Origin of the sequence: Nocardia colli, assembly GCF_008704205.1 — a bacterium.
Classification (GTDB): domain Bacteria; phylum Actinomycetota; class Actinomycetes; order Mycobacteriales; family Mycobacteriaceae; genus Nocardia; species Nocardia colli.
This window is the reverse complement of the sequence record NZ_VXLC01000028.1, coordinates 1-57,542: the sequence shown is the minus strand read 5'-3', so window position 1 is coordinate 57,542 and position 57,542 is coordinate 1. Positions and strand designations below refer to the sequence as shown.

Annotated in this window: 52 protein-coding genes and 1 pseudogene (1 of these 53 running past the window's edge); 33 read left to right on the top strand and 20 right to left on the bottom strand. The window is 68.1% G+C overall.

Annotated elements, in window-relative coordinates; genetic code table 11:
- Nucleotides 1–256, top strand: partial view of an ATP-binding cassette domain-containing protein gene (locus F3087_RS38770; protein WP_223885683.1) — the end only. 2,030 nt of this gene lie to the left of the window's left edge; the window shows 256 of its 2,286 coding nt (coding positions 2,031–2,286); the start codon falls outside the window, past its left edge; the stop codon is at nt 254–256.
- Between the two features lie 5 nt (nt 257–261).
- Here the strand turns inward: F3087_RS38770 and F3087_RS38765 are convergent, their stop codons facing one another.
- The gene (locus tag F3087_RS38765) at nt 262–1,023 is read right to left on the bottom strand and encodes a tyrosine-protein phosphatase (RefSeq protein WP_150407140.1); all 762 of its coding nucleotides are present in this window, start codon (nt 1,021–1,023) and stop codon (nt 262–264) included.
- 176 nt (nt 1,024–1,199) lie between these two features.
- Between F3087_RS38765 and F3087_RS38760 the strand changes: the two genes are divergently transcribed.
- Nucleotides 1,200–2,369 (top strand): MFS transporter, encoded by a 1,170-nt coding sequence (locus tag F3087_RS38760; protein WP_396897610.1) that lies wholly within the window; start codon nt 1,200–1,202, stop codon nt 2,367–2,369.
- A gap of 71 nt (nt 2,370–2,440) precedes the next feature.
- Nucleotides 2,441–3,328, top strand: coding sequence for a glycoside hydrolase family protein (locus F3087_RS38755; protein ID WP_223885682.1), 888 nt, complete (start codon nt 2,441–2,443; stop codon nt 3,326–3,328).
- A gap of 5 nt (nt 3,329–3,333) precedes the next feature.
- Here F3087_RS38755 and F3087_RS38750 read toward each other — a convergent pair whose 3' ends face one another.
- Both F3087_RS38750 and F3087_RS38745 read right to left on the bottom strand, forming a co-directional pair.
- On the bottom strand, nt 3,334–5,493 hold the full coding sequence (locus F3087_RS38750) for an HAD-IIB family hydrolase (RefSeq protein WP_150407137.1): 2,160 nt from the start codon (nt 5,491–5,493) through the stop codon (nt 3,334–3,336).
- A 45-nt stretch (nt 5,494–5,538) separates the two neighbouring features.
- Nucleotides 5,539–6,504 carry a carbohydrate kinase family protein gene (locus F3087_RS38745; protein ID WP_150407136.1) on the bottom strand — a complete coding sequence of 322 codons (966 nt, stop codon included), beginning with the start codon at nt 6,502–6,504 and terminating at the stop codon, nt 5,539–5,541.
- Nucleotides 6,505–6,638: 134 nt separating this feature from the next.
- Here F3087_RS38745 and F3087_RS38740 point away from each other — a divergent pair, with 134 nt between their 5' ends.
- The 4 genes from F3087_RS38740 to F3087_RS38725 are packed head-to-tail and all read left to right on the top strand — an operon-like array spanning nt 6,639 to nt 11,086.
- A complete protein-coding gene (locus tag F3087_RS38740) occupies nt 6,639–8,051 on the top strand; it encodes an L-fucose/L-arabinose isomerase family protein (protein ID WP_150407135.1) in 1,413 nt (470 codons plus the stop codon).
- A complete protein-coding gene (locus F3087_RS38735; RefSeq protein ID WP_150407134.1) occupies nt 8,048–9,535 on the top strand; it encodes an FGGY-family carbohydrate kinase in 1,488 nt (495 codons plus the stop codon). Before F3087_RS38740 ends, F3087_RS38735 begins: the two co-directional genes overlap by 4 nt.
- 58 nt (nt 9,536–9,593) lie before the next feature.
- The gene (locus tag F3087_RS38730) at nt 9,594–10,061 is read left to right on the top strand and encodes a thioredoxin family protein (RefSeq protein ID WP_150407133.1); all 468 of its coding nucleotides are present in this window, start codon (nt 9,594–9,596) and stop codon (nt 10,059–10,061) included.
- 20 nt (nt 10,062–10,081) lie between these two features.
- Nucleotides 10,082–11,086 carry a glycoside hydrolase family 172 protein gene (locus tag F3087_RS38725; RefSeq protein WP_150407132.1) on the top strand — a complete coding sequence of 335 codons (1,005 nt, stop codon included), beginning with the start codon at nt 10,082–10,084 and terminating at the stop codon, nt 11,084–11,086.
- Here the strand turns inward: F3087_RS38725 and F3087_RS38720 are convergent.
- Entirely contained in the window at nt 11,078–11,581 is a 504-nt protein-coding gene (locus tag F3087_RS38720) for a hypothetical protein (RefSeq protein WP_150407131.1), read from the bottom strand. The genes F3087_RS38725 and F3087_RS38720 overlap by 9 nt on opposite strands.
- A 78-nt stretch (nt 11,582–11,659) precedes the next feature.
- Between F3087_RS38720 and xylB the strand changes: the two genes are divergently transcribed.
- On the top strand, nt 11,660–13,141 hold the full coding sequence (gene xylB / locus F3087_RS38715; protein WP_150407130.1) for a xylulokinase: 1,482 nt from the start codon (nt 11,660–11,662) through the stop codon (nt 13,139–13,141).
- A 43-nt stretch (nt 13,142–13,184) separates the two neighbouring features.
- Here xylB and F3087_RS38710 read toward each other — a convergent pair whose 3' ends face one another.
- The gene (locus F3087_RS38710; RefSeq protein ID WP_191094350.1) at nt 13,185–13,901 is read right to left on the bottom strand and encodes a GH25 family lysozyme; all 717 of its coding nucleotides are present in this window, start codon (nt 13,899–13,901) and stop codon (nt 13,185–13,187) included.
- Nucleotides 13,902–14,098: 197 nt separating this feature from the next.
- Here F3087_RS38710 and F3087_RS38705 point away from each other — a divergent pair, with 197 nt between their 5' ends.
- Nucleotides 14,099–15,823, top strand: a complete 1,725-nt coding sequence (locus tag F3087_RS38705; protein ID WP_150407128.1) for an N-acyl-D-amino-acid deacylase family protein — start codon at nt 14,099–14,101, stop codon at nt 15,821–15,823.
- A 199-nt stretch (nt 15,824–16,022) separates the two neighbouring features.
- Nucleotides 16,023–16,691 (top strand): maleylpyruvate isomerase family mycothiol-dependent enzyme, encoded by a 669-nt coding sequence (locus F3087_RS38700; protein ID WP_150407127.1) that lies wholly within the window; start codon nt 16,023–16,025, stop codon nt 16,689–16,691.
- On the opposite strand, the gene F3087_RS38695 is transcribed toward F3087_RS38700, so the two are convergent.
- Nucleotides 16,688–17,881: a cytochrome P450 family protein gene (locus F3087_RS38695; RefSeq protein WP_223885681.1), complete on the bottom strand. Its 1,194-nt coding sequence runs from the start codon at nt 17,879–17,881 to the stop codon at nt 16,688–16,690. The genes F3087_RS38700 and F3087_RS38695 overlap by 4 nt on opposite strands.
- 189 nt (nt 17,882–18,070) lie before the next feature.
- Here F3087_RS38695 and F3087_RS38690 point away from each other — a divergent pair, with 189 nt between their 5' ends.
- Entirely contained in the window at nt 18,071–18,700 is a 630-nt protein-coding gene (locus tag F3087_RS38690; RefSeq protein WP_150407126.1) for a maleylpyruvate isomerase family mycothiol-dependent enzyme, read from the top strand.
- Nucleotides 18,701–18,754: 54 nt separating this feature from the next.
- Nucleotides 18,755–19,279: a DinB family protein gene (locus F3087_RS38685; protein ID WP_223885680.1), complete on the top strand. Its 525-nt coding sequence runs from the start codon at nt 18,755–18,757 to the stop codon at nt 19,277–19,279.
- A 5-nt stretch (nt 19,280–19,284) separates the two neighbouring features.
- Here F3087_RS38685 and F3087_RS38680 read toward each other — a convergent pair whose 3' ends face one another.
- Both F3087_RS38680 and F3087_RS38675 read right to left on the bottom strand, forming a co-directional pair.
- Nucleotides 19,285–21,582, bottom strand: a complete 2,298-nt coding sequence (locus F3087_RS38680; protein WP_223885679.1) for an ATP-binding protein — start codon at nt 21,580–21,582, stop codon at nt 19,285–19,287.
- An 83-nt stretch (nt 21,583–21,665) separates the two neighbouring features.
- A pseudogene (locus F3087_RS38675) lies at nt 21,666–22,991 on the bottom strand (2-isopropylmalate synthase); the annotation flags it as partial.
- Between the two features lie 241 nt (nt 22,992–23,232).
- Here F3087_RS38675 and F3087_RS38670 point away from each other — a divergent pair.
- Complete coding sequence (locus tag F3087_RS38670) at nt 23,233–23,904, top strand: FadR/GntR family transcriptional regulator (RefSeq protein WP_150407124.1); 672 nt, start codon at nt 23,233–23,235, stop codon at nt 23,902–23,904.
- Nucleotides 23,901–24,707, top strand: a complete 807-nt coding sequence (locus F3087_RS38665) for an ABC transporter ATP-binding protein (protein WP_150407123.1) — start codon at nt 23,901–23,903, stop codon at nt 24,705–24,707. The genes F3087_RS38670 and F3087_RS38665 overlap by 4 nt, the downstream gene beginning before the upstream one ends.
- A 36-nt stretch (nt 24,708–24,743) precedes the next feature.
- Here F3087_RS38665 and car read toward each other — a convergent pair whose 3' ends face one another.
- A complete protein-coding gene (gene car, locus F3087_RS38660; RefSeq protein ID WP_150407147.1) occupies nt 24,744–28,259 on the bottom strand; it encodes a carboxylic acid reductase in 3,516 nt (1,171 codons plus the stop codon).
- 277 nt (nt 28,260–28,536) lie between these two features.
- On the opposite strand from car, the gene F3087_RS38655 reads away from it, so the two are divergent.
- A complete protein-coding gene (locus F3087_RS38655) occupies nt 28,537–28,887 on the top strand; it encodes a YciI family protein (protein WP_150407122.1) in 351 nt (116 codons plus the stop codon).
- Nucleotides 28,888–28,899: 12 nt separating this feature from the next.
- Entirely contained in the window at nt 28,900–30,165 is a 1,266-nt protein-coding gene (locus F3087_RS38650) for an RNA polymerase sigma factor (protein ID WP_150407146.1), read from the top strand.
- A gap of 35 nt (nt 30,166–30,200) precedes the next feature.
- Here F3087_RS38650 and F3087_RS38645 read toward each other — a convergent pair whose 3' ends face one another.
- Nucleotides 30,201–30,566: a VOC family protein gene (locus tag F3087_RS38645; protein ID WP_150407121.1), complete on the bottom strand. Its 366-nt coding sequence runs from the start codon at nt 30,564–30,566 to the stop codon at nt 30,201–30,203.
- A 94-nt stretch (nt 30,567–30,660) separates the two neighbouring features.
- On the opposite strand from F3087_RS38645, the gene F3087_RS38640 reads away from it, so the two are divergent.
- Complete coding sequence (locus F3087_RS38640) at nt 30,661–31,644, top strand: helix-turn-helix transcriptional regulator (protein ID WP_150407120.1); 984 nt, start codon at nt 30,661–30,663, stop codon at nt 31,642–31,644.
- On the opposite strand, the gene cpt is transcribed toward F3087_RS38640, so the two are convergent.
- A complete protein-coding gene (gene cpt / locus F3087_RS38635) occupies nt 31,632–32,165 on the bottom strand; it encodes a chloramphenicol phosphotransferase CPT (protein WP_150407119.1) in 534 nt (177 codons plus the stop codon). The two genes, F3087_RS38640 and cpt, sit on opposite strands and share 13 nt — an antisense overlap.
- A 175-nt stretch (nt 32,166–32,340) precedes the next feature.
- Here cpt and F3087_RS38630 point away from each other — a divergent pair, with 175 nt between their 5' ends.
- Nucleotides 32,341–32,814, top strand: coding sequence for a hypothetical protein (locus F3087_RS38630; protein WP_150407118.1), 474 nt, complete (start codon nt 32,341–32,343; stop codon nt 32,812–32,814).
- On the opposite strand, the gene F3087_RS46240 is transcribed toward F3087_RS38630, so the two are convergent.
- From F3087_RS46240 to F3087_RS38615, 4 genes are all read right to left on the bottom strand, one after another.
- Complete coding sequence (locus F3087_RS46240; protein WP_191094349.1) at nt 32,808–32,969, bottom strand: hypothetical protein; 162 nt, start codon at nt 32,967–32,969, stop codon at nt 32,808–32,810. The two genes, F3087_RS38630 and F3087_RS46240, sit on opposite strands and share 7 nt — an antisense overlap.
- A 121-nt stretch (nt 32,970–33,090) precedes the next feature.
- On the bottom strand, nt 33,091–33,855 hold the full coding sequence (locus tag F3087_RS38625) for an alpha/beta fold hydrolase (protein ID WP_150407117.1): 765 nt from the start codon (nt 33,853–33,855) through the stop codon (nt 33,091–33,093).
- Nucleotides 33,856–33,888: 33 nt separating this feature from the next.
- Nucleotides 33,889–34,380 carry an SRPBCC family protein gene (locus tag F3087_RS38620; protein ID WP_150407116.1) on the bottom strand — a complete coding sequence of 164 codons (492 nt, stop codon included), beginning with the start codon at nt 34,378–34,380 and terminating at the stop codon, nt 33,889–33,891.
- A complete protein-coding gene (locus F3087_RS38615; protein ID WP_150407115.1) occupies nt 34,377–34,745 on the bottom strand; it encodes a hypothetical protein in 369 nt (122 codons plus the stop codon). The genes F3087_RS38620 and F3087_RS38615 overlap by 4 nt, the downstream gene beginning before the upstream one ends.
- Before the next feature lie 21 nt (nt 34,746–34,766).
- Here F3087_RS38615 and F3087_RS38610 point away from each other — a divergent pair, with 21 nt between their 5' ends.
- A complete protein-coding gene (locus F3087_RS38610) occupies nt 34,767–35,363 on the top strand; it encodes a TetR/AcrR family transcriptional regulator (RefSeq protein ID WP_150407114.1) in 597 nt (198 codons plus the stop codon).
- 647 nt (nt 35,364–36,010) lie between these two features.
- Here the strand turns inward: F3087_RS38610 and F3087_RS38605 are convergent.
- Nucleotides 36,011–36,667 (bottom strand): HAD family hydrolase, encoded by a 657-nt coding sequence (locus F3087_RS38605; protein WP_150407113.1) that lies wholly within the window; start codon nt 36,665–36,667, stop codon nt 36,011–36,013.
- 215 nt (nt 36,668–36,882) lie between these two features.
- Here F3087_RS38605 and F3087_RS38600 point away from each other — a divergent pair, with 215 nt between their 5' ends.
- Nucleotides 36,883–37,554, top strand: coding sequence for a PaaI family thioesterase (locus tag F3087_RS38600; RefSeq protein WP_150407112.1), 672 nt, complete (start codon nt 36,883–36,885; stop codon nt 37,552–37,554).
- Between the two features lie 165 nt (nt 37,555–37,719).
- Here F3087_RS38600 and F3087_RS38595 read toward each other — a convergent pair whose 3' ends face one another.
- Genes F3087_RS38595 through F3087_RS38585 form a run of 3 tightly spaced genes read right to left on the bottom strand, consistent with a single transcriptional unit; the run spans nt 37,720 to nt 40,864 of the window.
- Nucleotides 37,720–38,883, bottom strand: coding sequence for a sulfotransferase family protein (locus F3087_RS38595; RefSeq protein ID WP_150407111.1), 1,164 nt, complete (start codon nt 38,881–38,883; stop codon nt 37,720–37,722).
- Between the two features lie 41 nt (nt 38,884–38,924).
- Nucleotides 38,925–39,701: an SDR family oxidoreductase gene (locus F3087_RS38590; protein WP_150407110.1), complete on the bottom strand. Its 777-nt coding sequence runs from the start codon at nt 39,699–39,701 to the stop codon at nt 38,925–38,927.
- Nucleotides 39,701–40,864, bottom strand: coding sequence for a hypothetical protein (locus F3087_RS38585; protein ID WP_150407109.1), 1,164 nt, complete (start codon nt 40,862–40,864; stop codon nt 39,701–39,703). Before F3087_RS38585 ends, F3087_RS38590 begins: the two co-directional genes overlap by 1 nt.
- A gap of 91 nt (nt 40,865–40,955) precedes the next feature.
- Here F3087_RS38585 and F3087_RS38580 point away from each other — a divergent pair, with 91 nt between their 5' ends.
- From F3087_RS38580 to cysC, 3 genes are all read left to right on the top strand, one after another.
- The gene (locus F3087_RS38580) at nt 40,956–41,852 is read left to right on the top strand and encodes a helix-turn-helix domain-containing protein (RefSeq protein ID WP_150407108.1); all 897 of its coding nucleotides are present in this window, start codon (nt 40,956–40,958) and stop codon (nt 41,850–41,852) included.
- 75 nt (nt 41,853–41,927) lie between these two features.
- Complete coding sequence (gene cysD / locus F3087_RS38575) at nt 41,928–42,860, top strand: sulfate adenylyltransferase subunit CysD (protein WP_150407107.1); 933 nt, start codon at nt 41,928–41,930, stop codon at nt 42,858–42,860.
- Nucleotides 42,860–44,695 (top strand): adenylyl-sulfate kinase, encoded by a 1,836-nt coding sequence (gene cysC, locus F3087_RS38570; protein ID WP_150407106.1) that lies wholly within the window; start codon nt 42,860–42,862, stop codon nt 44,693–44,695. The genes cysD and cysC overlap by 1 nt, the downstream gene beginning before the upstream one ends.
- A gap of 58 nt (nt 44,696–44,753) precedes the next feature.
- Here cysC and F3087_RS38565 read toward each other — a convergent pair whose 3' ends face one another.
- On the bottom strand, nt 44,754–45,911 hold the full coding sequence (locus F3087_RS38565; RefSeq protein WP_150407105.1) for an epoxide hydrolase family protein: 1,158 nt from the start codon (nt 45,909–45,911) through the stop codon (nt 44,754–44,756).
- Between the two features lie 110 nt (nt 45,912–46,021).
- Between F3087_RS38565 and F3087_RS38560 the strand changes: the two genes are divergently transcribed.
- The 10 genes from F3087_RS38560 to F3087_RS38515 form a co-directional block, all read left to right on the top strand.
- Complete coding sequence (locus F3087_RS38560) at nt 46,022–48,841, top strand: helix-turn-helix transcriptional regulator (protein ID WP_150407104.1); 2,820 nt, start codon at nt 46,022–46,024, stop codon at nt 48,839–48,841.
- A gap of 139 nt (nt 48,842–48,980) precedes the next feature.
- Nucleotides 48,981–50,102 carry a CaiB/BaiF CoA transferase family protein gene (locus F3087_RS38555; RefSeq protein ID WP_150407103.1) on the top strand — a complete coding sequence of 374 codons (1,122 nt, stop codon included), beginning with the start codon at nt 48,981–48,983 and terminating at the stop codon, nt 50,100–50,102.
- Nucleotides 50,103–50,219: 117 nt separating this feature from the next.
- Nucleotides 50,220–52,016, top strand: a complete 1,797-nt coding sequence (locus F3087_RS38550) for an acyl-CoA dehydrogenase (protein WP_150407102.1) — start codon at nt 50,220–50,222, stop codon at nt 52,014–52,016.
- A gap of 35 nt (nt 52,017–52,051) precedes the next feature.
- Nucleotides 52,052–52,678 carry a QsdR family transcriptional regulator gene (locus tag F3087_RS38545; RefSeq protein ID WP_223885677.1) on the top strand — a complete coding sequence of 209 codons (627 nt, stop codon included), beginning with the start codon at nt 52,052–52,054 and terminating at the stop codon, nt 52,676–52,678.
- Between the two features lies 1 nt (nt 52,679).
- Nucleotides 52,680–53,672 (top strand): 1-aminocyclopropane-1-carboxylate deaminase/D-cysteine desulfhydrase, encoded by a 993-nt coding sequence (locus tag F3087_RS38540; RefSeq protein ID WP_150407100.1) that lies wholly within the window; start codon nt 52,680–52,682, stop codon nt 53,670–53,672.
- Between the two features lie 184 nt (nt 53,673–53,856).
- On the top strand, nt 53,857–54,642 hold the full coding sequence (locus tag F3087_RS38535; RefSeq protein ID WP_150407099.1) for a GntR family transcriptional regulator: 786 nt from the start codon (nt 53,857–53,859) through the stop codon (nt 54,640–54,642).
- Entirely contained in the window at nt 54,643–54,870 is a 228-nt protein-coding gene (locus F3087_RS38530) for a 4Fe-4S dicluster domain-containing protein (protein ID WP_014984269.1), read from the top strand.
- Between the two features lie 12 nt (nt 54,871–54,882).
- Entirely contained in the window at nt 54,883–56,310 is a 1,428-nt protein-coding gene (locus F3087_RS38525; RefSeq protein WP_150407098.1) for an ABC transporter substrate-binding protein, read from the top strand.
- Nucleotides 56,307–57,185, top strand: coding sequence for an ABC transporter permease (locus F3087_RS38520; protein ID WP_150407097.1), 879 nt, complete (start codon nt 56,307–56,309; stop codon nt 57,183–57,185). The genes F3087_RS38525 and F3087_RS38520 overlap by 4 nt, the downstream gene beginning before the upstream one ends.
- Nucleotides 57,182–57,542 (top strand): ATP-binding cassette domain-containing protein (locus F3087_RS38515; protein ID WP_150407096.1); only part of this gene is annotated, 361 nt, incomplete at its 3' end. The genes F3087_RS38520 and F3087_RS38515, both read left to right, overlap by 4 nt.

The following is a 57,542-nucleotide window of genomic DNA, read 5'->3' as shown; positions in this document are numbered from 1 at the left end:
CACCGGCCTGCACATGGCCGATGTCGACACGTTGATGGCGCTGCTGGACCGGCTGGTCGACGCGGGCAACACGGTGATCGTCATCGAGCACGACCTGGACGTGGTCAAACGCGCGGATTGGGTGATCGACCTCGGTCCGGACGGCGGCAAGCACGGCGGTGAGATCGTGTTCGCCGGAACGCCGGCCGCGCTGCTCGCGGACGCGAACTCGATCACCGCCGACTACCTGCGGCGCAGCCTGACCGACGCGGCATAGGCCGGTTACTCGACCATTACCCGGCGCAGTTCGGCGAGCTCGGCGGCGGTCAGGCCGTTCGCGCGCAACCAGTTGGCCGCCCCGCCGTACTCGGCGCGCAAGCCGGCGACGAAGCGGCGCATGGGCGCCGGATCGACGGCGAAGATGCCGGACCGGGACAGCCGCGGGAGACCCTGGTAGGAGACCATGGTGGCGAGCCGGGCGCGGATCGCGACGATGCGCTCGGCGGTGAGTACGTAGTCCGCGATGATGGCTTCGGCGCGAACGCCGATGGCATCGAGCAGGACGGCGGCGAGGATGCCGGTGCGGTCTTTGCCTGCGGCGCAATGGAAGACGACCGAATGGCGGCCGGTGTCGGCGATGAGGCGGGCGGCGGCGACCATGGATTCGCCGCTGCCGGAAAGGAGTTCGCGATACAGCCCGCACTGGTCGAGCGGGTGCGCATCTGACCCGAGCTCGCTGGGCGCGGCCGCGCTCGTCGATGTGCACACGGGCAGATTCACCAGGCGCACAGCACTTTCCGCGAGCCGGCCGTATCCCTCCTGCGCCGCCTCGGCGGTGGTGCGCAGATCCACCAGGGTCCGCAGACCCATGGGACCGAGCAGCTGCGCCAGATCGGCTTCGGACACTTGCTGCGGCGTGCTGGAGCGATAGACGACCCCGAAACGGGTTGTGCCGCCGTCATTCACGGGTAGGCCACCGAGATCGCGCACATTGTCGATCTCCGCGAACTCCACCCACCGGCGCGGGTTGAGATCGGTATGCATGGCAACTCTCTGCGGGACCCGGATCGACGCTATCCGAACCCGCCCAACCAGTTTAAGCCGCGGCGATCACACGCATGGCGTAAACGTGTTGCCGGGCTCTCATTTTCGTGTTTCGCTGGCTGATTCGCGCCCCGGTCACGACCGGGCGCACAGCGAAAGGAGCGAGCCGCGTGCCTATGCTGACTTCGGGCCCATCCACCGACGTGCGGGCAGCGCTGTGGTCGGTCCGGTCGACCTTCTTGCTCAGCGGGGCGCTGTTCGCGACGTGGGTTTCCCGCACACCCACCGTCAAGGATCAGCTCGGCCTCGACGAAGCCGGGCTGGCAACGGCATTCGCGGGCATGAACCTCGGAGCGGTGCTCGGGCTGCAACTCGGCAAGCTCGTCACCTTGCGGTTCGGTAGTCGCGCCACCCTGCAGGCGGCGGTGCCGCTGTTCGCGCTCTGCCTGCCCGGGCTGCTGGCCGGCCGGAATCTGGCCGCGCTGACCGCCGCGGTGTTCGTTTTCGCGGTGGTCAACAGCGTCGTGGACGTCGCCATGAACGCGCACGGCGTCGCCGTGGAGCAGGCCAGCGGACGGCCGCTGTTGTCCGGCATCCACGCCTGCTTCAGCTTGGGCATGATCGGCGGTTCGGTGGTCGGCGCCGCGGTGGAGCGCGCACACGTGCCGCTCACCGCCCACTTCGTCGGTGTCAGTGCGCTGGTCGTCGTGGCGGCCGTGCTCGGCGCGCGCGGGATGCTGCCGTCGTCCACCGACCGCATGGCGCGGCGCGAGTCGGGCCCGCGCGGCCGGGCGCGGCGCTGGCCGGTCCGGTTGATCGTGCTCGGGTTGCTCGCGTCCTGCGTGGCGATGGCCGAGGGCGCGGCCAACGATTGGACCGCGGTCTACTTGCGCGACGAGACGCACGCCAGCACGTCGGTCGCGGCGCTGGGGTTCGCGCTGTTCGCCGGGGCGATGTTCGCCGGACGGCTGATCGGCGACCGGCTCGTGGCGTGGTTCGGTCCGGTGCGGCCGTTCCTGCTCGGCACGCTCGCGGCCGGGCTCGGCCTGGGTGCGGCCTTGCTCAGCGGGGGCATGGTCCCGGCGTTGCTCGGTGTGGCGGTATTCGGGTTCGGCATCTCGTTCACCCTGCCCCTCGCCTTCGCGGCGAGCGGCGGCGTTCCAGGCGTGCACCCGGCTCAGGCGATCGCGAACGTGTCCTTCGTCGGCTATCTGGGCTTCTTCACCGGTCCCGTGCTGATCGGTTTCGTCGCCCAAAACCACGGTCTGGCGGTGGGACTCGCGGTTCCGGTGGTGTTCGTCCTGCTGGCCGCCGCCGGGTCGGGGGCGCTGCGACCACGGCACTGAACCGGCCACAATGCGATACCCGAACCGCATCAGTGCGGGTGATCGGCCGTGGGGCGAGGATGATGAGACGTATGGCGATGCGCGATGTGGTCTGTGCGGGCGCCTTTGTGCGTATCTACGATCCCGGCGCCGGGGAGGCCGAGCCCTGGTACATCAACGATCACACGATCGTCCGGGACACGGCCGGGCGGTGGCATCTGTTCGGGATCACGCATCCGGAGCCCGCGAATCCGTTCGAAGAGGTCGAGTTCGCCCACGCGACGGCGGATGAGCTGCTCGGTCCATGGACCAAGCAACCACCGGCGCTCGAGGTCGACCCGGAATACGGAGAGACGCATCTGTGGGCACCGCACGTGGTCGCGGCGCACGGGCGGTACTACATGTTCTATGCCGGTGGCGGCGAGGACCGGACCGCGGTGCAGATCAATCTGGCGACCTCCACGGACATGTTCACCTGGGCGCGCAGGCGTTCCGGGCCGCTGTTCCGCGACGGGTACGACGCGCGCGACCCGATGGTCGCCCGGGTCGGCGATCAGTGGGTGATGTATTACTGCGCGACAAGCGATCCCGCGGGCGGGAACCATGTGGTCGCCTACCGCACCAGCACCGATCTCGTGCACTGGGGCGACCGGCACATCGCCTACACCGATCCGACCGTGGGCACCGACGCGGGAAATACCGAGTCGCCGTTCGTCGTTCAGCAGGACGGTTGGTGGTATCTGTTCATCGGCCCGCGGCCGGACTACGTCGGCACCGACGTGTTCCGCAGTGACAACCCGTTCTGCTTCCGGATCGGCGACAAGGTCGGCCATATCGCTTCACACGCAGCCGAATTGGTGCACGACGACGTTCGCTGGTGGATCACCAGTGCGGGCTGGGGGCAGGGCGGGGTGTACCTCGCGACGCTCACCTTCCCACCGGCCCGCGATCCCTACTCCGTGCGAGCCGTGCCGCGGTAGCGGGTTCAGGCCGCGCGGTCGGCCGCGCGGCCGCGGGCGGCCTGGATCGCCGCGATGATCTCGGCGGCCCATTCGGCCGGATTGTGTTGCCCGAGAAGGTCACTCAGGCAGGACAGACGCTGCCTGCGTTGTGCAGGTGGGAGATGCAGTGCGCGATGCAGGGTTTCGACGAGATCGGCGGGTGAATTCGGCTCGGTGAGCAGTGCCCCGGACGCCAGTTGTTCGGCCACCCCGGCATGCCGGGACAGGACGAGCGCGCCGCAACCGTGCACCGCGGCCTGGGCGGCGATGAACTCCTTGGCGGTCAGGTTCATCCCGTCCTGGAGCGAGGTCACCCAGAACACGTCGGCGGCCAGGTAGTGGTCGATGACCTCGGGGAAGCTCAGGAACTGCGGGAGGTATTCGACGGGTTGCCAGTCGCCGGACGACCAGGCGCGGTTGACCTCGTCGATGCGGCGTTCGAGCAGCTGCCGGGTGTCGTCGTAGGCGGTGATGCCGGGCTCCGGTGGTGGGCACACGAGCCGGAAGCGCAGGGCGCCACGCAGTTCGGGGTGGCGGACCAGGAGATCCGCTATGGCGTCGACCTTTTGCACGGGGGCTTTGATGTAGTCGAGGCGTTCGACCGAAAGCACCACGGGTCCACCGGGTTTCCCTCGGTCGAGCGGGCGAGAGCGGGCCAGCTCTTCGATGGCCGCTCGGTCGATGCCCAGCGGATGAACGCCGACCGCGGGCGGTTGTGTGCGGTCCGCCAGTGCGCCGAGGAAGCGTTCGGCGAAGACCTCGGTGTGGAAACCGGCCCAGTCCAGTGCGCCGAGGGAGTCGCGGATCTCGGCGGCGGACGGCAGCGCGGCGAAGACGTCCGGGTCGGGAAACGGTGTGTGGTGGAACAAGCCCACCCGGAGGTCCGGTCGCGTCTCGCGCAACCGGCCCGGCACGAGCCACAGGTTGTAATCGTGCAGCCAGACCGTCGCGCCGGGGGCGGCCCGGAGGCTGATGTGGTCGGCGAAGCGCGCGTTGACCTCCCGATACGCGGCCCAGGCGGTGGGATCGAAGCGCAATCGGTGCGGTTGCGACATCAGGACCGGCCACAGCGCCTCCTTGCAGGCCAGATGGAAGTATTCGCGCCACTCGGCCGAGGTCAGCGGCAGGAAGGCGAGCGGAAGTCCGGTGTCGTGATCGTCGAGCCGCACGGAATCATCGGGTTCGATGACGACGCCGGCCGCCCACACCGCCCGCAGGTCGCCGGTGAACACGCGGTTCAGCGTCGGCAGAATGCCGTTGGGACTCGACGGGGTTCGCCAGCCGTCCGGCGTCCAGGTGACCGGTGCGCGGTGGTATCCGACGACCAGCGGATAGTCGGGTTCGACCCAGCCGAGTTCACGCAGCGCCGCGAGAATGCCCGCGGCACCCGGCAGGTCCGGGCGATGCGCCGCTTGCGCCAGCGGAACCGCTGCCAGCAGACCACTTTCGGCGTTGCCGACGATGACCCCGTGCGCGCCGCGGCCGAACATCGAACGGTCGTTGCCCGAGTCGCCGGCGACCAGCAGCCGGTCCATCGACCAGCCGTGTTCTTCGGCGAGCGCGACGAGTGCGCTGCCCTTGTCCGCGTTCGCGGGCAGCACGTCGAAGTAAGTGTTCGCCGAGTACTGCCACGAGCAGCCTAGCGCCACAACGGTATCGATCAGTTCCGGGGTCAGGTCCGGGTGTGGCAGCAGGAACGAGCAGCGGCCGTCCTGGGTCACACCTTCCTGATAGGTCAACGCCGGAAAGTGCCGTAGGGCGGCGCGAACGACCTCGGCCCCGGGCCATCCGGCGCGCACGCGTGACTGCAGCGTGGTGACCGGGGTCAGATCCGTCCCGTCGACGATGCTGGCGCCGACGTCGGCGATGATCCACCGTGGTTGTGGCACAAGCGGGTCGCGCAGCACCTCGCGGATCGAGTCGAGCCCGCGACCGGTCGCGAAGACCACCGTGACCTCGGGATGGCGGGTCAGCGCGTTGCGCAGGCGCAGCCGGTCGGCGTCGGTGCCGCCCAGCAGCGTGCCGTCCAGGTCGGTGACCAGGACCCGTCCGGGATCCAAACCGCCCGCAGCGACGCCGCAGCAGCGATTGCCGGATGAACTCGCTTCCGGCTCAACAGATTTGGAACCCTCGCCGGTTGCCATCTACGCAACGATAGCAGGACCGCATCACACCGTCGGCCGGAATATTCACAAGGAGCGGGCGCGGGGCACGCGGGCAAGCCACTGTGGCAGTTCCGTCAAGTCCGGTGCGGCACTGGAACCGAGGGCCGTCGTGGCCGCCGCGCCGCAGGCCACCGCGGTGGCGAGGCAGCCGGACAACGGCCGGCCGGCCAGGTGAGCGTGTAGAAAGCCGGCGTTGAAGCAATCTCCCGCGGCGGTGGTGTCGACGACTTCGACCGGGACCGAATCGATCTCGCACCGGAAACCGTCTCGCACCGCGACGGCTCCCCCACTGCCCCGCTTGACGACGAGCGTATTCACCAGGCCCGCAAGAACATCAATGGCTGCGTCGAGCGACGGAGCGCCCGTCACTCGCACTGCCTCATCGGCGTTCGGCGCGAAAATATCCACCCGGCCGAGTATCTCGCGCACCGTCGGCGTTTCGAGGGTGCACGGAACGTCCTGGCAGTCCATGAATACCTGGGTCCCGAGCCGATGCGCGACCTCGAGTGCGGCGAGGACGTCGTCGCCCTGCTGCAACAGCGGCAGGATCACCACCCGCGCACGATGTTCGCGCAACACCATCGCCAGCGGATACGCCGCGACCGGATCCTGATAACTCACCATCGCCCGGTCCACCGGCGAGGACAATGCCGCGGTCACGCTGCGTACCGGCACCGTGTGCAGGCGAAACCCGCTGTCGTCGAGCCCCTCCGCCCGCGCCGCCGCCAGCACCTGCGCGCTGAACAGATCGGTGCCGAAGTCCGTCGACCAGACCACGTCGTGCCCCAGCCTGCGCATCGCCATCGCCGGCGTGAACGCCCCACCCGGCAGCAGCTCGAAGCCGCGCGCGAACACCTCGGTACCGGGCTGAACGGGCCGCGACAGTCCGTGGAAAACGAGGTCGGCGTAATAGGCGCCGACCACGAGCACGTCGCGCCGATTGTCGGATGAGGCCGTGGCATCGACCCGCCCCACCGGGTCCGTTCCCATCGGGCGACCCTAGCAAAGCGCACGTCACCGCCCGGGGCGCTCGTGCGATTTGCCGAATCCGCCCAATTGTTTTGTTCTGCCTGGTATTTCTTGAATCAAACCGTCTATCCGACCACCCTGCGCGGAGGACCGGCATGGCCCGTATCGGTGTAATCAGCATGTCCGACGGTCGCGATTATGTGCACGCGGGCATTGCGGACTTCATCAGCTCGACGGAGGACCACTTGGTCGCCGCGCTGATCCAGGCCGGGCACGAGGTGGTGCGCGGCGAGGAAACGATCAGTGACAACGCGCTGGCGAGTTCGGTGGCCCGCGGCGTCGCGGCCGCCGAGGTCGATCTGACCGTCTTCCACTACGCGGTCTGGGCGTTCCCGCATTTCACCATGCTCGCCGCGGGCGCGACGCCCGGTCCGCTCCTGCTGCTGTCGAATATCGACCCGGTGCAGCCCGGCATGGTCGGCATGCTGGCCGCGGGCGGCGCGCTCGATCAGATCGGGCGCACGCACACCCGGCTGTGGGGTGATCCGGCCGATCCCGCGCTCATCGAGGCGATCGGCGTGCAAGCGAGCGCGGCCGCGGCGGTGGCGAGCCTGCGCGGCAGCACGTTCGGCCGCTTCGGCGGACGGCCGATGGGCATGAACACCGCGGTCGCCAATACCGATCAGTGGCAACGGATCTTCGGCATCGACGTCGAGGAGATCGATCAGTGGGAGATCGTCCGGCGGGCCGAGCTGGCCGACGCGAGCGAGGCGAAGGCGGCCCGCGAATGGCTCGAAACCCATGCCGCGGGCGTGCATTACGACGGCGCGAAGCTGACGCCGGAAATCTTGGAGCGGCAGATCCGCTCGTATCTGGCGGTGCGTGAGCTGATCGCCGAATGGCGGCTGGACTTCTCGGGCATCAAGGGGCAACCCGAACTCACCCAGTACTTCGCCACCATGGACATCACCGAGGCCTTCCTCAACGATCCGTACGACTGGAACGGGCCGAAGGAAACCCACGTGTGCGCCACCGAGGCGGACATGGACGGCGCGCTCACCATGCAGCTGCTCAAGCAGATCGCCGGCACCCCGGTGCTTTTCGCCGATGTGCGGCACTATCACGCCGATCGCGACATCTGGGATCTGTGCAATTCCGGTCAGCACGCGACCTGGTTCGCCGCCCGCAGCGCGGACCCGGCGGAGAACCTCGCCAAAGTACACCTGTACCCCGAGGTGTTCTTCTTCCCGGCCGGCGGCGCCTCGGTGCATCATCTCGCCGCACCCGGCGGCATGACGCTGGCCCGGCTCACCCGCAAAGACGGCGACTATCGAATGCAGTTGATGCTCGGCGACTTCGAGACCTACGACGAGGAGACCAACGAAGCGCTGATGAAGCAGTCCACCTGGGAGTGGCCGCACGCGTTCGCCCGGCTGGATGCTCGCGCCGAGGATTTCCTGTCCCGCTTCGGCGCCAACCACATTCACGCGGTGCCCGGCGATCATCGGGCCGCCGTGCGGGCGGCGTGCGAGCTGCTCGGCGTCACCCTCGACGAGTTCGTCCGGTGACGAGGTTCCTCGGCGTCGACATCGGTACCTCCAGCTCGAAGGGTGTACTCACCGACGAGCACGGCTCGGTCCTGGCCAGATCCGCACGAGCGCACGGTGTTTCGACGCCGCATCCAGGGTGGGCCGAGCACGATGCGGAGCAGGTGTGGTGGGCGGACTTCGTCGCGATCATCCGCGACCTCGTCGCCGCGGCGGACGGCGTCCCCCTGGACGGACTCGCCGTCTCCGGCATCGGCCCGTGCCTGCTCCCCGCCGACGCGACCGGCCGGCCGCTGCGGCCCGCCATCCTCTACGGCGTCGATACCAGGGCGACCGTCGAAATAGCGGAACTCAACACCGAATTCGGCGAGCATGCGGTCCTCGAGCGCGCCGGGTCACCACTCACCAGTCAAGCGGTCGGCCCGAAGCTGCGCTGGCTGGCCCGCCACGAACCCGAGGTCGCCGCCGGAACCCGCATGCTGCTGATGGCGAGTTCTTTTCTGGTGCACCGGCTCACCGGTCGCTACGTGCTCGATCATCAGTCGGCGAGCCAGTGCGTTCCGATGTACGACCTGCTGAACCGCGAATGGGCAACGGACTGGGCCGAACTCGTCGCGCCGGGTCTACCACTGCCCGAACTCGCCTGGCCGACCGAGGTCGTCGGGCGGATCGGCGCCGAGGCGGCGGCGAGTACCGGTCTGCCCGCAGGACTTCCGGTCAGCACCGGCACCATCGATGCCTGGGCCGAGGCGGCCAGCGTCGGCGTGCGCGCGCCGGGCGACGCGATGGTCATGTACGGCACCACCATGTTCCTGGTGCAGGTGCTGACCGATCCGCGCCCGCACCCCGGACTGTGGGGCACCTGCGGAACCTGGCCCGGCACATACACTCTCGCCGCGGGCATGGCCACCTCCGGCGCGGTGACCGACTGGCTGCGCAACCTGGTCGGCGGCGAATTCTCCGACCTCGTCACCGAGGCCGCGCAGGTACCCGCCGGCGGCCGCGGCCTGCTGGTACTGCCCTATTTCGCCGGCGAGCGCACGCCGCTGTTCGATCCGGACGCCCGCGGCATCGTCGCGGGGCTGACTCTCGGACACGGACGCGCCGAGTTGTATCGGGCGGTCCTGGAAGGCATCGCCTACGGCGTGCGGCACAACCTCGCGGCGATGACCGAGGCCGGCGGACAAGCCGGACGGCTGGTCGCCGTCGGCGGCGGCACCAAGGGCGGACTGTGGACGCAGATCGTCTCCGATGTCACCGGCCTGCCCCAGCAACTGCCCGCCGAGACGATCGGCGCCTGCCTCGGCGATGCCCTCCTCGCCGCCGAAGCCGCGGGCGTCGACACCGCGGACTGGAATCCGGTGGTCAGCACCGTCGAGCCTTATCCTGAACGCACCGAAGAATACGAGGCGTACTACCGGCGCTACCGCGAACTGTACGAATGCAGTACTGCTATTACCCATTTCCTCGCGAGCGAACAACACCGCAAGGGGGTGTTTTCCTGAGCCTCGCCGGCCATGCGAGGATGCAGGGTTGCTCTGTCGGAATCAATACGAGGATCTCATGCCCACTCTCCCCCTGACCCCGGCGAATTTCGAGGCCGTCATCACCCGCCACCCGATCGTGCTCGTCGATTGGTGGGCCGACTGGTGCGGCTGGTGTACCCGGTTCGCCCCGGTGTACGAGTCGTCGGCGGAGCGGCACCCCGACATCGTGCACGGCACGGTCGACGCCGTGGCGGAAGAAGCGATGAAGAACGCGGCGGAGGTCAGCGCGTATCCGACGCTGATGGCTTATCGCGAGGGCCTGCTCGTCTACAACGAGGCGGGCTATATCGATTCCGAATCGCTCGAAGAACTGGTCCAGAACATCAAATGGCTGGATATGGAAAAGATCCGCCGGGAATTCGCCGAACAGCACGGCGCCCCGGCCGATCCGTACGGTGCGGTCGTCCCGGCCGTGCCCGGCGCGACCTCGCGGATGGCGGGACTCGCGCCGATCCCGAGTAGATATGGCTGGCCCGGCCTGTAAACCAACCCTGGAGGCGCCCGATGGAACTATGGCAGCTGGACAACACGCGCACGCGGTCGATCAGCGCCGAGAACCCGACGGGCGCTCCCGGACAGGGCGGCCGCGCGACCACCGGTACCGGCGCGCACGCGGCCCGGTTCCTCGGGGTCGGCTGGAAGGTGTCACCGTCGATCCTGCTCGACGACGGTGAAACCGCCACCCTGGCCGATATTTCCGGCCCCGGCGTGGTCCGCCACATCTGGCTGACCACCGATCGTGGTGCGCTGCGCGACATCACGCTGCGGATCTCCTGGGATGATGCGACCGAGCCCGCCATCGAGCTGCCACTCGGCTACTTCTTCTGCAACGGCTGGGACGAACTGGCCCTGGTGGAGTCGGAGATGGTGGTGGTTGCACCGGCCGGTGGCCTGAACAGCTACTGGCCCATGCCATTTCGCGAACACGCCAGGATCACTCTGGAAAACCACTCCGGCCGTACGGTTCCGGTGTACTACCAGGTCACCTACACCGAGGAAGACGTGCCGGCCACCGCCGGGTACCTGCACACCCAGTGGTCACGCCGAAATCCGCTGGGCCACCCCGCCATTCACACGGTGCTGGACACGGTCCCCGGACCGGGGCGTTATGTCGGTACCTACCTCGCGATGCGGCCCAACGCCCCCGGCTGGTGGGGTGAGGGCGAGTTCAAGTTCTTCCTCGACGGCGACAGCGAGTTCCCGACCCTCTGCGGCACCGGCACCGAGGACTACTTCGGCGGCGCTTGGAATTTCGACATCGACGGCACGTACCGCAGGTACTCCGCGCCGTACGTCGGACTGGTGCAGGTGCTGCCGCCGGACCAGATCTACGAGCCCTACCAGCAATTCGGCATGTACCGCTGGCACAAGCGCGACCCCATCTGCTTCGACCGCGAGTTGCGGGTCACCGTGCAGGCCCTCGGCTGGCAGGGGGATGCCTATCTGCCGCTGGAGAATTCGGATATCGCCAGCACCGCGTGGTACTACCGGGCCGTGCCGTCACGGTGATTCGTCGGGCTCGACCTTCAGCTCGTCGATGTCCATGGCGAGCAGCTCGTCGGCGCGGGCCAGGGCGTCGTCCATAGACGCCTGAATGCCGTCGAGCACGTCCATGCCGCCCAGCAGATCGTCGAAGTCCCGGAGCACGGACTGCACCTCCGCGACCGCCGGGTCGACCCGGTACCAGGCGACGGCGTCGTGCCACCACGGGTCCTTGTCCACCCATGCCCACATGACGTCCCGGACCAGGCGGGCGTCGGGGGTGTACACCTGGAACTGCTCGTCGGAGCCGTCGGCGCGGTGCTCGATCTCGTAGACGCCGTCGGGGAGCAGGCGGGTCTGGATGTACTCGTGTTCGCCGCGGTTGATCACGATGAACGGGCATTCCGGATCGGGCGGCTCGTCCAGCATTTCGGTGAGCAGGTCGTCGGTCAGCTCCGGTACCGGGGTTCCGGCACCGGTCCGGACATGCACGTCGGCAGGTCGGTCCGGATCGTCGGTCACCGAGCCAGTCTGCCCGATCCGGGCATCGAATACCCGAATTGCGTCGTGCGGGGACGGTTCGGGTGCAAGGTGGAGCGTATGTGTGCGGCAATGGTGGCCGGGGTGGACAGCTCTACTCAGTCCTGCAAAGTGGTGGTCTGCGCGGCGGACACCGGGGAGATCCTGCACCAGGCGCAGGCCCGGCATCCGGACGGCACCGAGGTGGCGCCGCAGGCGTGGTGGGAGGCGTTGTGCGCGGCGGGCGACGGGTTGTTCGAGCAGGTGGACGCGATCGCGGTGGCCGGCCAGCAGCACGGCATGGTCGCGGTCGACGCCGACGGGAATCCGGTCCGCGACGCGCTGCTGTGGAACGACGTCCGCTCCGCCGCGGCCGCCGATGAGCTGATTCTCGAACTCGGTGGGGCGCAGGCGTGGGCCGAGGCGGTCGGCAGTGTTCCGCTCGCCGCGTTCACCGTGACCAAGTTGCGGTGGCTGGCCGATCACGAGCCGGAGCTGGCCGACCGCACCGCTCGGGTGATGCTGCCGCACGACTATCTGACCTGGCGGCTGCGCGGCGGCGGACCGTCGAATCCGGGGCTCGAACCGACGACCGATCGCGGCGATGCCTCCGGCACCGGATACTGGTCGCCAGCCGATTGCGAGTATCGCAAAGACCTGCTCGCGCTCGGGTTTCGCGGACGGACGCCCGAGTTGCCGCGGGTGCTCGCGCCGGCCGAGGTCGCCGGGCGCACGCCGGGCGGGGCGCTAGTCGCGGCGGGGACCGGTGACAATGCCGGGGCCGCACTGGGTCTCGGGCTCGGCGAGGGCGATGTTGTGGTTTCACTCGGCACGAGCGGGACCGTCTTCGCGCGGTCCGTGGCGCCCAGTGCCGATGCCAGCGGGGCGGTCGCCGGATTCGCCGATGCGACAGGGGCGTTCCTTCCGCTGGTCTGCACGCTCAATGCCGCGCGAGTGCTCGAATACGCCGCCGACTTGCTCGGCGTCGATCTCGCCACGCTCGAATCGCTTGCCGCGCAAGCGCCGCCGGGAGCGGACGGGCTGGTGCTGCTCCCCTATCTGTCCGGCGAACGTACACCGAATCTGCCGCATGCCACCGGCAGTTTGCACGGTCTGCGTCCGGAGACCATGCGCCCCAGCCACATTGCTCGCGCCGCGTTCGAGGGGATGCTGTGCAACATGGCCGAGGCGCTCGATCATCTGCGTTCGCGAGGTACCGGGGTGCGGCGAATTCTGTTGATCGGTGGGGCTGCTCGCTCCTCGCTGGTCGCGGAGATCGCCGCGCAGATCTTCGGTGTGCCGGTGACCGTTCCGCAGCCGAACGAGTACGTGGCGCTCGGCGCGGCCCGGCAGGCGGCGTGGGCGCTCAGCGGTGCGGCGGAGCCACCGATCTGGTCCGCGCGCACGGTCGCCGAGATTCCCGCGCCGGACGCTCCGGCGATCGGCAGCCGTATCCGGGCGGAATATCAGCGGGCGCAAGGGGATCTCTACGGCAGGTCCGGCGCGGTGCCGCCCGTTCCGGCACCGCGACGCCGGCGGCGAAGTCACGAGCGGAGGACCTGAGCAATCGGTGTCGCGACCGTTGGACTGCCGCAACATCTGACACTCAATCCTGCTGCGGCAGGACGAAGTTGTTCAGCGTGTCTTTACTCCCGTTGAACTTGTCCTTGCCCCGCTTGGATCCGGAGACTTCGTACTGCACGAGGGCATACGCCTGCCAGCCCCCGGGCAGTTGCTCGGCCGTATCGGCGGAGTGCAGCAGCCACAGTGGGTTCGCACCGAATGCATGGGAATCGCCCGTGCAGGTTTTCCACCATTCGGCGGTGGTCGCGATCACCGGGTGCGGGCCCTTCGCCCGATTGATGTACGTGTTGTCGAACATTGCCAGCCAGCTGACCATCGCCGTGGGGTCGAGTCCATAGCACTTGTCCGTCTTGGAACCGTCCCGCAGGACGATGGCGCCGGGCATCGTGCGTTGGTCAGCCGCAGTCGAGCCACCGCCGCCGTGTTCGACGAAGTAATTGGCTTGGTCCATGCCGTTGCTCAGATCGGGCGCGGCAACGTGATACGCGCCGTGGAACAGACCGGCTTTGCTCGCGCCGGTGATCAGCTCATCGAACGGCGCATTGACGTGATCTCGCCCCTCGGTCGCCTCGAGGTAGGCGAACGCGGCCCCCTCCTTCTGCACAGCGGCCCAGTTGACCCCGCCGGCCGCGACGTCGATGCCTTTGATGCTGATGTCCGCCCGCGCCGCACTCGACGGCAACAGGCCGACCAGCGCCACGACACACAAGGCGGCCAGCGTATTGGACCCGACGCGCATGCATGATCCCCGTTCTCGATGATTTCCGCTGCCGCGACAGCGAGTGGACCGAGCGACCCACCGTTCTCGTATTCGTTTCTGCGCGCGGCCTGGATGGATAGGCCCATCTACGGCCAACAGGTGACCTCGGGTAACTACCCGTGCGACCATGTACTCATTACCGGTGGTATCAGATACCGGAGGGCATGGAGGCGCAGATGACGCGGTACGACGTGGTACTTCGCGGCGGGTCGGTGTTCGACGGCGCGGGCTCGCCACCGCGCACCGCGGACGTCGGCATCCGGGACGGCAAGGTCGTCACGATCAGCGCCGAACCGCTGCCGGACGGCGCGCAGACCATCGACGCGACCGGCAAGTGGGTCATTCCGGGCATGCTCGACGTGCACACCCACTACGACGCGGAGGTGCTCGGCAGCCCCGGACTCGGCGAGTCGGTGCGGCACGGCGTCACGTCGGTGGTGATCGGGAACTGCTCGCTGTCCACGGTGTACGCCGAGGCCGACGATTGCGCGGACATGTTCGCCAGAGTCGAGGCGCTGCCCTGGGACGCGGTGCATTCGGCGGTCAAGGAACACAAGGACTGGGACGGGCCGCGCGCCTACGCCCAGTCGCTCGCCGCGCGGCCGCTCGGCGCGAATGTGGCCGCACTGCTGGGACATTCGGACATCCGAGTCGCCGTCATGGGACTCGGTCGCGCGGTCGACCCACAGGCACAGCCGACCGGCGACGAGCTCAATCGCATGCGGCAGATGCTGACCGACGCGCTCGATGCCGGCTTCCTCGGCCTGTCCACCATCCGCAGCTCGTTCTCGAAGCTGGAGGGGGTGCGCTTCCCGACCAGGCAGCTGCCGTCGACCTATGCGAGCTGGCGCGAGTACGCGGCGCTGAACAAGATTCTGCGGCAGCGTAATCGGATTCATCAGAGCACGCCGAATCTCACCTCGCGGTTGGAGATCGCGCGCTACTTCGCGCAGAGTGCCGGTCGATTCCGTAAGCCGCTCAAGACAACCCTGATCGCGGGTATGGATGTCAAAGCCGATCGCACGACCGCGCGGGCCGCGATCGCGGCGGCCTGGATCGCGAATATCGTTGGCGGGGCGGCGTTCCGGTGGCAGCACCTGCCGGTGCCGTTCGAGGTGTATGCCGACGGCGTCGATCTGGTGGTGTTCGAGGAGTTCGGCTCCGGCGTCGCGGCGCTGAACATCCGCGACGTGATGAAGCGCGGCGAGCTGCTGGCCGACGAGTCCTACCGCAGGCAGTTCCGCAAGGATCTGGCGAAGAAATACGGTCCGCGGGTGTGGCATCGCGACCTCTACGACGCCCAGATCGTGGCCTGCCCCGAGGCCGAGGTGGTCGGCAAGTCGTTCGGGCAGGTGGCCGACGAGCGCGGCATCCATCCCGCCGACGCGCTGCTCGACCTCGCTGTCGCGCACGGCGCGAAGCTGCGCTGGCGCACCGTTATCGCCAACGATCGCGACGACGTGCTCGACCGGCTGCAACGCTCCCCCAACGTGCAGGTCGGATTCGCCGACTCCGGTGCGCACCTGCGCAATATGGCCTTCTACAACTTCGGCCTGCGCATGCTCGAACGCACGCAGCAGCGCGACTTCATGCCGATCGAGGCGGCGGTGCATCGGCTGACCGGCGAACTGGCCGACTGGTACGGCCTCGACGCAGGCCGCCTGCACGAGGGCGCCCGCGCCGATATCGCCGTCATCGACCCGGCAGGTTTCGACGAGTCGAGCGCCGCCTACGCCGAAACGCCATTTCCGGGTATCGCCGGACTGAATCGGATGGTCAATCGCAATGATCGGGCCGTGGCCGCCACCATTGTCGGCGGGCACGTCGTTTATGAATACGGCACCTTCGCCCCCGGCTTCGGCACCACCCTCCACGCAGGGACTTTCCTGAAACCCGTCTAGTTCGCGAGCGCGACACGCCGGTTTGAAACGCCGAGTTCCCACACTCCGGCGTTTTGACCGGTATCCGGCATAGCATCGCCGCACGGGATATACCCGACAAATCCCAATCAATTACGCGGCAGCGTCCTGCCCGGCCGAACGAATTAGTGGCCGGGGATATCTGTGGACACGGGAGGAATGGTCGCGGCGAGGAGAAACAATGACCGATACCGAGGTGCGCGCGGCGATCACGGCGGAACGGACAGAACTCGCCGAAATCTTGACCGGCCTCGCCGCCGAGAGCTGGGACGCGCCCACGCTGTGCCGGGGCTGGCGGGTGCGCGAGGTCGTCGCGCACATCACCCTGCCGTTCCGCCTGTCCGAACCACGCTTCGCGCTCGAATTGCTCCGGGCGGCAGGCGGTTTCAATCGACTGGCCGATCATGCCGCCCATCAGGACGCGGCCCGGTTCACCGCCGAGGATCTGCTGAAGTCGCTGTGGGACAACGTCGCTCACCCATGGAAGCCGCCGGGTTACGGGTTCGCGGGCGCGTTGTGCCACGACGTCATCCACGGGTTGGACATCACGGTCCCGCTCGGACTGGAGCGCAGGGTGCCGGAGGATCGGCTGCGCGTCGTGCTGGACGCGGTAAATCCCAAGAGCGTCAAGTTCTTCGGCGTCCACCTCAACGGAATCGAACTACGCGCCGAAGACCTGGACTGGAGCTACGGCTCCGGCGAAGTCCTCTCCGGCGCCGCCCAGCATCTACTGCTGGTGCTGTGCGGCCGCACGCTTCCCGACGGAACGCTGCACGGCGACAACGCCCAGCGATTCACCTGGTCCGGGCAGCACGGACGCCACCGCAAACACCTGCCCAGCCCCGCCTAGCCGCCGAGGAACAATGGCAACGCGTGCAGGCCGTGTTCACGGAATGAGGAACGCCAGCGGATTTGGTCGCGCGGTATCGCCAACTCGATTCGCGGGAAGCGGTGTAGCAGGCTGCCGAGAGCGATACGAGTTTCGAGTCGGGCCAATGGGGCGCCGAGGCAATAGTGAATGCCGTGGCCGAGGGCGAGGTGCGCGTTGTCCGGTCTCGACAGGTCGAGTGTTTCGGGATCGGGCACGAACAATGGATCCCGATTGGCGGATGCGGTACCGAGCAGCACGGTTTCGCCGGCGGGGATTCGGACGTCACCGATGGTGATGTCTTCGGTGGGAAATCGGCGGATGGCGAATTGGCTCGGGTGGGCGTAGCGGAGCAGTTCCTCGACCGCGGAATCGCTGATCGAGGGCGCGGTAACCCGCAATGCGGCAAGTTGTTCCGGGTGGTCCAGCAACGCCAGTACACCCTTCCCGATGAGCTTGACGGCATTTTCGTAGCCCGCCCAGAAGATGAGGAAGGCCAGCGAGACGAGCTCGTTCTCGGTGAGCACATCACCCGCGTCACGCACCGCGATCAGGTCGGACAGAAAGTCGTCCGCAGGCGTGGCACGTTTGGCGGCGACCAGGTCGACCATGAATTGCGCCATCTGGACGACGGCTTCTTTCGCCTGCCCCGGCTGGTTCGGATCGGGCGCGAGCAGCGCGTTGGTCCAGCCCCGGAATCGCTCGCGATCTTCGCCGGGGATGCCGAGCAGGTCTCCGATGACGGTCAGTGGCAGCGGAGCGGCGAAATCGGCGATGAGTTCGGACTGTTCACGCTCGGCGAGACGATCGAGCAGGAGGTCGGTCTCCGCCTGAATCTTGCCTTGCAGGCTGTCGACGCGCCGGCGGGTGAAGGCATGCGAAACCAAGCGGCGCAGGCGCGTGTGGTCCGGAGCGTCGATATTGAGCAGGTTCGCCTCGAACACCGGCGGGAGGGCGAAACCCGTGTACCCCGTGCTGGACGAGCGCTTGTCGATCGACAGCCGAGGGTCGGCGAGCCCCCTGCGGACATCCGCCTCCCTGGTGACCAACCATGCTTCGGAACCATCCGGAAGCACGACGCGGTGCACAGGTGCGCTCTCCCGAAGTTTGCGGTGCACCACGTACGGATCGACGAGGTAGTCCGCATCGAACGGTGCAATAGGTGAGGTCACAGCTCTACTCCGGATGCCTGGGATGGTCGCGGCGTGCGCACTGATATCCAGCCCATCATGCAGATCCCCGCCGGTCCCCGGCAAATGCGCCCCAACCACCGCCCCCGATCCTGTTGCAGGATCACGAATTTCCCGCGTCGTATGGCATCTCGCGGCGTGGCGGGGAATGATCTCGGGCGAGGAGACATGATGACGGAGACCCAGGTGCGCAAGGCGATCACGGACGAGCGGACCGACCTTGCCGAGCTGTTGGCCGGGCTCGACGCGGAGAGCTGGGATGCGCCGACCCTGTGCAAGGGGTGGCGGGTGCGTGAGGTCGTCGCGCACATGACCATGCCGTATCGGCTGTCGGGGCCGCGGTTCGCGTTCGAGATGGTGCGCGCGGCGGGCAGTTTCCATCGGATGTCGGATCGGACCGCCCGGCACGACGCCGCGGAGCTGTCCGCGGAGGACCTGCTGAAGTGGTTGTGGGACAACGTCGCTCACCCGTGGAAGCCGCCGGGTGGCGGGTTCGAGGGTGCGCTTAGTCACGATGTCATCCACGGTCTGGACATCACCGTCGCGCTCGGCTTGGACCGCAAGGTGCCCGAGGACCGATTGCGCCTGGTACTGGACTCGATCAATGCCAAGAGCGTCAAATTCTTCGGAGTTGATCTCAAAGGAATCCAGCTGCGCGCCGATGACCTGGAATGGAATTATGGGTCCGGCGAGGTCGTGTCCGGCGCCGCGCAAGACCTGCTGCTGGTGCTGTGCGGGCGCACCCTGCCCGCCGGCCGGTTGCACGGCGACAGAGCGAAACAGTTCACTCGTCCGAGCTGACGCCCGGAGATAAATCACGAGCCGCCGGCCACCTCATCGAGTTACAGTCGCCGCGTGACCTGGACCGCACCCGACCGCACCCGAACCAAGCCGCCGCTGATCGCCGACGAGCGGCCGATGTTGCAGGCCTGGCTCGACTTTCACCGCGACACCCTGCTGCAGAAGTGCGCGGGACTCGACGCGAAGCAGCTCGGAGAGCGGGCCGTCGCACCCTCGTCGCTGTCGCTGCACGGCCTGGTCCGGCACATGTCCGAGGTGGAGCGCGGCTGGTTCCGCCTGGCCGCGGCTGCCATCGACGTGGACTACATCTATTGCAGCACAGACAATCCGGACGGCGACTTCGACGACACCGAACAGGCCGACCCCGCAACCGATTTCGCGCTCTTCCTACAGGAGATCGAGCTGGCCGACGCCGCGGTCGCCGACCTGTCGCTCGAGCACACCTTCCCGCATCCCCGCCGCCCGGAACTGGTGTACAACCTCCGCTGGGTCTACATCCACATGATCGAGGAGTACGCCCGGCACAACGGGCACGCCGATCTGCTGCGCGAACGCATCGACGGCGCGACCGGCGACTGACCCGGTCAAAGCGCGTGCTCGCGGACCCACGCCGCGACCTGCGCGCGGGAATCGAAGCCGAGCTTGGTGAGGATATGGTCGACGTGGCTCTCCGCCGTGCGGATCGAGATGACCAGTTCGGCGGCGATGCGCTTGTTGCTGTAGCCGGCCGCGACCAATCGGGCCACGTCCTTCTCCCGGCGCGTGAGCTGGTCGTCGGCAACGGATTTCGGCGTCGGTAGCGGAGCGGCCTGCTCGACACCGAGCGCGTAACGCACCGCCTCGTCCAGGGTGAGCGCGGCGCCGCTGTCGAATGCCGCGCCGAATTCCTTGTCCCCCAGCGCATCATGGACTCGGAGCCGGACCTTCTCGCCGACCACATCGGTCATGGCGTGCGCGAGCCGCTGCGTACTGCCGCGCCGTACCGTCGTCGCCGCCCCCATCAGGCGGGCGGCCCGTCGCTGGTCACCACTCGCGGCCGCGGCCCAGGCCAGCCCGTCGAACGCGGAGGCCGTCCACACGCAGCGATCGAACAAGCGCAGCAGTTCGACCGCGCGCCGCAGATCCTCGACCGCCCTGTCCCCGTTGCCGTTTCGCCACTGATTCGTCCCGACCGCCCACCACGCGAGCCCACCGAGCAGATGCGAACCGTGCTCGGCGGTCTTCGCCAGGAACTGCTCGGCCAACGTGCCTGCCCGTTCGTCCTCGAGCACCATCGCGCACACATACCCGAACGCGAGACATTCCATCTCCGTGCCGTGATGCCCGCACGCGCGGGCCCGCACCGCGGCGTCCTCGGCGATTTCGAGCGCCTGCACCGGATCGGCCTCGGCGAACGCCAGCACCGACGCCAGCAGCTGCGCCTCGACCAGCACCTCTTCGGCGGCTAATTCGGTTGCTATCGCGACACATTCGGCCAGGTACTCGTACGCCGACACCGTGTCCGACAGCATGCCGGCGATGACCGAGGCGGCGGCGAGCGCCCGCGCCCGGTCGGTGGTGCGCGCGAGATCCTTGCCGAGCGCGTCCATCAGCCACCGGTAGCCCTCCAGGAAGAACCGGTAGTGCTCCCAGAACGGCCGCAGCTCGCTGGCGATCTGTAACCCGCGGTGCGCGCCGTCCGGGTCGGCGAGCGCGAATTGCAGCGCGGCACGCATATTCGCGTGTTCGCGGGTGACATCGCGGAACCAGATGACATCGGCGTCACCCCAGTACTCGACGCGCCCGCGCTGTGCGACCCGGTAGTAGTGGTCGCGGTGCCGGATCCGGAGCGCGTACTCGTCGCCATGCGCCGCCAACCGGGCCAGCGCGAACTGCCGCAGCGGCTCGAGCATGGTGTAGCGGCCGGTGCCGTCGCCGTCCTGCCGATGACTCAGCACCGACTTGTCGACCAGTCCGGTGAGCGCGTCCACCAGCGCGTCGGGCGGGTCGAGCAGGCACACCGCCTCGGCGGCGACCAGGTCGAAACCGCCGGCGAACACCGCGAGTTGCTCCCACAGGAGCTGTTCGCCGGGGGTGCACAGGTCGTAGCTCCAGCGGATAGCCGCCTCCAGGGTCTGCTGACGCTCCGGCGCGGTGCGCAGGCCGGTGGTGAGCAGACGCATGGTGTCGTCGAGGCGCTCCAGCACCTGGTCCGGGGTGAATGCCCGCAGGCGCAGCGCCGCCAGCTCCAAGGCCAGCGGAATACCTTCCAGCCGAAGGCAAATCGCCGCGAGCGCCCCGAGATTCGCCGGGGTGACCTGGAATTCGGGATTCGCGGCGGTCGCGCGGTCGATCAGCAGCCGCAGCGCGGGATTGTCCGTCGCGTCGACTTCGCCGGAGTCCTCGTCCATATCGGGCACCGGCAGCGGCGCGACCGGCAGCACCTGCTCCCCCACGACGCCGAGCGGTTCGCGGCTGGTCGCCAGCACCCGGAGGTCGGGGGTGCTGGCGATCAGCCGGTCGACGAGTTCGGCGCAGGCGCCGATCAGGTGCTCGCAGTTGTCCAGCACGAGCAGCAGGTGTTTGCCGCCGAGGTAATCGGTGAGGCCGGCCAGCGGGACGCTGGTGTCGTCGCGCAGGCCGAGCGCCTGCGCGACGGTCAGCGCCACCAGTTCCCCGTCGTTGACGTGGGCCACCTCGACCAGCCACACGCCGTCGGGAAAGGCCCGCCGCACCGCCTCGCCCACCCGCCGGGCCAGCCGGGTCTTACCGACGCCGCCCGGCCCGGTGAGGGTGAGCAGACGGGTGCTGGACAGCAGTTTCCTGGCGGCGGCGACTTCGCTGCCCCGCCCGACGAAGCTGGTCACTTCGGCGGGGAGGTTTCCTGTCACGTACCGCGCCACGCCGATTACCTTCGCACGGACGGGCGCGCCGCCGGGCGGTTTGCCCGAAGACGCCGGGCGGGTCAGGACGTCAGCATGGCCGGATAGACCGCCTCGAAGAGCTCGCGCAGCTCGGCCGCGGTGATTTCCCGGCCGGTCGCGTCGGTGTGCGCCTGCACGTGCCTGGCGAACTCGATCTGCTGAGGCCGGGGCAGGTCGATGCCGAACTCCGTCTTCAACAGGTAGGCGATGCCGCCCTTGCCGGACTGCGAATTGACCCGGATCACCGCGTCGTAGGTGCGGCCGAGGTCGGCCGGGTCGATCGGCAGGTACGGCACCTGCCAATCCAATTGGCGTTCCGGGATTCCCGCCTGCGCGGCCCGTGCGCGATGCGCGGCCATGCCCTTGTTGATCGCGTCCTGGTGGGTGCCGGAGAACGCGGTGTGCACGAGATCGCCTACGTACGGGTGCCGTTCGGCGACCGGCATGCGGGTGCAGTATTCGACCGTCCGGCGGATCTCGTCGATGTCGGCGAAGTCGATCATCGGATCCACGCCCTGCGCATGCAGATTCAAGGCGAGGGTGGTCAGATCCACGTTGCCGGTGCGTTCGCCGTTGCCGAACAGGCAGCCCTCGACGCGTTGCGCGCCGGCCAGCACCGCGAGTTCGGCGCAGGCGATGCCGGTGCCGCGGTCGTTGTGCGGGTGCACGGACAGGATGACGCTGTCCCGGCGGGCGAGGTTGCGGTGCATGTATTCGATCTGGTCCGCGTAGACGTTGGGCGTCGCGACCTCCACCGTGGCAGGCAGATTCAGGGTGACCGGGCGTTCCGGGGTGGCGTCCCACAGCGTGGTCATTCGGTCGCACAGGTCCAGTACGTAGTCGGGTTCGGTGAGGATGAACACCTCGGGCGAGAATTGGAACCGCACGTCCGGCAGTTCGTCGGCGAATTCCAGGATGTCGCGGCCACCGGCGAGGATGAGTTCGCGCAGCGCGGCACGGTCCTTGCCCAGCACGGTGTTTCGCCAGGTGGGTGCGGTCGCGGCGTACATGTGGATGACGACCTTGCGCAGTCCGCGCACCGACTCGACGGTGCGTTCGATGAGATCCCTTCTGGCGGGTGTGAATACGACGATGGTGACGTCCGCGGGCGCGAGGTCGGTCTCGGCGATCAGCCGGACGAAGTCGAAGTCGGTCTGCGAGGCGGACGGGTAGCCGACTTCGATTTCCTTGTAGCCCATGGCCACCATCAGTTCGAAGAAGCGGCGCTTGCGTTCGGGGTCCATGGGTTCGGCGAGGGCCTGGTTGCCGTCGCGCAGGTCGACCGGGACCCAGAGCGGCGCGGCGGCGATCCGCGCGTTCGGCCAATCGCGTTCGGTGAGTGGCACTTCCACCCGGTCGTAGACGGATCGGTAACGGTGCGAGGGCATCTGGGAGTGCCGCTGCGGGTTCCATCCCGGTGCGTTGCCGGGGATCGCGCCGGTGGGAGTGTTGATCGTCGGGAAAGACATGCGGTGCCTTCTGGTCGTCACGAAACGGAGGTGACCGGCCACGACAGAGCCCCACGGCGGGGGGCCGGTCGTTCAGGCCCCGCCGTGGCGGCTAAGCAGAAGCATCGTTCGCATGATGGCTAGACTATACACAACTCCTCAGACAAGTAGAGAGGTTGCGATGGTCTCGCAGGTACGCCGGCATCCGCTCGCCGCCCAGGCGGCCGAGTTGCTGATGACCCGCATCAAGGCGGGCGAATGGCCGCTCGGGCACCGGCTTCCGGGGGAAACGACGCTGGCCGCGCAGCTCGGGGTCGGCCGCTCGACGCTGCGTGAAGCGATCCGGGAACTCGCCGGCAAGGGCGTGCTGGACAGCAGGCAGGGCGCGGGCGTGTTCGTCACGGCACTGGACGCGAAGGACGACTGGGACGTGGTGCTGCGCCGCGCCACCATCGCCTCGGTGATCGAGGCGCGCATCGCCATCGAGGCGGAGGCTGCTGCCCTGGCCGCGCACCGGCGCACCCGCGCCGACCTGCGCATCCTCCGCTCCACCCTGCTCGCGCGCGAAGGACACGGCGAGCCGGTGGCCGAGCACGTCGACGCGGACATGGCCTTCCACCGCGCGGTGCTGGTCGCGGCGCACAACGAGGTGCTGGTCCAGCTGTTCGACACGTTCCTCCCCCGCCTGCGCCTGGCGATGATCGACATGCTGACGATCCGCCCGGTGCCGTCCGAACGCGCCGACCATGCCGCGCACGAACTGCTCGTCGAGGCGATCGTCGCCCGAAATCCCACGGCCGCAGCGGAACTCAGCCGCTCTCATCTGACCGCATTGAAGGAGGCATTCACGTGACCGGAGCTCCGGTGCTCGAACTGACGGACGTGACGTTCCGCCGCGAGGGCAAGAAGATCATCAACGGCATCTCGCTCACCGTGCGGGCCGGTGAGCACTGGGCGCTGCTGGGGCCCAACGGGGCGGGCAAGAGCACCCTGCTCGGTTTCTGCGGCGCGGTCACGTTTCCCACCACGGGCACGGTCCGCGTCCTGGGCGAACAGTTGGGCCGCGTCGAACTGCAACGCCTGCGCCACTCGATCGGCCATGTTAACCCGCGGCATCCGCTGCAATATCCGCTGACCGTCCGCCAGGTCGTGCTGACCGGGATCACCGCGACCATTGATACGCCCATGCGCTGGACGCCGACCGCGGATCAACTCATCCGCGCCGACGCGATCATCGACACGGTCGGCCTCACCGGCAAGGCCGGCAACACCTGGAACACCCTCTCGCAGGGTGAACGCGGCCGCACGCTGATCGCCCGCGCGCTCATCGCCGAACCGCGCCTGCTGCTGTTCGACGAACCGTCCACCGGCCTGGATCTCGCTGCGCGCGAACAACTCCTGGAAACCATCGACACCCTCGGCGACACCCACCCCGAGGTCGCGTCGGTGCTGGTCACCCATCACCTGGAGGAGCTCCCGAGCACCACGACGCACGCGTTGCTCATCGCCGACGGCCATACTGTCGCCGCCGGCCCGGCTCGGGAAACTCTCACCACCGACAACGTCACGGCCGCCTTCGCGCACCCCGTCGAGGTCCGCTACGACGGCCGCTGGAGCGCCCGCGCCGCGCACAGCAGGCCCGCCTGGCCGACCTGATCCCGGTGCGGCGCAGGGCCGCACCGGGTTTCGGGCTCAGAGCAATCCGCGCATCTTCAGGTTGGTGATGTACTTGACGATGATCGGCGCGGTGACATGCGGAATGTCCTTGTCCTGACCGACTTTCGCCTCCTGCACCGCGGCGTGGAATCGTTCGGTGGGCGCGAACGAGCCGCGGATCGGCTGCTCGGGTCGCTGATAGTTGTGCAGCAGCGGCAGCAGCGAGTGTTGCCGCTGCTGTTCCGGCAGCGCCCGCAGCGCGGTCTCGAATCTGCGCAGCCAGTCGTCGTATTCGGCGATCCGCTGGATCGAGTAGCCCGCGTCGATCAGCCAGTCGACGTACTCGTCCAGGCCGATGCCGTCGTCGTACGGGTTCATCACGTGATAGGTCTCGAACCCGTCGGTCACCTGCTCGCCGAGGGTGGTGATGGCCTCGGCGATGAAGTCGACGGGCAGGCCGTCGTAGTGCGCCCGCTGCCGGTTGCCGTCCGCGTCGGTCTCGTAGAACGAGCCGGGCGCGATGCCGGTGGCGACCAGGCTGAGCATCATCCGGGTGAACATGTCCGGCAGGTTGAGCTGGCCATCGTAGCGGTCGCTGACCAGGATCATGTCGCAGCGGAAGACCGCGACCGGCAGTCCGCACAGGTCGTTGGCCTGTCGCAGCAGCACCTCGCCCGCCCACTTGCTGTTGCCGTAGCCGTTGGCGTAGCTGTCGTCGACCGCGCGGGTCGGGCTGGCCACCCGGATGTCCGCGTCCTCGGTGAACGCCGACGGCTCGATCTGCGCGCCGACGCCGATGGTCGACACGTAGGTGAACGGCTTCAGCTTCGTGGTGAGCGCGAGCCGGATCAGCTCGGCGGTGCCCGCCGCGTTCGGGCCGAACAGCTGGCTGTACGGCAGAACGTGATTGACCAGGGCCGCGGGATCGACGATCACATCGACCGTGTCGGCCAGGCGCTGCCAGGTCTGCCGATCGAGGCCGAGGTCGGCCTCGCCCTTGTCGCCGGCGATGACCTCGAGGTGATCGGCGGCCAGGTTTCGGTAGTGCCGCAACAACTCCGGGTCACCGCTGTCGAAGGTCTCGTCCAGCCGGGCGCGAGCCGCGGCGTCGTCCTTGGCCCGCACCAGGCAGATCAGTTTGCCGTCGACCAGAGACAGGCGCTCGAGCCATTCCAGCGCCAGGTAGCGGCCGAGGAAACCGCTCGCGCCGGTCAGCAGGACTGTCCGTATCTCGGCGCTCGGACGCGGCAATGCCGGTGCGGCGGCGAGCGTTTCGGCGTCGATGAACTTGTCCAGGGTGAGATTACCGGCATGTGCTTCGGTGGCATCGCGGCCGTGCACCGTGGCGAACGTGGCTCGCTTCGAGCCACCGGTGCGTTCCGCCTCGATGTAGTCGGCGATGGTCTGCAGATCGGTCGCCGGGCTGACGATGACGCCCACCGGCACGTCGAGGTCGTAGATCTCGTGCAGCAGATTGGCGAAGGTCAACGCGGACAACGAGTCTCCACCCAGGTCGGTGAAGTGCGCGTCGGGCCGCCGATCCGCGGTCGAAGCGCCGAGCAGCGCGCCGGCTGCCCGGCTGACCGTCTCCAGCACCGGACGATCGGCTCCGTCGCGGCGCAGCGTGCGCAGTTCGTCGGCCTGCCCTTCGGCGAGCTCGCGGTAAAGCTGTTCCAGCCGATCACCGTAGTGCTCTTTGAGTTTCGGCCTGGCCAGCTTGCGGATGCCGGTGAGCAGGCCGTTCTCCAGTGTGAACGGCGTTGTCTCGATGAGCAGTCCGCGCGGGATCTCGTAGGACTGCAATTCGGCGGTGCGCGCGACCTCTTGCAGCGAGTCGCTGATCAGCGATTTCAGCGCCTCGACGTCGCCGCCGGTGCGCGCCGACGCTTCGGGCGTGGGCACGACGACCGCCAAAAGATAAGCGCGCGCACTGTTTCCGTAGATGTAGATCTGCTGCACGACCGGGCTGCTGTCGAACACCGCCTCCAGCGTGGATACCGTGACGAACTCGCCCTGCGACAGCTTCTGCACGTTGTTGCGCCGATCGAGGTAGACCAGCTCGTCCGGGCCGATCTCGGCGACGATATCGCCGGTCCGGTAGTAGCCGTCCGCGTCGAACACGCTCGCGGTGACCTCGGCTCGCTTGTAGTAGCCGGGGAACAAGTCGTTCGACTGGACCAGCAGCTCGCCACGCGGATGCGGCCGGTCGGTGCGGAAATAGCCGAGGTCGGGCACGTCGACCAGCTTGTAGTCGGTGATGGGCGGACGGCGCACGTGCCCGTCGATGAACACGGCACCGGACTCGGTCGAGCCGTAGCCTTCCAAGAGATGCAGGTCGAGATAGGTTTCGACGAACGCGCGCAGCTCCGGGGAGATCGGCGCGGACCCGGTGAGCGCCGTGACGAACCGGCCGCCGAGCAGCGACCGGCGCTGATCCGCCATCACCTCTGCTTCCAGCTCGGCCCGATCGGCGCCGTCGGCGGAGCGCCGATCCAGCTCGCTGTGGAATTCCTGGAACAGCATGTCCCAGATCCGCGGCACGAAATTCAACTGGGTCGGCCGCACCAGCGCGAGATCCTCCAGCAGCGTCGAAAGATCGCTCCTGGCCGCGAAATACGCGGTGCCGCCGGTGCCGAGCGTCCAGTACAGGACGGCGCGGCCCATGACGTGGCTCATCGGCATGAAGTTGAGCGTGATCGCGGGGGTCGAACCCTCTTGTCCCCAGGCGGCTTTGGTCGACCTGCGCCAGAAGTTGGCGACCAGTCGTTCGGTGTACATGGCGCCCTTGGGTGCGCCGGTGCTGCCGGAGGTGTAGATCAACAGCGTCAGCGGGTCGGCCTCGTTGGGCACGAAATCCGTTGTGGTCACATCTTTTCCACGGTCCAGAACATCGGCGAAGCTTTCCAGCACCGCCGGGCTGCCCGCTGCGGCCAGCCGCGCTCGGGCCGCTTCGAACGCCTCGCGCTGCGCGTTCACCTGCGGCAGATAGTCGAACACGACCAGCCGCTCGGGTGCGGCGGCCAGCGCGAGTTCGACGGCGTCGGCGAGATAGTCGACGCTCGAGGCGAGTACCCGCGGTTCGGTCTCCTCGACGATCGGGCGCATCTGGGTGACCGGCGCGCTGGTCTGCAACGGGACCGACACCGCACCGAGCGGGATCAACGCCAGGTCGATCGTTGTGTAGTCGACGCTGCTGAAGCCCAGGATGCACACACGATCACCAGGTCGCACGACGCCCGCGAGCGCTCCGGCGAAGGCATCGATGCGTTCCGACAGCTCGCCATACGTGACGGTGTCGAAACTATGCTGTAGTTCAGTAGAGACGCGCCCGGTCGCCTTGTCTTCGACGAACCGCACGGCGCGTTGCCCGAGCGCGGGCCGCTCCGCGTAACCGGACAGTGCGGTGCGCACCAGCTGCGACAGTCGCAGGCCGGGTTGCTCGAGCGCCGCGGTCACCGCCTCGTCGGGCAGGGCGCTGACGAACTGTGCGTCCGTGGCGTGCAAATCTGCGATGCGGCGCGCGAGCCGCTCTTCACGGGAATCTATCGACATAAGGTCCACCTCCACGACCAGCAAAAACTTGACGGGATCAGGTAGAAACTCGGCGGCGCGATACGCGCCCGCCGTTATTACCTTAGCAAAACTAACGTCTTTGTTGGCTGGGAGTCTGCTGTGAAGACCGCGGGGGGGCAACGCAAATCGCGTCGTCGCAGCCACGCGGGAAAAATCCGGGGAGAATCTTCGGCGAGATGTCGATTCGGGCGATAGCCGTTCGATGCAGTGAGGTGAGGATCGACCGATCTTGACGACGACGAGCAAAGGACCGCAGATGCGCTACATGATGTTGATCCACGTCGACCCGACCACCGCGCCGGAACCGGACGAGGCGATGTTCGAGCAGGTCGGCAAGGTGATCGAGGAGATGACCAAGGCGGGCGTGCTGCTCGACACCAACGGCCTGCGCCCGGTCACCGAGGCGACCAGGATCAGCCAGAGCGGCGGCAAGCAGACCATGCTGGACGGCCCGTTCACCGAGTCCAAGGAGGTCGTCGGCGGCTACTGCATCCTGCAGACCAAGTCCAAGGACGAAGCGATCGAGTGGACCTCGCGCTTCCTCGGCGTGCACGGACCGGAGTGGGACATCGACATCGAGATCCGGCAGATCGACGAGCCGGCCTGATCGGCCATGCGGATGAGCCCCGACCGGTCGCCGGAACAGACCCACCGCGCCGTGGAAACGGTCTGGCGGATGGAATGGCCGCGACTGGTCGCGGGGCTCACCCGCGTCGTCGGCGATATCGACGCTGCCGAGGAACTGGCCCAGGACGCGCTCGTCGCGGCGCTGGAACAGTGGCCGCGCGACGGCGTGCCGCCGAACCCCGGCGGCTGGCTGATGCTCACCGCCAAGCACCGGGCAATCGACCGGATCCGCCGCACGCAGAACTTCACCCGCAAGCTGGCGGTGCTCGGCCACGCCCTGGTGACCGAGCAGCCGGCGGATCCCGAACCCGACGCCGCCGTCGAGGACGATCTGCTCCGGATGATGTTCACCGCCTGCCATCCCGTGCTGTCCGAGCAGGCGCGGGTGGCGTTGACGCTGCGACTGCTCGGCGGCCTGACCACCGAGGAGATCGCCCGCGCCTTCGTCGTCCCGGAATCCACTGTGGCGCAACGCATCGTCCGGGCGAAACGAACCATCGCCGCGAAGCAGGTGCCCTACGAGGTACCCGAGGGCGCCGAGCTGACCGAGCGGCTCGGCTCCGTGCTCGCGGTCGTCTATCTGATTTTCAACGAGGGGTATACGGCGACCGCGGGCGCGGACTGGATTCGAATCGAGCTGTGCCAGGACGCATTACGACTCGTCCGCATCTTGGCCGAGCTGCTGCCCACCGAACCCGAGGTGCACGGCTTGGCCGCGCTGCTGGAGTTGCAGGCGTCCCGGCTCCCCGCACGCACCGGCCCCGCGAAAGATGTTGTCCTGCTTGCCGATCAGAACCGGTCGCGCTGGGACCACCTGCTGATCCGCCGCGGATTCGCGGCGTTGGCGCGCGCCAACACGGCCGCCCGCGACCGCGACCTACCGCCGGGCAGCTATGCGTTGCAGGCCGCGATCGCCGCCGTGCACGCCATGGCGGCCACCCCGGAAGACACCGACTGGCGGCGCATAGCCGGCCTGTACGCCGTTCTCGCCGAACGCTTCCCATCCCCCATCATCGAACTCAACCGCGCGGTCGCGGTAAGCAGGGTCCACGGCCCCGCCGCTGGCCTCGACCTCATCGACCCACTCGCGGGCGCACTGAACACCTATCACCTCTACAACGCAGTCCGCGGCGACCTCCTCGCCCAACTCGGACGCCAGGAAGAGGCACGAGCCGAATTCCGCCGAGCCGCCGAACTCACCGCCAACGAAGCCGAGCGAACTCTGCTGCTCGACCGCGCGGCACGCGATGAGATCTGACATCGCTGATGCCGCGCTGTCGCCTGCGTAGTTCCTCAGTCCTTGGGCGCTACTCGGATACGGTTGCCGTCGGGATCGGCCGCGAGAAAAGTCCGGCCGAAGCTGGCATCTCGGGGTTTCTCCAGGATCGTCACGCCCTTGGCTCGCCACTGCTCGAACATCGCGTCGAGCTCGTCAGGTCCGCCTTCGATCGCCAAGCAGACCTCACTCGTGCGCGGCACGCTCGCGGTCAGATGCTCGATCCGCCCGGACCACAGGGCGAGATCAGCGCCCGGCCCCAAGTCGAAGGTGATGTATCCCGGAGTCTCGAACGCGGGGCGCAGCTCGAGCAGATCGCCGTAGAAGCGAGCCGCGGCGGGCGCGTCGTTCACATAGACGATGAACACGACGGATGCGGTCATAAGTGGTTCCCTTTCCTGCGGTTTCTGTGTGCAACCACCACCTTGGCCGGGATATGCGCCGGATTCCGGCGTAATTATTTGGCAGAGTTGGCCGGTGACGCCTGACCGCTTCTTCTCGTTGATGCTGCTCCTCGAACGACGAGATGCCGTGACCACGCATGATCTGGCGGCCGCGCTCGGTGTGTCGCTTCGAACCGTCACCCGGGACCTGAATTGGCTGCGCGATGCGGGCCTGCCGGTCCTCGCCCAGCGCGGTCGCACCGGCGGCGTGACCATGCTCGCCGGAACGGGGTATGACCTGCTGCGACTCACGCCGGCCGAGCGGGATCAGCTGTCGCTGACGGGTTTGGATGACAAGCAACGCGCGGATCTCGACGCATCGGCCGACAGTCGTCGCGCCCAGTCGAAGCTCGCCACGCTGCGCTCCCCCCGCGCCGACGGGCTGTTACCGCTCAATGAGGTCGTGCACGTCGATAGCAGTCCGTGGCTTCGCCCCGGGCCGTCCGGCACCTCGCCGGCCGCGCTGATCGGATCGATACGGCGCGCGCGCCGACTACATATCGAATACGAAAGCTCCAGCGAAGCAAGGCATTACGACCTGACCGTCGACCCCTACGGGCTCTTCGCCAAGGCTGGGACGTGGTACCTCATCGCCGATTGCGACCGCGCGCCACGCATGTATCGCCTGGAGCGCATCACGAACTGGGCAGAAGTCGATCGCCCGCGACGCATCCGCAGGAATCAGACCCTGGGCAGCGTGACGGCCGCGCTCCTCGACCGGTGGCAACACGAGCATCTGATCGAGGTCCGGGCCACCGTCGAACAGGCCCAGTTCGAGCGCGCGCAACGGATCTTCGGGCCACGACTGATCCGGCACGACACCCGGACAGACCCCACCGCGGTGCAGGTCAAGATCTGTTTCATCCACCTCGAGGACGTGCGCGCGCTACTGCCGTTCGCCGGCGCCATCACCGTGCTCGGTCCGCCGGAGGTGCGAATCCGCCTGCGCGAGCTCGCCGACGAGATCGTCCACCGCTACGCCGACGTCCGGCCCGCAACCCCTGGTCACCTGACGTGAGCTGCGATGACCCGGGCGCAGGCCAGGGACTCGGTCAGGGTTGTGTCGACTTCCAGGTCGTAGACCATGCCCTGGTGGACCACTTCTGCCTGTGAGGCAGCCATGCCGGGGACCCGGTCGCCGCGAGCGACCTCGCGACCCGCGGCGACGGCGCTGTCGCAGCGGACACCGACCCACAGCACGCTCAGTCCGGCTACGGCTTTCTGCCAGCGCTGCTGTGACGACGCGCCGCCGAGGAAGACCTCGTCGACGATGATCCGGCCGCCGGCCCTGGCCATCGCGGCGATCCCCTCGATCCACGCCGCCTCCAGGCGCAGGAACTCCAGCCCGATCCGCACCCCGCCGTCGGCGGCGAACTCGATCCCCGCGCCGGCGGCCCGCAGCGAAACGGGCAGGGCCTCGATCAAGGTGTCGACCCCGAAGGTCAGCCAGGCATCCGGCAGGACCGCCTGCAGACATCGGGCGATACCGGACTTCCCCGAACTGGAGCCCCCATTGAGCACGATCACCTGAGTCGTCACGTCGTCACGTTAGAGGCGACACCAGCATGCCTCCAACAAATTTCGCCAAATGCCGCCCGCCGTTCACGTTTACGGGCAGCGCCCTAGTCCGGTTGTAACGCCGTGGTAATCGCCGCACCGCAATCGCGTGTGAGCATGCTACGAAATCGCTTACCTCCGAAAGGAATCCGGCCACGTGCGGCAGTTCTATCGAGCAGTGCTCCTGGACGACGACCACCGGCTGATCGGCTATGTGGAGCCGGACACCCAGCTCGAGGAACACGCCCGGATCGGCAATCACGCCGTTCAGGGCATCGAACGGCTGCTGAGCACACCCGCGCGCGTGGTGTGGGCGCGGCAGCGGCTCGGCCGCGAAAATCTGTACGCCACCGCCGGTTCGGTAGCGCCGCTGATCCCGCCGGAACACGGCTGCACCGGCCGCTACATCGTCAACCACGATCAACTCGGGTACGTGGACAAGGCGACCGTGCGGGAGAACGCGCTGCGCCGCCGCCTGCATCCGCTGCCGATCCTCACCGCCGAGGGCGGCGCCGACCTGCACGCACTGGCGGGCAAGTGGGCGCACGACCGGATCTCGGTGGGCGACAACGTGCCCGAGGGGTTCGAGCTGTGGAAGTTCGATGTAGCCGAACTTCACCAGTTTCAGTAAATAGTAGGCAACCCGCCGGCGACACGCGGCATCTCGACCGTGTCGTCCATTGCTTGCGCGCGCACCTCCGCCAGCTTGTCGAGGAAGGCCTCTGCGGAACCGAACCTGGCCGCAACCTGCGCTAACAGTTGTTCAGCTGGTTTCATGAAGTCCATACCGCTCAGCATGACCGGTCGGATGACCAACAGCGATGCCGTTAGCGCATAATTTGCCGAAATGTCTTGCGCGCGCAAGCGCGACCCGGTTTCTGCTACCGGATGGAAACGTCTGATTCGATCAGGCGCGGCGGATCGGCTGCCAGGTCTGGGTCGCGTCGGTGGTGAGGAAGAGACCGACGAGGCGGTAGACCTCGGCGGGCTTTTCGACGACGAGCAGATGCGAGGCGCCGGGGACGACGGCGAGTTCGGAATCCGGGATCGCGCGGTAAAGGGCGATGGTGTGCTCCAGGCTCATCGCGTCGTCGTCCGCGGCGATCACCAGGGTCCGGCTGCCGATGCCCGCGAGTTCCTCGACGGCCATGGTCGGTTCTTCGCGCGCCATCCGCAGGAGCTTCGCGGCGACCACGGCGAAATGCTCCTCGCCGTCCGGCGACACCTCGCCGTAGCGAGCGGCCAAGCGCCGCATCGGTTCCTCGTGACCGAAGCCGTCGAGCACGCCGGGCAGGATGCCGTCACGGTGGAAATTTCCGCTGATCGAGACGAGCTTGCCGACCAGGTCCGGCCGGCGCATCGCGACCAGCAGTGCGACGATCGCGCCGTCGCTGTACCCGACGAGGTGCGCGGGCCCGCCGACCACCTGGTCGAGGAACGCGATGGTGTCCTGTGCCATCAGGTCGTAGGAGATCGGCCCCTCGACGTCGGGCGTGCGGCCGTGTCCGCGGCGATCCATCCGGAAGACGCGGAAGTGCTCGGCCAGTCCGGCGACGGCGGGCTCGAACGAGCGCGAATCCACGAAGCCGCCGTGCAGCAGCAATACCGGTTCACCGTCGCCGGTTTCGTCATACCAAGTCCGGACCTCGCCGAGCTGTACCTCTGATGCCATCCGTCGATCATGCTCGATTCAAGATCAACAGCGCTAGTCGCCGTGCGCTTCGGCCTCGGCCAGGCCTTTCAGCGTCAGCAGTTGCTTGCGCATCATGACCAGGTCGCCGATGGCGAGCAGATGTCCGAGTGCCCGTGGCGCCTTCATCCGCGCCCGGACGACCAGACGAGTACCGGCGCCCTCCGGATGAACGGCGTAGGTGACGGCGACTCTCCCGGTGAAGAGCGTGATGTGCCGATTCGGTTCGAAGGAGGCCAGGTCGAACAGATCCATGAAGCGTTGCCCCGCTTCGAGTTCGGTGAGCCGGGGGTCGCGATGGCGCGGACTGCGGCGGCCCCAGTGATCGAGGAGGTCGTAACTGTAGGGCGCTACCCGCAATTGGCACAGCCAGGCGTAGACCAAGCCGTCCGGGGCATCGATGCTGATCGCCCGATCCACTTGCAGCCCATCGGGTTTCAACTCATCACACGGCATCGAGCCGGCACACTCGGCCGCGGTCGAGCCCCAGACCAGTCCGGTGATCATACCGCCGCGGCTATCTGGCGGAGCAGCCGGCGCACCACGAGCTTGTGCCCGCCGCTGCCGATGACCAGGGCACGGTAGATCTTGCCGTGCAGCCCAGGGAAATTCGCCCAGGATTCGGCGCGCACGCGGGTCCGGCTCGCGCCTTCGTCATCCAGCTCGAAGACCAGGGCGTACTCCGAGAACCAGTGCCGGCCTTTCAGCGCCAGCCGAGCGGGGGCATCCGCGGCGTCGAGCACGAAACCGCCCGGCACGGTGGACGGATCATTCGGGTCTTTGCAGATAACTTTCAGCAGTGCTTTCCAGGCCCGGTCGCGATTCGCGTCGATCGATCTGGCATGCTCATCAATGTAGGACAAACGCTCCATATAGAAGGAACGTACTAGTACATGGCACCTCCCCGCAAGCACGACACCGACGTGATCCTCGACGCAGCGCGCGCCCTGGTACTCGCCGACGGACCGCGCGCGGCCAGCGTGGCGGCGATCGCCGAGGCCAGTGGCGCGCCGGTCGGCACGCTCTATCACCGCTTCGGTAACCGCAACGGCGTGCTGACCGCCGCCTGGCTGCGCGCGCTCGAACGGTTCCAGAGCGGAGTGCTGACCGCCGCCGATGACCCAGACCCGGTCGAGGCCGGCGTCGCGATGGTGCGCGCCGCGCTGCTCTTCGGTCGCGAATTCCCCGACGACGCAAGGCTGCTGCTCAACGTCCGCTTCCGCGATCTACTCGACGGCGGCCCCGACGACGACTTCCGCACCCGCCTGGCCACCATGAACGAACCGCTGATCGCACACCTCCGCCGCCTCGCCACCGCCCTCTTCGGCCGCGCCGGCAAACGCGAAGTCGACGCCATCAGCCGAGTAGTCGTAGACCTCCCCTACGCCACCCTCCGCCGCCACGCCCCCACCCTCCCCACCTGGCTCGACACCGATCTCCCCGAAGCCGCCCGCACCCTCCTGACCTCCTACCGCACCCCCACCCCCTAACCAGAACACCCCCAACCTCACACCCCCCGCCGGACACCGAACGGGACTGCATGGAGCCAACACCCGCGATTCCACGCAACCATGTCCCTCTCGCCGCACAACCAGCCATCGCACGGGACCTCACGGAGCCAACACTCGCAATTCGGCACCACCATGTCCCAATCGGCACACGAACCGGCCGGCCAGCCGGAGGCCCGGATCATATGCGGGCGTGACTCGTATTTCCCGGCCATATCCCCTGGCGCGCAGCCAGTCATCGAACGGGACCATACGGAGCCATCAGTCACAAATCGGCGCAACCAAGTCCCACTCAGCGCACAGCCGGACGTCAAACGGAACCTCACGGAGCCAACACCCACGAATCGGCACCACCATGTCCCGATCTGCGCGTAGGCAAGCCCGATTGGTCGCCGAACCGGATCACACGCCGACGTGACACGTATTCCGCGCAGCTATGCCCCGTTCGGCGCACGGCTGACCGCCGGACGGGACCTCATGGAGGCGTCACTCGCGATTTGGCAGCGCTATGTCCCGCTCGGCGCGTAGCCAGTGGCCGGGCGGGACTTGACTGGGGTGCGTCCGGGGCTCGTTAAGTGCGCTGTCGGTGGGATGTGGCGGGGACGTCACTCGTGGTTGGGCGGGGCAGGTTAGGCGGGTTCGGTGACGAGGGTGGGGGTTAGTTCGGTTAGGTCGGTGATGACGTGGGTGGCGAGAGCCAGGGCGTCGGGGGCGGGTGGATATTCGGGGCGGGGGGCGGCGATGACGCGCATGCCGGCGGCGTGGGCGGAGCGCATGCCGTTGCTCGAATCCTCTACTGCGGCACAGTCGGTGGGGCGCTGACGGAGGAAGGCGGCGACCGCGACGTAGACGTCGGGGGCGGGCTTGCCGCGGTCGACCTCCTCGGTCGAGAAGGTGACGTTGAAGAATTCGATCAGGCCGGTGCGGCCGAGGACCACGTCGATCAGCGCCCGCGGCGAGGAGCTGGCCACGCCGAGCGGCCACTGCTCGCTCATCCGTTGCACCGCGTCGATCGCGCCGGGCAGCAGCGGAACCTCGTGGTCGTAATGCGCGGCCATCCGCTCGATCACGTCGCGCGCCACCGTCTCCGGCGCGGCGTCGACGCCGAGGTCGGTGCTCAGATACTCCGACCATTCGCGGGTGCTCATGCCCATCAACCGCTGCTGCGCGTCGGGCAGCCACTGCCCGCCCCGCTCGGCCACGTAGTCGCGGCGTACCTGTTCCCACACCGGCTCGGAGTCGATCAGTACGCCGTCCATGTCGAAGACAACCGCCGTAATACTCATCTACCCAAAGCCTTTCGCCGCCGAGCCGGTCAGTGCGCCGCGTGGTGGCCGGTCATCGAGTCCACGCCGCCACCCGTTCTGGTTCCTCCCTGAGTAACCACGATCGATGATCGCGAACCAGCCTAGGCCACCCGGAAGGATTCCCACCCCACTCGCCGGTCCGTCCGGCCGCCCACGAAGTGAGCACTCGGCGGGCAACCTATAACGTGTTCTGCATGGACGAACAACAGGCCGGTGACTCGCTGCCCAGCAAGGAGCACCACGAGGGCGCGTTCCGGCCGATGAGCGAGCTGATCAACGCACACGAGCAGAGTGTCGACATCACCCGCGGCGGACCGCACTACGGCGAATTCATCGAGCAGGTGCGCGGGCTGATGGATCGCGTGCGCCTGTCCTCCCCCTCCGACGAACTGGCGGTGGAGACGATCGGCCTGCTCAAGCAGCTGAACGACAAGCTGGACGCCGCGAAGGTGGACGAGTGGTCCACGCCGAACTGGACCAGGCACGATCTGCCCGGCCGGGGCAACATCACGCTGCCGCCGTTCGTGTTCGATCATGTCGGCCGCGACGGCGTCGACGCCCGCATCACCTTCCGCACCTTCCACCTCGGCGGCAACAACGCCGCGCACGGTGGCGTCATCGCGATCGGCTTCGACGACATCCTCGGCATGGCCGCGGCGGTCTACGCCGGCGAAGTGACCCGAACCGCGTCGCTCACCGTCGACTACCGATCGATCACTCCGTTGCACACCGAACTGAAGGTGCGCGCCTGGGCCGAACGTCGCGAGGGCCGCAAGATCTACGTCCGGGCGACCCTGCATGATGGCGACCGACTGTGTGCCGAGGCCAACGCGCTCTTCATCGTGCTCAAGCCGGGCCAGCCGTAGCTCGTCGAGCCACTCCGGATTTGCGCGCTCTGCATCTGCGCACGAGATGCCTCTCCGGCCAACCTGTTTCGCGATCGAGCCCGCGGCGCGACCGAAGTCGCCCCGCGGGCTCGATTACTGCACCCTCTGCACGCCTGCACGAATTGCCATGCGCGGCAACCGCGATCAGCGCCCCGGGAAGTGCGCCTCCCGATACTCCGCGAACCGCTCGTCGACCTGATCCGCAGTAAGACCGAAGTCCGCAAGCGTGTAGCGATGCGCGGGACGTGCCGCCCCGGAGGTACTTTCCGCGTGCAGCGCCGTCATCGAAGACGTCGCCTCCTCGGTCAACGGCAGATCGAAGTGCCGGTAGATCGATTCGACCGTCCCGATCGGATCCGCGACGAAGTCGTCATAGTCGACATCGCAGAACTGAGCGGCATTGTGCCGCTTGCGGTCCGCCAGGAACCGATCCGCGCCCCGCGCCCACAGATCCAATTGCGCACCGCCGACCACCGGCCCGCGGAACTTGTCCGACCAGCCGGCCGACGCCTGCTCGTTGAGACTGCACACCGAGGCGATGATGGTGCGCGGATCGCGATGCATCTGGATGACGAGCGCGTCCGGATACACCTCGAAAATGGCATCGAGTGCGAATAAATGACTGGGGTTCTTCAACACCCAGCGCCGCCCGGCGTCCGGCAGGCCGATCAGTTGCAGGTTGCGCCGGTGCCGGCGATAGGCGTCGGTCCAGTCCTGCTCGCGCAGCCACTCGGAGTAGGTCGGCAGATACCCGAGGCACTCGTAGGACACCGACATCGCCGACTGCCGCAGCAGCTGCCAGCACTCCTCCACCTGGTCGGCGGAAATATGGTGCACCCCCATGAATTCGGGATGCTCCACATGATGCTGCTCGAACGCCGCCTCGATCCGCTGATATACCGGGTTGCTCGCCCAGGTCTCCCGCGGTGGCCGCGGCTGCGGCATCTCGGTGAGCCACATCTCCAGACCCTGGTGCGCCGGATCGGCATTGAGCAGCCGGTGCACCGCGGTCGTGCCCGAGCGCGGCAGGCCGGTCACGAAGATCGGCCGTTCGATCGCCACCTCGGCGTGTTCCGGAAAGCGTTGCCACGCGGCCTCGCTGAGCAGCCGGGCGATCAGGGCCCCGCGCAGGAACGCACGATTCACCTTGTTGCCGAACGGCGTCAGCTCCGCGTCCTTGGCATAGGACTCGAGCAGCACCTCGAGCCCGGCGCGGTAGTCGTCGGCACCGAAATCGGCCAGCCCGACGACCTTGGTCGCCGACGCGTGCAGATCATCGATGGTCCCGACATCGTCCCTACCGATCAACGTTCATCTCCTCAGTTGTGGTGCGAGACAGTCGCACCCGATCAGTGGTGGTATTCGCCGCCGTTGACGTCCAGGCACGCGCCGGTGATCGCGCGCGCCATCGGCGAGGCGAAGAACACGACCGCGTCGGCGATCTCGTCGGGCTCGGGCAGCTTGCGCAGATCGATGGTCTTCGCCGTCTCGGCGTAGACCTCGTCGGCGGTGATGCCGCGCTGTTCGGCGAGGAAGTTGAAGTACCACTTCAGGTTGTCGGCCCAGATGTAGCCGGGGGCAATGGTATTCACCCGGATCCCGCGCGGGCCGAGCTCGGTGGCCAGGCTCTGGGCCAGGGCGAGCAGGCTGGCCTTGGCCATCTTGTAGGGGCCGAAGGTGCGCCGGGAGTGCCGCAGCACCGCCGAGTTGATCATCACCACGGAGCCGTTGGACTCGTCCAGCGCGGGGATGAACAGCCGGGTCAACCGCAGCGCCGCCAGCACATTGGTCTCGAATCCGGCGCGCACCTGATCGAGGTCGACGTCGGCGAGATCGGTGATCGGCGGAATCGCGAAGGCGTTGTTGACCAGGGTGTCGACCCGGCCGAACGCGCTCTGCGCGGCCTCGACCAGATGGACGGCGGCGGCCTCGTCGTTGATGTCGGTCGGCACCACCACCGCGCGCCGGCCGAGCTCGGTGATTTCCTTGGCCACCTCGGTGAGCCGCGATTCGGTGCGCGAGGCGAGCACCACGTCGGCGCCCGCCTTGGCGCTCTGCACCGCGATGGCGCGACCGAGTCCGGGGCCGACCCCGGAGACCACAACAACCTTGTCCTGCAGCAACATCAGCCGAGCATCCTTTCCGCGACGGCAGCCTGCCGTACCGCGATTCGTGCGCGCCATTGTTCCGGCGTGACGCTCGCCTGATCGTGGAACGGAAGTCGCTGGGCCAGTTCGCCGACCGGCACCACCTCGACCGTCGGGCCGTCTTCGGGCTTCATGTCGCGGGCCAGGCGCTGCCAGCGGAACTGGAGATACCCGCGATCGTGCCCGGTGCGTTCGATCCAGTTGGCCAGTCCCGGATTTCGCTCGCTGACCACGAGCCGGATCATGCCGTCGGGGTCCACGTGCGCCTGGTCGGCGGTGAGGCTGGTCTGGTGGTTGATGTAGTCCAGCGACAGGTACCACATGCTGCCGAGCTGGAAACCCTGGTACGGCGCATCGGATTTCGGCACCGTGATGATCATCGCCTGATCGTCGGTCAGCTCGTAGTGCCCGGCCGAGGAGAACTGGGTGGTGAGACCGCCCGGCGTGGAACGGGGTTCGGTCATCGTGTTCACCGGCAGGTTCAGATAGAACCAGCCCGGGAAGGCCAGGAAGGTCTGCAACCGGGAGATGAGCATCTTGCCCGCGACGCCGTACCGCTTGGTCAGCAGGTCCTTGGTCAGCGGCGGCGGTGCGTCGCCGACGCGGTCGACCCGCGCGATCCGGATGGTGCCGGGCTTCTCGGTGGCCCAGTCGCTGTAGACCTCGCGGACCACCAGCATTGCCGAGTCCGCCGCGAGATGCACGTAACCCGGGCGCGATTCGCCGGGCCCGAGCCGGAGTTCGTAGGACCCGTCCGGCCCGATTTCCAGCGAACGGTCGTCGAATGCGGTCTGGCTGTCCGGCACGTCCACCGGCGAGTAGTTGCCGTTGAGCACCTGGAAGCTCAGATCCCGTGTGGTGCCGCGTTTTCCGGTGACCACGTATTCCGCGTCCGGGCGCACATAGGAGTGGAAGTACAGGGTGTCCGGGTTGTCCAGGCCCATCTTGGTGTACGGCCCGGTGGACTGGACGAAGAACGGGAAGTCCCGCTCGTAGGCCCACGCCATCTGTAAGGCCGCGCGAATGCTGCCCGCCAGGTAGTCGTAGCCCTCGACGAGGTCCTGTTCGGTGCGGATGTGCGCCGCCTCGGTGATGATCTGCTCGGCGGCGGCGATGGCGTCCGCGAACGGCTGTGTCAGCAAAAGGTCTCCATTGAATCGCGGTGTTCCAAATACGTACCACTCTGGTACATTTCGTCTGAGGCAAGATTAGAACGTGTTCTAGGAGTGGTCAATGGTCGCCCGTAGATCCGCACCGACCGTGCGGGTGGTTCAGGTATTGGATTTCCTGGTCGAGCAGCGCGGCAAGCGCTACGGCCTGTCCGAGCTGGCCCGCGCCCTCGACCTGGCGAAACCCACCTGCCTCGGCATTCTCACCGAGCTCACCGCGGGCGGTTACCTGGTGCGCGACGCCGATACGCTCACCTACGGCCTCGGTCCGGCCCTCATCGCCGCGGGCCGAGTGGCCCAGGACAGCTTCGCGATTTCCGCGCTCGCCCGCGCCGAGCTGGAGAAACTCACCGCGCGCTACCGCACGACCTGTACCGCGTCGGCCGTGGTCGGCGAGCAGATCATGGTCCTGGAAAGCACCGGGCCCGGCCTGGTCAAGGTCGGCGCGGCCTATCATTTCGCGCCGCCGGTCGGACTGATGTACGTGCTGTGGGACACCGACGCGGCGTTCGACGCCTGGCTGGCCAAGCCGGCGACGGTGCCGTTGCAGCAGGACGAGGCGCGGTTGCGGCAGATCGTCGCCGAGTGCCGCGAGCGCGGTTACCTGGTCGAGAGCCTGACCGCCGCGGGCCGCAGGCTGTACTCGATGCTGGCCGGGTTCGCCGCCCGCGACCTGCCCGACGACCTGCGCGAACTGGTCGGCGAGCTGGTCACCAGCCTCGGCGAGCGGGTGTACCTCGGCACGGATCTGCGCCCGCGCAAGGAACATCCCGTCAGCCTGCTGGCCGCGCCGACCTACGGCGGCGACGGCAGGCAGAACATGGTGCTGACCATGTACGTCGGCAAGTCCATCACGGGCGCCGAAATCGACCGGCGCGGAACGGCTCTGGTCGCCGCCGCGGACGCCGTGACCACCGCTTCGGGTGGTAATCGACCGGCGCAGCAGTCATCCTGGAGTTGACCCCCGCGGTCTTCCGCCGATTCCGGTACGGCACGACCTGTTGCCAACAATCGAAACGTGTTCTAGTTTTGCGGTGTGAGCCAGTACGCAAAGTCGACGGCGAGCACCTACGAGCTGCCTCATCTGGACGCGCTCGAGGCCGAGTCGGCACATATTTTCCGAGAAGTCGCGGCAACCTTCGAGCGTCCGGTGTTGCTGTTCTCCGGCGGCAAGGACTCGGTGGTGATGCTGCACCTGGCGGCCAAGGCCTTCTGGCCCGCGCCGCTGCCGTTTCCGGTGCTGCACATCGACACCGGGCACAACTTCGATGAGGTGATCGCCTTCCGCGACGAGACCGTCGCGCGGTTCGGGCTGCGACTGGTGGTCGGCAGCGTGCAGGACGACATCGACGCGGGCCGGGTCGTCGAGGAAACCGGTCCGCGCACCTCGCGGAACCGATTGCAGACCACCACGCTGCTGCGCTCGATCCACGAGGGCAGTTTCGACGCGGTGTTCGGCGGCGCGCGCCGGGACGAGGAGAAGGCGCGCGCCAAGGAGCGCGTCTTCAGCTTCCGCGACGAATACGGCCAGTGGGATCCGCGCAGCCAGCGGCCCGAACTGTGGAACCTCTACAACGGCAGACACCGTGCGGGGGAACACATTCGGGTGTTCCCGCTGTCCAACTGGACCGAGTTCGACATCTGGACCTACATCGCCGCCGAGGGCATCGACCTGCCGCCGCTCTACTACGCGCACCGCCGCCCGGTGGTGCAGCGCGACGGAATGCTGTTGGCGCACACGCGCTTTCTGGAATTGCTCGACGGCGAGGAACCGCACGAGACGACGGTGCGGTTCCGCACGGTCGGCGACGCCACCTGCACCGGCTGCGTGGAGTCGACCGCGGCCACCCCCGCCGAGGTGGTCACCGAGGTGGCCGCGGCCCGGGTCACCGAGCGGGGCGCGACCCGCGCCGACGACCGAATCTCGGAGGCGGGCATGGAAGATCGCAAACGAGAGGGCTACTTCTGATGACCGCAACCCTGCTGCGTCTCGCCACGGCGGGCAGCGTCGACGACGGCAAGTCCACCCTCATCGGGCGCCTGCTCTTCGATTCCAAGACGATCTTCACCGACCAGCTCGCCGCGGTGGAGCGGACCAGCCGCGACCGCGGCGACGACTACCCGAACCTGGCTCTGCTCACCGACGGCCTGCGCGCCGAGCGCGAACAGGGCATCACCATCGACGTGGCGCATCGCTATTTCGCCACGCCCCGGCGGAAATTCATCATCGCCGACACCCCGGGCCACATCCAGTACACCCGGAACATGGTGACCGGCGCGTCCACCGCCGACTTGGCGCTGATCCTGGTCGACGCCCGCAAGGGCGTGGTGGAGCAGACCCGCAGGCACGCGTTCCTGGCCAGCCTGCTCGGCATCCCGCACCTGGTGCTGTGCGTGAACAAGATGGACCTGGTCGACTGGTCGCAGGCGCGGTTCGAGGAGATCCGCACCGAATTCGCCCAGTTCGCTTCGAAACTCGACATCTTCGACCTGACCTTCGTGCCGATGTCCGCGCTGGACGGCGAGAACATCGTGCACCGCGGCGCGAGCATGCCGTGGTACGAGGGCACTCCCCTGCTGCACCATCTCGAAGAGGTGCACATCGCCTCGGACCGCAACCTGATCGACGCGCGGTTCCCGGTGCAGTACGTAACCCGCAGCCACGCCCAGGATTTCCGGGGTTACGCGGGCACCGTGGTCGGCGGGGTGTTCAAGCCCGGCGACGAAGTGGCCGTGCTGCCTTCGGGATTCACCACGACCGTCGAGGCGATCTGGGGTCCGGGCGGCAAGCCGGTCGCGGAAGCCTTTCCGCCGCAGGCGGTCACCATGCAGCTGGCCGATCACCTCGACGTGTCCCGCGGTGACCTGATCTGCCGGCCGAACAACCGGCCCACCGCGGGACGCGATCTCGACGCGATGGTCTGCTGGTTCGCCGACGAAACCCAGCTCACGCCGGGTTCGACCTACACCATCCGGCACACCACCCGCACCGCCACCGTGGAGGTGCGGACCCTGGACTACCGGCTCGACGTCAACACCCTGCACCGGGACGAGAACGCGGAATCGTTGTCGCTCAACGAGATCGGCCGCGTCCAGCTGCGCACCCGGCAGCCGCTGCTGTTCGATCCGTATCGGCGCAACCGGTTCACCGGCAGCTTCATCCTGGTCGACGACACCACCAACAACACCGTCGGCGCGGGCATGATCACCGGCCCGAGCCTGCCGTCCTCGCGGGTGGTCTGGCATTCCACCGCGGTCGGCCGGGACGAGCGCGCGACCCGCGGCCTCACCGTCTGGCTCACCGGGCTCTCCGGCTCCGGAAAGTCCACCGTCGCGGTGGAACTCGAACGCCGCCTGGTCGCGGCGGGGCGTCCGGCCTTCCTGCTCGACGGCGACAACCTGCGCCACGGTCTCAACGCCGACCTCGGCTTCAGCGCCGAGGACCGGGTCGAGAACGTCCGCCGCGTCGGCGAAGTCGCCCGCCTGTTCGCCGAAGCCGGTGTGGTGGCGGTGGTTTCGCTGATCAGCCCGTACCAGGCCGACCGCGATCGCGTTCGCGCGGCACACCTGGAGGCAGGCATCCCGTTCGTCGAGGTCTTCGTGGACACTCCCCTGGAGATCTGCGAATCCCGCGACCCGAAGGGCATGTACGCCAAGGCCCGGGCCGGCGAGATCCGCGGCTTCACCGGCATCGACGACCCGTACGAGGCGCCCACCGAGCCCGAACTCGTCCTGCGTCCCGATCACGGTGATCCGGCAGCGATGGCGGCCACCATCCTCGCCCGGCTCTCCGGTCTCGAATAGTCCCAGGCAATCGAAGGGGCAGGCAGCGAATGGCTGCCTGCCCCTTCGGCTTTCGCGCTCAGATCAGCGTGCGGAAGAACTCGCGCACGTCACCGGCGAACAGGTCGGGCACCTCGAGGGCGGGAAAGTGACCGCCGGAGTAGAACTCCGACCAGTACGTGATGTTGTGCGCCCGCTCGGCGAACCGGCGGATGGCATAGTCGCCGTCCTTGAACACCGCGACCCCGGTCGGCACCGTGCCCTTCGGCTGCGGCGCGAACAAGCTCGCGTCGTGGAACCGCTCGTAGTAGAAGTTCGCCACGCTGCGCGCGGTGGCGGTGAACCAGTACACGCTGACGTTGGCCAGCAGCCGGTCCTTGCCGATCGCCTGCTCGGGCAGGTCGTTCGCCTGGTCGACCCATTCCTTGTACTTCTCCACGATCCAGCCGAGCTGCCCGGCCGGCGAATCGGCCACCAGCTGCGCGATGGTGTGGGGCCGGGAACCCTTCAGGTTCATGTAGGCCGCGCCGTCGTCCTGGAAGTTCTTCCGCCGGGCCAGCCGCTGCCGCTCGGCCTCGGTCAGCGCGGCCAGGTCGGCCGGGTCGCCCGTCGGGAAAATGACCAGCGCGTTCACGTGCACGCCGAGCACATGGCCGGCGTCCACCCGGCCGAGCTTCGGGGCGATGAACGCGCCGTGGTCGCCGCCTTGCACGCCGTAGCGGTCGTAGTCGAGCCGCACCATCAGCTCGGCCAGCGCGGCCGCGACCCGGCCGTCGTCCCAGCCCGCCTCGGTGATCGGCCCGGAGAAGCCGTGCCCCGGCAGCGACGGGATGACCAGATGGAACGCGGGCGCGTCGGGTGCGCCGTGCGCCTTCGGATCGGTGAGCGGACCGATCACATCGAGAAAGTCGATCACCGAGCTCGGCCAGCCGTGCAGCAGGAGCAGCGGGGTGGCGTCCGCCTCGGCCGAGCGGATGTGCAGGAAGTGCACGTTCTGCCCGTCGATGGTGGTGCTGAACTGCGGGTACGCGTTCAGTTCCGCCTCGGTGGCGCGCCAGTCGAATTTCTCCGCCCAGTAGCCGGCGAGTTCCTTCAGATACGCGGCCGGCACCCCGCGCTCCCAGCCGGTGCCCGGCAGGTCGTCGATCCAGCGCGTGCGGGCCAGCCGGTCGCGCAGGTCGTCGAGGTCGGCCTGCGGGATCTCGATGCGGAAGGGGCGGATCTCGTTGTTCGTCATGGGATAAATACTTCGGGTAACGAGGGGGGTGGCGAATCACGAGAATTCGTTATTTCCGGCGGCCGGCGCCCGGACTGGCATAAGCCGCCCGGCCCGGGCATGATCGCGGCGTGGTGCGCCTTCCCATCTGTGCCGCCTTCGTCGGGCGGGCCGCCGAACTGTCCGCACTGCGGGAGGCCTACCAGGATCCCGAAGTGCACACCGTGCTCATCGCCGGGGAGGCCGGGCTGGGCAAGTCCCGCCTCGTCGCCGAGTTCCGGACGCGGCTCAGCGCGGACACGGTGGTGCTGACCGGTCGGTGCCCCGAGTTCGGCAGCGACGGTGTGCCGTTCGCGCCGTTCGTGTCGGTCATGCGGGCGCTCGTACGACAGCTCGGCGTGGCCGAGCTGATCACGCTGCTACCGGTGAATCGTCCGGCGTTGGCGCGGTGGCTGCCGGAGCTCGCGGCGCGGGCGGGTTCGGCGGCGGCGGAGTCCGATCGGATTCGGCTGTTCGGCGAGATCCTCACCGTGCTGGAACAGCTCGCCGTGCGGCAGCCGGTGGTCGTCGTGCTGGAGGATCTGCACCGGGCCGACGATTCCAGCCGCGAGCTGCTCGCGTTCCTGCTGGCCAACGCGGCGCAACGCGATCTGCTGCTGGTCGGCACCTATCGCCCGGCGGATGCCGCGGCGATGCGCAAGCTGGTCGCGGGTCTGCGCCGCGATCCCGGTGTGCGACTGATCTTTCCGGATCCGCTGACCCGGCACGAGGTCGGCAGGCAACTCGCCGCGCTGTCCGGCCGCGAGCCGGAGCCCGGAACTGTGTCGCGAATCTTCGCGCGAAGCAATGGAATTCCGCTGTTCGTCGAGGCGCTCAGCACCGCGCCGGACCGCCCCGGCGAGCTGTCGGAGCTGCTCCTCGGGTTGCACGCCGGCCTGCCGCCGGCGGCCGAGGCGCTGCTGCGGCTGGCCGCCGTCGCGGGGTCGCCGGTGCCGCACGCCTTGCTGGAGTCGGCGACCGAGCTGGACCCGGACGGGCTGCGTCGCGCGCTCCGTCAGCTGATCGATCAGCAGGTGCTGACCGCGCACGACACCGGATACGAGTTCCGGCACCTACTGATTCGCGACGCGGTCTACGACCACCTGCTGCCGATCGAACGAAAGCACCTGCACGCCAAGCTGTCCCGCGCATTAGCGGCGGACCGCGACCCGTCCGGCGCGGGTCAGCTCGCCTATCACGCACACGCCGCCGGTGAGCTGCCGCTGGCGCTCGAGGCATCGTGGACCGCCGCGTCGAACGCGGAAAGCGCAGGCGAGCCTGCCGAACGGCTGCATCACCTCGATCGCGTGCTCGAACTCTGGGATCAGGCGCCGGAGGCGAGGCAGGTCGCCGGCGACCGGCTCGAAATACTCGAGCAGATCGTCGAAGCCTGCTACCAGGGCGTCATCATCGAACGCGGCATCGAGGCGGCCGACGAGGCGCTGCGTCTGGTGGACACCGCCGGCGCACCGCAGCGCGCGGCCCGGCTGTTCTACCACCGGGCCGGTCTGAAGAACCAGAGCAGCCGCGGATCCGACGACGATCTCCGCCGCGCCCTCGAGCTCCTGCCCGCACACCCACCGGCCGAGCTACGCGGCCAGGTACTCGCCGAACTGGCCGCCGCCCAAGCCTTCACCGGCGACCTGGCCGCGGCCGAGCGCAATGCGCTGGCCGCCGTCGAGGTGGCCGAACAGCTCGGCGCGGAGTCGCTCGCCGCCCGCGCCTATGCCTACCTCGGCCTGGCCACCGCCGCTCGATCCGATACCGCCGTCGCCTATTTCGGCAAGGCGCGCGCCGCCGCGACGGCCGCCGCGGACCCGCAGGCACTGCTCTCCGTGGCGCTGTGGGAGTCGACCGTACTGATCGCCACGGGTTCGCACGTCGCGGCCATCGCGACGATCCAGCAGGGCTTGCGCGCGGCCCACGAGACGTTCCGCTTCGCCGAGGCCGGTCCCATCCTGCTGGTCAAATGGGCGCAGGCGCTGACCGCGCTCGGCCGCTGGCCGGAGGCGCTCGACCGGATCGACGAATCACTGACCGATCAGCTGCCGCCGCTGAGCCGGGCCGCGCTGCTGCTCTCGCACGCCAGAATCGTCATCGCGCAGGGTGATTCGACTGCGGCGAACACCAGCGCCGAAACCGCCGCCGGCCTGCTGAGCGACGGGCCGTGGGCCCGGCAGTATCAGCTCCGGTTACAGACCGTCCGATGCACCGTCGCCCTCGTTCTCGGCCAGGCCCAGCGCGCGGCACAGATCTGCGCGGAGACGCTGACGGCCGACGATCTCGCCGCCTACCACCACGAGGTGTGGCCGCTGCTCGCCCTCGCGGCCGGAATACCCGATCTGCCAACGGATCTCGACGGCATCGCCGAAGCCCTGCCGACGACCACCCCGGTCGACGCCGCGCACCGCGCCGTCTTCACCGCCACCCGCGGGCCGACGCCCACCGCGTGGCACGCGGCGGTATCCGCTTGGCGCGCACTGCATCAGCCCTACGAACTGGCCGCCGCCCTCCTCGGCTGCGCCGAAGCCGAACTGGCCGTGGGCAATCGGCCGGTCGCCCAGACCGCGCTGCGCGAAGTCGCCGACCTCGCCGCCGATCTGGGCGCCACTCCCCTGGCCACGACGGCCCACCGCATCGCCGAGCGCGCCGGACTCGCACTCACCGACCGTGCACCCGAACCGGCCACCGCGCGCCCCACGACGTTCGGCCTCACCCCGCGCGAACTCGGCGTCTTACGCCTTGTCGCACAGGGACTGAGCAACCGGCAGATCGCCGCCGAGCTCTTCATCAGCGGCAACACCGCAGGCGTGCACGTCTCCCGCATCCTCACCAAGCTGGGCGTCGCCTCGCGCACCGAGGCGGCGGCCGCCGCGCACGCCCATCACCTGCTGGATGCCGAGGATAAATGAGCGCTCCGGTCATGTCCTATCGAGCGGGACGGTCATTGGCGGCGCTCTCCGGACGGGCTTAACCTCGGGTCACCGATCCGGACGGGTGGGGTTCGGCCGTGGCCGCATGCCCTCGTCGAGGACGACAGAGAGCGGAGACATGGGACCACTGCACGGAGTGAAAGTCATCGAGATCGCCAGTCTCGCGCCCGGCCCGTTCGGCGCGATGATCCTGGCCGATCTCGGCGCGGAGGTGCTGCGCGTCGACCGCGGCGGCGCACCCGGCGCGGGCATCGTGTCGCCGGCCGGTCCGCTGGATCGCGGAAAGCACTGCATCACACTGGATCTCAAGCAGCCCGCCGATCGGGAGACGCTGCTCGCGCTCACCGATCACGCGGACGTGCTCATCGAGGGGTTCCGGCCCGGCGTCGCCGAACGCCTCGGCTTCGGTCCGGCCGATCTCGCGGCGCGCAACCCGCGCCTGGTCTACGGCCGGATGACCGGCTGGGGCCAAGAGGGTCCGCTGGCGCGCACCGCGGGCCACGACATCGACTACATCGCGATCTCCGGCGCGCTCGGCCTGGTCGGCCGGGCCGGCGAACCGCCGGTGCCGCCCGCGAACATGCTCGGCGACTTCGCCGGCGGCGGCCTGCTGCTTGCGCTCGGCGTGCTCGGCGCACTCTACGAGCGCGAACGTTCCGGCAAGGGCCAGGTGGTCGACGCGGCCATGGTGGACGGTTCCGCGCTGTTCACCGCCTCCATGCACGGCCTGCACCACCTCGGCCTGTGGAACTTCCCGCGTGGGGAGAACATGCTCGACGGCGGTGCGCCGTTCTACGACACCTATGAGTGCGCCGACGGCCGATTCCTCGCGGTCGGCTGCGTGGAGATCCCGTTCTACAACCAGATGCTCGCCCTCCTCGGCATCGACGACCCCGACCTGCCGTTCCAGCTGGACAAGAACGGCTGGCCGCGGCTGAAAGAGGTGCTCGGCGCCAAGTTCAAGGAGCGCACCCGCGACGAATGGGCCGAGGTCTTCGCCGGCTCCGATGCCTGCGTCGCCCCGGTGCTGAGCCCGTGGGAGGCCCACGAACACCCGCACAACCAGGCCCGCAACGCCTTCATCGAGGTCGACGGCGTGCTCCAGCCCGCACCCGCCCCGCGCTTCGACCGCACCCCGATCGATACCCCGGCCCCGCTCTCGTCGGATCCGGAACAGGTGCGAAAGCTGCTGTCCGGCTGGGGCGTTCAGGCCGAGCAGATCGATCGCGTCACCGGCTGAGCCGACTTCGAGGCGCAGCCGCTGCCCATGCACTACGTTGGTCCGTGCGCGGGGAGCGGCTGCTGCGCTGCCGACCGTAAGATACAGTGGTTGGCACATGTCTCGAAAGGACGGCTGATGCGTTCCACGCTGCTTTCCCGGCGCGATCTCGACTTCCTGCTGTACGAGTGGTTGAACGTCGAGCAGCTCATCAAACGCGAGCGCTACGCCGATCATTCGCGCGAGACCTTCGACGCGATGCTCGAGCTCAGCGAGCAGCTGGCCACCAAATACTTCGCACCGCACAACAAGCTCAACGACGCGAACGAGCCGACCTTCGACGGCGAGCGGGTCACCATCATCCCCGAGGTGGCCACCGCGCTCGCCGCCTTCGCCAAGGCCGGACTGCCGTCCGCGGCAATGGATTACGAGCTCGGCGGCGCGCAGCTGCCGGTCACCGTCGCGCAGGCGAGCTACGCCTGGTTCCAGGCGGCCAACCCCGGCACCTCCGGCTACTCGTTCCTCACCGTGGCGAACGCGAATCTGCTGCTGACCCATACCGGTCCGGAGTTCACCGACCGGTTCGTCCGCCCGATGCTCGACGGCCGGTTCTTCGGCACCATGTGCCTGTCCGAACCGCAGGCCGGCTCTTCGCTGGCGGACATCGTCACCCGGGCCGAACCTCAGGACGACGGCACCTACCGGCTGTTCGGCACGAAGATGTGGATCTCCGGCGGCGACCACGAGCTCGGCGAGAACATCGTGCACCTGGTGCTGGCGAAGATCCCCGGCGGTCCGGCGGGCACCAAGGGCATTTCGCTGTTCGTCGTGCCGCGATTCCTGGTCGAGGACGACGGCACGGTCGGCGAACGCAACGACGTCGCGCTGGCCGGGCTCAATCACAAGATGGGCTTCCGCGGCACGGTGAACACCGTGCTCAACTTCGGCGAGGGCCGCTGGACGCCGAACGGGGCCGCGGGCGCGGTCGGCTACCTGGTCGGCGAGCCGCATCGCGGGCTCAGCTACATGTTCCACATGATGAACGAGGCGCGGATCGGCGTCGGCATGGTCGCCTCGGCGCTCGGCTACACCGGCTACCTCGAATCCCTGGACTACGCCCGCACCCGCGCGCAGGGCCGGGCGAAGCTGCCCGCGGATCCCACCGCACCGCAGCGGCCGATCATCGAGCACGCCGACGTCAAGCGAATGCTGTTGGCGCAGAAGTCATATACCGAGGGCGCGCTGGCGCTGGTGCTCTACTGCGCGCGGCTGGTCGACGAGCAGCAGACCGCCGAGTCGGCGGAGGAGAAGAAGGCACTCACGCTGCTGCTCGACATCCTCACCCCGATCGCCAAGAGCTGGCCGTCGCAGTGGTGCCTGGAGGCGAACAACCTCGCCATCCAGGTGCTCGGCGGTTACGGCTACACCCGGGAATACAACGTCGAGCAGCACTACCGGGACAACCGGCTCAACCCGATCCACGAGGGCACCCACGGCATCCAGGGCCTGGACCTACTGGGGCGCAAGGTAACCCAGCAGGGCGGGGCGAGCCTGCTCGCCCTCAACGAGCGGGTGCAGGGCACGGTGGTCGCGGCGCGCGCCGCCGGCGGCGAGGCGGCCGAGCTTGCCGCGCAACTGGATTCGTCCTGGCAGCGCCTGGTCGAGGTGACCGCGGGCCTGTTCGCCACCGGCGACTTCGAGGCGGCGCTGGCGAACAGCTCGGTCTACCTGGAGGCGTTCGGCCATATCGTGCTGGCCTGGATCTGGCTCGAGCAGCTGCTGGCCGCCGAGGGGCACGCCGGCGATTTCTACGACGGCAAGCGGCACGCGGCCCGGTATTTCTACCGCTTCGAATTGCCCAAGACGACACCGGCATTGGACCTGCTCGCCCGCCTCGACACCACTACCCTGGAAATGCGCGACGCCTGGTTCTGATTCGGTACATACCTCGAAGGATGTACCATTTTCCGATGACCACCCCGAGCCAGCGAACCACCCGCCCGCCAGGCCGACCGGCGTCGGCGACCCGGGAGGAGGTTGTCGACCTCGCGCGGCAGGCGTTCCTGGCCGGTGAGCGGGTGGACATCCAGGCGATCGCGGCGCAGCTCGGGCTCAGCCGCGCCTCGGTCTACCGCTGGTTCGGCTCGCGCGAGGGCGTGCTCGGCACGGTGCTGGCCGGCGAGTTCGCCGCGCTGCTCACCCGCGCCGACGCCAAGCGGCGCTCCACCGGGGCCCGGCGCATCCTGGACGTGCTGTACCGGGTCAATCGCTGGATGACCGACAACGTGCCGTTCCGGCGGTACTTCGAGAACGAGCCCCTGGCCGGGCTACGGATTCTCACCGCGAGCGACGGGCCGGTGCAGCCGCTGGTGGTGACCACGGTGCGCGAACTCATCGCCCGCGCCGAACGCGAGGACGGCTATCGGCCGCCGGTCGAACCGGACCTGCTGGCCTACACCCTGGTCCGGCTGGGCGAGGCCTTCCTGTACAACGATAATGTCGCAGGCATCCGAGGGGATGTCGACCGGCTGCACGAGGTGCAGGCCGCACTGCTCGGCATCCCCGAGGCGATCACGAGACCTCCCACCGGAAGCTGACATGTCGGACTCATTGCTGCACAAGCGTTTTCCAGACCTCGCCGACACCCTGCCGTATCTGCGCCTCGGCACCGCGCCGACGCCGATCCGCCGCTTGGACGTCGGCACCGGAGCCGCCCTGTGGTGCAAGGACGACAGCGGTTACGGCGACGGCGGCTGGGGCGGCAACAAGGTCCGCAAGCTGGAATGGCTGCTGCCCGAGGCACATCGGCGCGGCGCCCGGGCCATCCTCACCGTCGGCGGCACCGGCACCAACTGGGGGCTCGCCACCGCGCTGTACGGGCGCGATCAGGGCATCTCCACCATCCTCACGCTGGTCGACCAGCCGATGGACGATCACGTCCGGGCCCAGCTGCGGCGGTTGGAGAAGTCCGGCGCGGCAGTGCATCTCACGCACACGAAGCGCCGGACCATGGTCACGGCGCCGTGGCTCTTCCTGCGGAACAAGATCGGCCGCGAACGGCCGTACTTTCTGCCGGTGGGCGGTTCGTCGCCGCTCGGTGCGCTCGGATATGTCGAGGGCGCGCTCGAATTGGCCGATCAGGTCGCCGCGGGCGTGCTACCCGAACCCAGTCACCTCGTCACCGCGGTCGGGTCCGGCGGCACCGCAGCAGGTTTGGCGCTCGGGCTGCGGCTGGCCGGATTGACTACCCGGGTCGTCGGCGTCGTCGTCAACGACTCGCTCCCCCTCGACGCACCCCACATCGTCCGGCTGGCCGCGCGGGCGGAACGGCTGTTGCGTTCGCGCGGTGCGCAATTCGCGCCCACCGGGCTGAGCGTGGACGACCTCACCATCACCACCGACTGGCTCGGCCCCGGTTACGGCCACGCGACGCCCGCCGCGCGCGAGGCGCAGTCCCTCGCGGCACAGGACGGACTCCAGCTCGAAACCGTTTACACCGCCAAAGCATTGGCAGCCCTCCTGCACCTCGACACCGCCGACACCTTCGGCGCGGGCCCGGTGCTGTTCCTCAATACCTACGGTCCGCGGTAACTCGCCGCATTCGAATCGGCATGATCCGAATCCGGTCGCGCACCGCCGAGGTGGCGTAATAGCCTGTCGATCCGACATTTCGCCAGGTCGGGGCCGGGTAGTGACGGCGCAATAACATCCCCTGATTCCCGGCCGCCCCGACGCCGGGATCCCGGCCGCAGATTCCGCACTATCGTCGCTATCCATGCAGGTCAGCGACAGAAAGGCGGCAGAAGTTGCGGCCGAACCCCCACCGGTGCGGCGGCTGCGCGCCGATCAGGCGCGACGCGTCGCCGATCTGCTCCGGCACCAACTGCACGCCGGCGCATTCGACGACGGACTGCCCAGCGAACAGCAGCTCGCGGCGGAGTTCGAGGCGTCCCGCAATACGGTGCGCGAGGCCCTCGCACTGCTGAAGGACGAGGGGCTGATCGACCGGGCGCCCAAGGTCGGTACCCGGGTCGCGACCCGCAAGTACGATCACGGCCTCGACGCGCTGCTCGGCCTCCAGGAGACGTTCAAGGACCACGGCACCGTGCGCAACGAGGTCCGGGTCGCCATGCACGTCACCGCCCCGGCCGCGGTCGCGCGCCGCTTGCACCTCGCGCCGGGCGAGCGCGTGGTCTATCTCGAACGGCTGCGCTACCTCGCGGACATGCCGCTCAGCCTCGACCTCACTTACCTGGCGCCCGACATCGGCACCGAACTGCTCGGCCACGACCTGGAGCACACCGATATCTTCGTGCTGCTCGAACAGATCAGCGGCCACTCCCTCGGGCACGCCGACCTCGCACTGGAGGCGGTGCCCGCGGACCCGCACACCGCCTCCACGCTCGACATCCCAGGCGGCGCACCGCTGCTGATGCTCGAACGGCTGACCCATCTCGACGACGGCCGCCCGGTCGACCTCGAGTACATCCGCATGCGCGGCGACCGAATCACCATGCGCGGCAGCCTGACCCGCAGTACCCCCGAATGGAAGGTCCTCTAGATGGCACTCGTGAACCAGCGCACCGATATTCCGGTGACCATCGACGAATCGCTCTGCATCCAGGGCTGCACGCTGTGCGTCGAGATCTGCCCGCTCGACTCGCTGGCCATCAATCCGGACAACGGCAAGGCCTTCATGCACGTGGACGAGTGCTGGTACTGCGGCCCGTGCGCCGCCCGCTGTCCCACCGGCGCCGTCACCGTCAACATGCCCTACCTGCTCCGCTGATCTGGAAGTCTGATGAAAGTACGCCTCGTTCCCGTCCTGCTCGCCGCCGCGCTCACCCTGGCGGGCTGCTCCCTCGAGAGTTCGAACGACACCCCGGCCGGGACCGTGAAGGTCGTCGTCGGTTACCAATCCAAGACCATCAATACCGTCACCGCCGGGACGCTGCTCAAAGCGCAGGGGTACCTGGAGCAGCGGCTGAAGCAGATCACCGATCGCGGCGGCGCCAAGTATCAGGTCGAGTGGCAGGACTACGACACCGGTGCGCCGATCACCGCGCAGATGGTGGCGGAGAAGATCGATATCGGGTCGATGGGCGATTATCCGTTGCTGATCAACGGGTCTCGGACGCAGGCCAACGAGCGAGCGAAGACCGCGCTGGTTTCGGTGACGGGGTACAACCCCAAGGGTGCGCTCAACATGGTTGTCGTGCCGCCGGATTCGACCACGACGAGCATCAATGAGCTGGCCGGGCAGAAGGTTTCGGCCAGTGTCGGATCCGCTGGGCACGGCACGCTGGTGCAGGCGCTCACCCGGGCGGGCATCGATGCGGGCAAGGGCGTCGAGGTGCTGAACCAGCAGCCGCAGATCGGCGCGACCGCGTTGGAATCGCATCAGGTGCAGGCGCTTTCGCAGTTCGTCGCGTGGCCGGGGTTGCTGGTGTTCCAGAACAAGGCCAAGTTGCTGTACGACGGTGCGGAACTCGGCGTGCCGACATTCCATGGAGTCGTCGCGCGGCGGGCGTATACGGCCGAACATCCGGAGGTGTTGCAGGCGTTCCTGGCCGCGCAGCTCGATGCGACGGCGTTTCAGCGGGACCAGCCGTTCGAGGCCGCGAAGATCGTCGCGGAGGGATCGGGGCTGCCGCAGGAGGTCGTCTACCTCTACAACGGGCCGGGCGGAACGTCGTTCGACACCACGCTCAAGCCGAGTTTGATCGACGCGTTGAAAGGTGATGTGCCGTATCTGAAGTCGATCGGCGACTTCGCCGAGTTGGATATCGACGGGTTCGTCGACAGTGGGCCGCTGCGGCAGGCGTTCGCGGCGGACGGTCGCGCGGACTACGACAAGTCGGTGGCGTCGACGGCGAATCCGAGTCCGGTCAGTGGCAGTGATCCGATCTGCGGCCGGGCCGTGACGGATTCGGCGCGGGCCGGTGAGGTGTGGATCGACGGGGCGGACCGGCCGCAGCCGGCCGCCGATGCCGGGTGCCTGTTGCGGGCGGTGCAGGCCGCCAAGGCGCAGGGCAAGGTCGTCCGGGCCGCGTATATCCCCGACGCCGAGCTGGGCACGCGGTGGTTCGCCGACAAGTCGAGCTGGGTGCGCGACGGTGCGGTGTTCCTGCCGTTCACGACTCCGGCTGCGGCACAGCGGTATCGGCAGGCGCATCCGGGCGCGGTGAACGTGTCGTATGACCAGGCCGTCACGGAAGTTCGCCAATGACGACCGAGGTTTCGACGAAGGTTGCGACCAGCGACGTCGTTTCGGTTCTTCCGGCAACGGGTGAGTTGGTGCCGACCGGCGGTAATGGCAAGCAGCGCAAGGGACTCTGGCAGTCCCGTCTGATCCGGGTGGCTTCGGTCGCCGCCGCCGTAGGTCTGTGGCAACTGCTCACCGTCAACAATGTCCGGGCCGGACTCCGGTTCGACACGCTGCCCACGGTCACCGAGATCATCGCCGAATTCGGCAAGCATCTGGGATCGGATCAGTACTACCTGGACATCGCCCAATCGCTGATCCGGATCGTCACCGGGTTCGGGCTCGCCGCGGTGGTCGGCGTGCTCGCCGGCATCGGGCTCGGCCGATCCCGGCTGCTTGCCGATGTTTTCGGCCCGCTCACCGAGCTGGCGCGACCCATTCCGGCGATCGCGCTGGTGCCGGTGGCGATCCTGATGTTCCCGAGCGACGAGTCCGGCATGGTGTTCATCACCTTCACCGCGTCGGTGTTCCCGGTGCTGGTCAGTACCCGCCACGCGGTGCGCGCGCTACCGACCGTCTGGGCGGACGCGGTGCGGACGCTGGGTGCCTCGCGCCTCGGTGTGCTTGTGCGCGTGGTGTTTCCGGGGATCCTGCCCGGTGTGTTCAGCGGACTGTCGGTGGGCATGGGCGTCGCCTGGATCTGTCTCATCTCGGCGGAGATGATCTCGGGCCGGCTCGGCGTCGGTTACCGCACCTGGCAGGCCTACACCATCGTCGACTATCCGGCGGTGTTCGTCGGCATGATCACCATCGGCATCCTCGGCTTCGGCACCTCGGGGATCGTCGAGCTGGCCGGTCGCCGGATCACCCGCTGGCTCCCCAGAGAGGTGTCCGAATGACCACCACGGTATCGCTCGACACGACCGGAATGCGGTTGCGGCTCAACGGTGTCCGGATCTCCTACGGTGACCGGGCCGTCATCGACCGGCTCGATCTCGACGTCGCGCCCGGCGAAATCCTGGTCCTGGTCGGCAAATCCGGTTGCGGGAAGTCCACCGTGCTGCGCGCGCTCGCCGGATTGCGGACGCCGCAGGGCGGTACGGTGCTGGCCGACGACGCGATCGTCACCGGACCGTCGGCCGACCGCGCCCTGGTCTTCCAGGACGACGCGCTGCTGCCGTGGCGCACCGTCCGCCAGAACATCGAACTGCCGTTGCGCCTGCGCGGCCTGCCGCGCGGCAAACGCAAAGAGCGGG

Coding starts and splice junctions, on each gene's coding strand:
- F3087_RS38765 (WP_150407140.1), bottom strand. CDS start 1,023: ATGCATACCGATCTCAACCCGCGCCGGTGGGTGGAGTTCGCGGAGATC.
- F3087_RS38760 (WP_396897610.1), top strand. CDS start 1,200: ATGCTGACTTCGGGCCCATCCACCGACGTGCGGGCAGCGCTGTGGTCG.
- F3087_RS38755 (WP_223885682.1), top strand. CDS start 2,441: ATGGCGATGCGCGATGTGGTCTGTGCGGGCGCCTTTGTGCGTATCTAC.
- F3087_RS38750 (WP_150407137.1), bottom strand. CDS start 5,493: ATGGCAACCGGCGAGGGTTCCAAATCTGTTGAGCCGGAAGCGAGTTCA.
- F3087_RS38745 (WP_150407136.1), bottom strand. CDS start 6,504: ATGGGAACGGACCCGGTGGGGCGGGTCGATGCCACGGCCTCATCCGAC.
- F3087_RS38740 (WP_150407135.1), top strand. CDS start 6,639: ATGGCCCGTATCGGTGTAATCAGCATGTCCGACGGTCGCGATTATGTG.
- F3087_RS38730 (WP_150407133.1), top strand. CDS start 9,594: ATGCCCACTCTCCCCCTGACCCCGGCGAATTTCGAGGCCGTCATCACC.
- F3087_RS38725 (WP_150407132.1), top strand. CDS start 10,082: ATGGAACTATGGCAGCTGGACAACACGCGCACGCGGTCGATCAGCGCC.
- xylB (WP_150407130.1), top strand. CDS start 11,660: ATGTGTGCGGCAATGGTGGCCGGGGTGGACAGCTCTACTCAGTCCTGC.
- F3087_RS38710 (WP_191094350.1), bottom strand. CDS start 13,901: ATGCGCGTCGGGTCCAATACGCTGGCCGCCTTGTGTGTCGTGGCGCTG.
- F3087_RS38705 (WP_150407128.1), top strand. CDS start 14,099: ATGACGCGGTACGACGTGGTACTTCGCGGCGGGTCGGTGTTCGACGGC.
- F3087_RS38700 (WP_150407127.1), top strand. CDS start 16,023: ATGACCGATACCGAGGTGCGCGCGGCGATCACGGCGGAACGGACAGAA.
- F3087_RS38690 (WP_150407126.1), top strand. CDS start 18,071: ATGACGGAGACCCAGGTGCGCAAGGCGATCACGGACGAGCGGACCGAC.
- F3087_RS38670 (WP_150407124.1), top strand. CDS start 23,233: ATGGTCTCGCAGGTACGCCGGCATCCGCTCGCCGCCCAGGCGGCCGAG.
- car (WP_150407147.1), bottom strand. CDS start 28,259: ATGTCGATAGATTCCCGTGAAGAGCGGCTCGCGCGCCGCATCGCAGAT.
- F3087_RS38655 (WP_150407122.1), top strand. CDS start 28,537: ATGCGCTACATGATGTTGATCCACGTCGACCCGACCACCGCGCCGGAA.
- F3087_RS38650 (WP_150407146.1), top strand. CDS start 28,900: ATGAGCCCCGACCGGTCGCCGGAACAGACCCACCGCGCCGTGGAAACG.
- F3087_RS38645 (WP_150407121.1), bottom strand. CDS start 30,566: ATGACCGCATCCGTCGTGTTCATCGTCTATGTGAACGACGCGCCCGCC.
- F3087_RS46240 (WP_191094349.1), bottom strand. CDS start 32,969: ATGGACTTCATGAAACCAGCTGAACAACTGTTAGCGCAGGTTGCGGCC.
- F3087_RS38625 (WP_150407117.1), bottom strand. CDS start 33,855: ATGGCATCAGAGGTACAGCTCGGCGAGGTCCGGACTTGGTATGACGAA.
- F3087_RS38620 (WP_150407116.1), bottom strand. CDS start 34,380: ATGATCACCGGACTGGTCTGGGGCTCGACCGCGGCCGAGTGTGCCGGC.
- F3087_RS38615 (WP_150407115.1), bottom strand. CDS start 34,745: ATGGAGCGTTTGTCCTACATTGATGAGCATGCCAGATCGATCGACGCG.
- F3087_RS38610 (WP_150407114.1), top strand. CDS start 34,767: ATGGCACCTCCCCGCAAGCACGACACCGACGTGATCCTCGACGCAGCG.
- F3087_RS38605 (WP_150407113.1), bottom strand. CDS start 36,667: ATGAGTATTACGGCGGTTGTCTTCGACATGGACGGCGTACTGATCGAC.
- F3087_RS38600 (WP_150407112.1), top strand. CDS start 36,883: ATGGACGAACAACAGGCCGGTGACTCGCTGCCCAGCAAGGAGCACCAC.
- F3087_RS38590 (WP_150407110.1), bottom strand. CDS start 39,701: ATGTTGCTGCAGGACAAGGTTGTTGTGGTCTCCGGGGTCGGCCCCGGA.
- F3087_RS38580 (WP_150407108.1), top strand. CDS start 40,956: ATGGTCGCCCGTAGATCCGCACCGACCGTGCGGGTGGTTCAGGTATTG.
- cysC (WP_150407106.1), top strand. CDS start 42,860: ATGACCGCAACCCTGCTGCGTCTCGCCACGGCGGGCAGCGTCGACGAC.
- F3087_RS38565 (WP_150407105.1), bottom strand. CDS start 45,911: ATGACGAACAACGAGATCCGCCCCTTCCGCATCGAGATCCCGCAGGCC.
- F3087_RS38555 (WP_150407103.1), top strand. CDS start 48,981: ATGGGACCACTGCACGGAGTGAAAGTCATCGAGATCGCCAGTCTCGCG.
- F3087_RS38550 (WP_150407102.1), top strand. CDS start 50,220: ATGCGTTCCACGCTGCTTTCCCGGCGCGATCTCGACTTCCTGCTGTAC.
- F3087_RS38545 (WP_223885677.1), top strand. CDS start 52,052: ATGACCACCCCGAGCCAGCGAACCACCCGCCCGCCAGGCCGACCGGCG.
- F3087_RS38540 (WP_150407100.1), top strand. CDS start 52,680: ATGTCGGACTCATTGCTGCACAAGCGTTTTCCAGACCTCGCCGACACC.
- F3087_RS38535 (WP_150407099.1), top strand. CDS start 53,857: ATGCAGGTCAGCGACAGAAAGGCGGCAGAAGTTGCGGCCGAACCCCCA.
- F3087_RS38530 (WP_014984269.1), top strand. CDS start 54,643: ATGGCACTCGTGAACCAGCGCACCGATATTCCGGTGACCATCGACGAA.
- F3087_RS38525 (WP_150407098.1), top strand. CDS start 54,883: ATGAAAGTACGCCTCGTTCCCGTCCTGCTCGCCGCCGCGCTCACCCTG.
- F3087_RS38520 (WP_150407097.1), top strand. CDS start 56,307: ATGACGACCGAGGTTTCGACGAAGGTTGCGACCAGCGACGTCGTTTCG.